The following is a 57,671-nucleotide window of genomic DNA, read 5'->3' as shown; positions in this document are numbered from 1 at the left end:
TATGCTAGTGGCTGCGGCCTTAGACCTTGGTTGGTTGATAATGCAAGCTGCCAGTAATTATTACCAGTTTTCATTTTATCTTGCGAGTCAAATTGTTTTGGTATCTTGGGTTATTTTATATTTGATCAACAGTCGTTATTTAACTTGTTTTTTTGGCGACTGGCCTGAACCAGATGCAAAATAGCTTGACGAAAAAGCGGCAAGACGCCTAAATGATATTGGGGTGTTTTGTCTATCTGTTGTGACCTAATTAAACGGTTAATTCGTATCAATCTGTGAGCTGAAAAAGTAAGTCCGCGACGAATTCATTTTATTGGCGTTAAAGCACTGACTGACCCAGTTGTGTCATCAATGAGGTTTATGCTCGATGTGTACTACGCGGTGATAGATGAGATAGTTATTATTATCTTCTAATAATAAAAATTAAACTAGTTTAGGAATATCAACATGTTACTTTGGAAAGATATACTTTCGTGGGCGAGCGAAGGTAATCCAGCGCCACCTAGAAAGGTCGAAAAAAGTTTAATGCAATGGCAAGCTTTACTTGAGCCTTCTGTCTTTCATATTACTCGAAACAAAGGGACTGAGAGGCCATTTAGTTCTGAATCATGTAGCCTATTCGAGCCAGGCCAATACGAATGTGCATGTTGTGGTGAGCTGTTATTTGATGCTCAAGAAAAATTTGAGAGTGGTTCTGGCTGGCCATCATTTACTCAACCTGCCAGTCAGAATGCAATAGCTTACCATGCAGACACAACCCATGGCATGACAAGAGTAGAAATTGTCTGCAATGTTTGTGACGCGCATTTGGGACATGTTTTTCCTGATGGCCCTAAGCCCAGTGGTTTACGGTATTGTGTAAACGCACTTGCGATGGTTAAACAAGAGACTGTTACGTAATCCAATCTAGGTCGACTGATATAATAGGTGTGGCGCAGTGTTCTTTATTGCGCTAACCCCATTTCCCTCATTTGCGCCATAAGTTTATCGAAGCGTACCTCTTGCTCAGAGTCGAGATCAGTGCTTTGTAGAACTTTTAGACACTTCTTGGCAAGGTTTGTGTTAAATGTAATACCCTTTTTTCCAGTCGCATCCGCAAGGCATTGGAGCAGGTTTAAGGCGATGCTGGCATTTTTAGGCATTACTCTAAAAGCTTGAGAAAACGCTTCTAAGGCTACATCAAGTTGCCCTTTATTAAATTGTTTCACAGCGTGATTGTTGAGCTCTTTGGGGCCCATTGTAATATCTTTACGTTCATCATGCTGTTGTTGTAAGTAACGCATCATAACAGGATCTTCCTGCTTTTGATGCCGCTCACAATGTTCGATTATTTGACTAAATAGAGCCTGTGCTTTGTGTTGAAACCCTAATTCATGAAAAGCTTTGGCTTTATCTAATGCTGCGTCAACAGAGCGGATCTGAGGTTCGTCATCGAGTTGCTCCATTAATTGACGTGCTTTTTTGTGCTCGTCTTTAAGGTAGTGTAAGCGTGCGTGCAATACGTCCATTTGAGTTTGATTAATAGCATGAGGAAACTGCTTTTTTAAATCGTTCAAGTACTGTTGTGTTTGGCGAGTAATTTTATTGATTTGTTCATGTTGATCTGTGGCCAACGCGAAATCAATGCCGGCTCTTGCTGCATTTAAATAAACTTCGGGGCTATCATGGATCGAATACTTGGCAAAGCTGGCAATTTCTTTTTGTGCGTTGTAACTGCACTCATAGTCATGATTAATCATCGCAACGGTACTTAATGACTTTTGCCTAGACAGATTTCTTGGGGCAATTTGCGACGCTTCATGTAGTGCTTTTTGCGCGTGTTCAAATTGGTTTAATTTAATTTCTAATCGTCCAAGCAGATCAAGTGCTGCAAGCCGAGTTTCACTTTTTTCTATCAAGCCTTTTAATAATTTTTGAGCGGTAAAGTCTTCGTTATTTGCAATGAGGGCTTCAACTAAGCCAAGTTTTGCCCAAGTAAACTTTTGCAAGTCTAACGCTGATTTATAAAATTGCTTGGCTTCATCAAAACGTTTGAGCTTCAGCAGCATTTCGCCTTTTAATTTTAGTAACATGACTGAGTAGCTAGTTTGCTGGCTATCCAATTCGGCATTGATAAACTTGAGTGCTTTGGAGTAATTCTCATCGTCTATTAACGTGTAGAGTTTTTTAAGGCTTTGCTTTCTTTTGAGTACTCGTTCGATCCGTGATTGCAGATCTTTGATGGTAAATGGCTTGACCAAGAAGTCGTCGGGTTGCAGTTCAACAACGCTATGGACCAGTTCAGGGCTCGTTTCGGCTGAAGTAAAAATAAAACCAGTACTTCGTTTGATTAATCGTTTCTTTAAGAGTTCTTCATAAAGTTGATAACCATTTTGTCTTTTGCTTAAGTCAAAAGAGCAGATGATCAAGTCAAATTTATTAACTTCGCAGCTTTCTTTTGCGATTGCAGCTGATTCTGCGACAAATATGTTGCGATAGGCTAAACGCTCTAGAGATTGCTTCAAATAGCTGAGCGAAAGCGCTTGTTCTTCCACAATTAAAATTTTCGAATTAACAAATGGTTGAACGGCCATATTAGTATCAGAATGTTACCAACAATAATTTTAGTCTAGACGTTTCTTCAAACTTTTAAAATAGTCTGAGATAGAAGTTAAAATACAACTCAAGAAGATAAACGTGGTTTAACAGAAAGAAAAGTAAGAATGGTGGGTTGTACTGGACTTGAACCAGTGACCCTCGCCTTGTAAGGGCGATGCTCTCCCAACTGAGCTAACAACCCGGGATATGTGTAATTTGGTGGGTGATACTGGACTTGAACCAGTGACCCTCGCCTTGTAAGGGCGATGCTCTCCCAACTGAGCTAATCACCCAAATTACAGTCTATATTGGTGGGTTGTACTGGACTTGAACCAGTGACCCTCGCCTTGTAAGGGCGATGCTCTCCCAACTGAGCTAACAACCCAATATAGATTATATGGATATTATCCAACCGCAATGCGGATTTAAGTGGTGGGTTGTACTGGACTTGAACCAGTGACCCTCGCCTTGTAAGGGCGATGCTCTCCCAACTGAGCTAACAACCCGGGATATGTGTAATTTGGTGGGTGATACTGGACTTGAACCAGTGACCCTCGCCTTGTAAGGGCGATGCTCTCCCAACTGAGCTAATCACCCAAATTACAGTCTATATTGGTGGGTTGTACTGGACTTGAACCAGTGACCCTCGCCTTGTAAGGGCGATGCTCTCCCAACTGAGCTAACAACCCAATATAGATATACTTAGATATGGTGGGTTGTACTGGACTTGAACCAGTGACCCTCGCCTTGTAAGGGCGATGCTCTCCCAACTGAGCTAACAACCCATATCTAAATTTACAACAAACATTGTGTATAACACCGCGTTGCTGTGGGGCGCTATTATAGGGAGCCAAGCAAAGGAGTCAATACTTAAAAATGAAAATTTCGTTTGCTTGCTGTATTTATAGGCAAATTAATCTAAATACAATAGCTCTTCATTATAAGGAGTTTAAATAACAGTAGTTAAAAATCTTCAAAGTTGTGATTTTGTATCTTTACGATGCTCTATTTCTCTTAAGTGCTTTGCTTTTGATATGCCATGCAAGAGATTAAGTCATGAGTATTGCTTTTTTGACAATATACTAAGCAGTAAAAGAGTGAAAAAGTTAAAACCTGTCATAGTCATCAATTAGAGTGGGGCAGGGAGGGCTAGATCAGTACAAAAATCAAACCAAAACAAAAGGTTTGTTTGAATTTAAAGTGGGTTTTGTTTATATTGTGTCCTCTTGGGCGCTTTTTAAGGCAATTAGAAAAAACTTAACTAAAAATTGTTGACTTTATTTTCCTGCCTGCATAGAATGCGCCCCGCACTCAGCGATGCACAGTAACAAATTTACTGTATGCAAAGGGGCTATAGCTCAGCTGGGAGAGCGCCTCGCTGGCAGCGAGGAGGTCGACGGTTCGATCCCGTCTAGCTCCACCAAGCACATCGTTGAAAAAAGTCCTAGTGACATTAATTAGTTTTAAACTTCGAATGTTTAAAATTAATATTGTGTCCCCTTCGTCTAGAGGCCTAGGACACCGCCCTTTCACGGCGGTAACAGGGGTTCGAATCCCCTAGGGGACGCCACTTACTTTAAGTAAGTATCAAAAGCTCGTATGGTAAGAGTCTAAATAACCAGTCCTAGTGACACATAATGTGTCCCCTTCGTCTAGAGGCCTAGGACACCGCCCTTTCACGGCGGTAACAGGGGTTCGAATCCCCTAGGGGACGCCACTTACTTTAGGTAAGTAACAAAAGCTCGTATGGTGAGAGTCTAAATAACCAGTCCTAGTGACACAAACTGTTTTGTTATAATGAAGTTCGGTCTATTCGACCTTCACGCTAACAAAAAATTATTGAAGCGTTGATTCAATGAGCAGATTTTTTGTCCCCTTCGTCTAGAGGCCTAGGACACCGCCCTTTCACGGCGGTAACAGGGGTTCGAATCCCCTAGGGGACGCCACTTACTTTAAGTAAGTATCAAAAGCTCGTATGGTAAGAGTCTAAATAACCAGTCCTAGTGACACAAAACTGTTTTGTTATAATGAAGTTCTGTCTATTCGACCTTCACGCTAACAAAAAATTATTGAAGCGTTGCTTCAATGAGCAGATTTTTTGTCCCCTTCGTCTAGAGGCCTAGGACACCGCCCTTTCACGGCGGTAACAGGGGTTCGAATCCCCTAGGGGACGCCACTTACTTTAGGTAAGTAACAAAAGCTCGTATGGTGAGAGTTTAAATAACCAGTCCTAGTGACACATATTGTGTCCCCTTCGTCTAGAGGCCTAGGACACCGCCCTTTCACGGCGGTAACAGGGGTTCGAATCCCCTAGGGGACGCCACTTACTTTAGGTAAGTAACAAAAGCTCGTATGGTGAGAGTTTAAATAACCAGTCCTAGTGACACATATTGTGTCCCCTTCGTCTAGAGGCCTAGGACACCGCCCTTTCACGGCGGTAACAGGGGTTCGAATCCCCTAGGGGACGCCACTTACTTTAGGTAAGTAACAAAAGCTCGCATGGTAAGAGCCTAAATAACCAGTCCTAGTGACACAAAACTGTTTTGTTATAATGAAGTTCGGTCTATTCGACCTTCACGCTAACAAAAAATTATTGAAGCGTTGCTTCAATGAGCAGATTTTTTGTCCCCTTCGTCTAGAGGCCTAGGACACCGCCCTTTCACGGCGGTAACAGGGGTTCGAATCCCCTAGGGGACGCCACTTACTTTAAGTAAGTATCAAATGCTCGCATGGTAAGAGTCTAAATAACCAGTCCTAGTGACACATACTGTGTCCCCTTCGTCTAGAGGCCTAGGACACCGCCCTTTCACGGCGGTAACAGGGGTTCGAATCCCCTAGGGGACGCCACCTTCTTTGTTATCCTTCAGCCATTCTTGCTAAATTAATTCCCTTTGCTAAGTTTAAATTTATTATTGCAGTGCGCAATTGACTCTCGTGCTTAATGACTTTGATTGGTATTCTGTATTTTCCTGTCTATCTCGTGATGAATTAAGGCTTAGATATTGGATAAATTTACACTTCCATTTATCTGCATAAGCTTGGTTTAGAACAATTTTTAGTCATTTTTGTCATGCTCGCATTGGCGTAATCACTTACTATTGCCTTTTAATTTAGAGTGAGTTGCTATGGCTAAAGGAAGAACAACGGTAACCAACCGCGAATACGACTATCCCAGTTCTTATAATTTATTATCTACAACTAATACTAAAGGGCAGATCAAGTATGCTAATCGTCAGTTTTGTGAAGTAGCAGGTTTTGAATTACACGAGCTAGAAGGTAAGCCACACAATATTGTGCGTCATCCCAGTATGCCAAAACCGGCGTTTCAAAATATGTGGAATTATATTGAATCTGGTAAGCCTTGGATGGGCATGGTAAAAAATCGTTGTAAAAATGGTGATCACTATTGGGTTAATGCCTACGTAACACCCATTACAAATAACAGTGGCCAAACCGTTGAATACCAATCGGTCAGAACAAAGCCAGATCGTTCGGTAGTTAACAGGGCAGAAAAAATTTATCAGAAACTCCATGATGGCGCATCAGTAGATAGCTTTACCAGAGCTTCAATGTCGTTGTCTGCTCAGATGATGTTGATCATTGGCGCGTTTTATATATTAAGTATGATATTTGCGTCGCTGCCGTCCCCTTGGTCCTATATTTTAGAAACTGTTTTAGTTGTTGTTGCTTTAATTTTAACTTACCAGCGTTTATCCCCTGTCAGGGAGTTAAGTCAAAAGGCACGAAAAGTCTACGATAATCCACTAATGCAAAAGATTTATATTAATAAAGTTAACGACATTGCCGCGATTGAGCTGGCGTTATTAGCCAGAGAATCAGAATTACGTGCAGTACTTGGCCGAGTGAAAGATGCCAGTGATACGGTTCGAGGCCATGCTAAAGAAACCGTTGATGAGTGTGATAAAAGTGCTCAACTGCTAAATAATCAGCAAGCGCAGACAGGATCGCTTGCTACCGCAATTAACCAAATGACGGCGACGATACAAGAGATTGCATCAAATACCAATAACGCTGCATCGCAGTCAGAAGCCGCATTAAAATCTGTCAAAGAGGGCAGCTTAGCGGTCAATGAGAATATGGAAAATAATTACACCTTGTCAGAAGAATTGACTCAAACCCAATCCGATATTGAAGATCTCAATGCGCAAACGGTGAATATAGGTGGCGTTGTGGATGTGATCCGTGGGATCTCTGAACAAACCAATTTGCTTGCATTAAATGCGGCAATCGAAGCTGCGCGTGCTGGAGAGCAGGGCAGAGGTTTTGCGGTTGTGGCTGATGAAGTTAGAGCTCTAGCGCAGCGTACGCAGGACTCAACAAAAGAAATTGATGATATCGTCGCCAACCTACGACAGCGTGCAGAACGCGCCGTACAGGCGATACAAAATGGGGTTGAAAAGTCAGGGCAGTGTGTTGAAAAAGCGGAGGGTACGAAAGCTTCTTTGGATAGTATCAACTCGATCGTGAATGATATTTCTAGTCTGAATTATCAAATTGCAACTTCAACGGAAGAGATGTCGGGAGTCAGTAACGAGCTTAATAATAATGCGGTGACGATTTCTCAGCTGGCGACTGACTCACTGCAAAGCTCGGATAGATCGCTTGAAACCATGGCAAACACTCAAAAAGCGCTATCTGATCAAAAATCATTGGTGGATCAGTTTATTGCTAAATTTCAAAATTAATAATGACTTATGTGGCGTGTATTTACACGCCACCATGTGGGCTACCTAAAAAGCCAGCGACATAAAATAGCCAGTTTATTCAATTAATTCACCACTCATTCTCTTAAGATTTCCATTAGCCGTTATTCAGCGGATATATTTGTTTAGCTTACAGAGGTATATTATGAATAAAGCACTAAAACTGGCTTATGAACGGGAAATGCTGACCGCACAAACTTTGTATCAGCAAGGCGATTTTATTACTTGTTTCGAATCTCTTGAAAGAGCGCATATTCTTGGGCAGAAGTCTGTGTGCAGGCACACCAAAAGCCATTGGTGGATGCTAAAAGTAGGACTTAAACTGGCGGATAAAAAAGAAGTATTGGGGCAAATATTAAGAGTGTTTGCTGCAATTATTTTCTCACGCATTTGGGTGCCTAAAGGCAATACGGGAGGTGCCAATGTTAGTTCAATTAAGTCTATGCCCATACCGGATGAGCTTAAAGTTTTCTTTAATGAATAAAGAAAATTTGATTAGAGTTAGTCCTAAAAGCACATAAACCAGCGACAAAGTGAGTGAAAAAGTTTTGCAACAAAACGTCTGGATAAAGACTGGATATATATTACTTCATGGCGCTAGCATCGATGCGGATGAACATCAGCATATCGCCATGCAAGTTGTTTGGCCAGATAGAGACAGCACTTGTACTCTAGCAGGTAAGGCATTTCATAAGGTAGTGATCATTGATTCAAATACGCCACATTGCTTGAAAATGCAAAGCGGGTGGGTGTTATTAGTTGAGCCGCATAGCGTATTAGGGGAGTGCTTAAAGGAGCAATTAAGTGGTCAGTCTCTGAAATTACTTAGTGCCGAAGCTAATCTAAAGCCACCCTTGTTTCACAGTGACGCGAGCACTATTTTTTTCAAAGCTCTCGCTGAGTTAATACCAAGGGGAGGGATGTTAGATAGCCAGCTAAATACTATTACAGACCCTCGGATAAATTGCTTGTTGGCTGAGCTGAACTCGTGTTTTAGTGGAGAGTGCATAAAGCCGCTGCAATGGCGTGCAAAAGAGGTTGCGCAAAAATATCATTTATCAGAAAGTCGGTTTTTACACCTTTTCTCTGGGCAAGTGGGAATTTCTTGGCGGCCTTATTTATTATGGAGAAGAATGTTATGTGCCTTACTAACAATGCAAAAAGGGGCGAGTGCAACTGAAGCTGCCTTTAGTGCAGGGTTTTCTGACAGCGCCCATTTAAGTCGTACCTTTAAAAATACATTTGGCATGACAATTAGACAAGCCATCAGTTTATTTAAGTAACAGGAATAATAAGTTAAGCCATATAATACATGTCTTGCCCCTTCAATTGCATCGCGCAGGTGCAAATTGACCTCTCATATCACAGTAAAATTCATCGAAAACTAAGCCCCGTTATTAAACAGTTAAAAAATATAGATATAATCAAGAATAATGATGAGTGGTCATTTTTTGTAACATTTCAAAGGTATCCATCACATTGCGCTTATGCCAATTTATCCAACACTGTGAAGTATGAAATTTAACTGCTCTGGCTGTGTATGATTGTCAGCTTGAGTAGTTATGAAAGCATGTACATGAATACAAAAGGAGGCGTAATGCTTACAGTGCATATTGTAGCTGGTTCATTTTTACTGCTGTTTGGTATTGGCGCTTTGAGTTTTGCAAAAGGAAAGCTCAGGCACAGATGGTCAGGCAACCTATTTTTCCTTGCTATGCTAATAATGACAGGGACTGCTGCTTTTTTTAATGGTGGTGCAACCATGTCGCTGATGACATTTTATTATGGTGTCACAGCATGGGTGATTGTACTTAGAAAAGAGCAAACAATCGGTATTTTTGAAATATTGGCTATGTGCTTAATACTTTATGTCAGCATGTCTTTATTCTATTTTATATATACCGCAGTGGACTTAGACCCGACGTTCAAAGCTATTTTCACCATTCATGCCTCTGTGGCCTTATTCGCTGCAGGTATGGATCTGCGGATGATCCTAAATGGAGGCCTGTCTGGTAAGCACCGCATTGCTCGGCACACTTGGCGGTCGTGCTTTGCTATGCTGGGGGCTGTGATGTCATTTTCAGCGAATACATCAGATAGATGGCCAGACTTTATTGACAGCAATGCGTTAATTTATCTAATGATAGGCATACTGTTTTACTGGGTAATTAGAGTGCTTTTCACTGGTTGGTCAAAGCGGTTAAATGGTATTGTTGGTGATAGCTTACTACTCAAGAAGTTACCTGTGTTTAAGCGAGAAATTAAAAACTAATAGCGCTATTTTATAGGAAGTGTGATGGGCGAGAATGGGCCCATCACAGGTCGAGAGCGTTAAATGAAAATGGGAAAAGCTATAGAGTATGATTAAGTAAACCGCCCCTGATTAAATGTACTTATACTGCCAATTTTTGCTTGCGATATTGCCCTGGCGTGCAACCTGTAAACTCTTTAAATGCGCGGCTAAAGGGGGCTACAGATGCAAAGCCACTTTCAATACCAACGACAAGCACCGGCCAGTCGCGTTTATCGGGTGCACTTAATATTGTCTTGGCGTACTCGATACGTATCTGGTTCACATAGTGATTAAAGTTCTTCGCATTAAAGCAAGTGAGCATAATAGTGCGGATACGATACTCGGGAAGGTCCAGTTCTCGAGCAATATCGGCCACACGTAAATTCACATCCAAAAAGCGCTTTTCTTCCACCAATAGGCGTTGAATTTCTTTGGAAAGTAGGTGCTCACTTTGGGTAATGCCCTCATTTTTCAAGTCTTGCTGCATAAGCTGTTGCTGTCGAAATCGTATCAGCCAATGTGTACTGATAAAGATTAAAGTATATGCGAACACGACTAACCACTCTCTTCCTTCGCCTGTCGCTAAGTCTTTTGGTAGGGATACAGCAATTAACATCACGCTAATGATACTCACCAAGAATGAAGACAGGTAGACCATCGTGATTTTGCGCTGGGTCATGTTTGCGCTTTGCAATACCCGATAACCTTCCCAAAATGCGAGAATGAGCATACCTGATGATAATATTGCAATTGTTTCGGATAACACGGTTATCAAGGCCGATAGCCAATCAGTTTGGAGCTGCCACATTTTTTCTGTAAATCGGAATAGGTGCCTTAATATCAGGCATATTCCTAGTACACCTGCAAACAGGAGATGATGGTGATTAATGGGATTGGTTTTTCGAAAAAATGCACGTGAAAAGAGCCAGTACCCGCTACAAGTAGCGAAACCGAATATTCCTAACAGATGATGATAGGGGGCAAAGTAAGTGTTTGTTAGTTGATAGGCAAGATACATTGATGAGGATGCACAAAACCCTGCAAAAGCTAAATGTAAAATGTGTTTGTGTCGAAGACGATAATGATTGAAAGCTAATCCCAGACTTAACAAAACGGTAAATGACTGCGCAATTTTTAGTGGTTCCAATTTAGATTCCCTCCCACTTTTATGAAGATTCTACATTAACCTTGTTCTTTTTCGATAATCTTCTGATTTATTTGCTTTTCTTAGCATCGATTTTGAAATTCGATACGCTTTGAAGTCTTCATATTGGCAGTATTGACGTGAAATTTAGAAGACAAGGTATAGTTATGAAAAATAAATCTGTCGTTGATAACGAAAGTGTTTGTGTACGAAACAAGCCAGCCAACCAATGCCACTCAATACAAAAAGGTGCTCCGGCAGTCGCACTATGGAAAACATGGGGGCTAAGACTCATATTTGCTGCAATGGTGATTGTTCTGGGTTCTAAGCAATTAAGTTATATTCTAGAAGGTGCTTCTGAGTGGAGCCGTTGGAGAGGCCTTGGGCATTCAATGTTGTTTGCACTGGCTTTATTTGCAATAGGCGGTGTTTTTCGTCCTTTAACGTTTTTACCTATTATGCTCTATGAAATCGTTTGGAAACTGGTTTGGCTGATAGTCGTTGCATTGCCTCCATTTTTGGCAGGCCAAGATGTGCCGAACATCGTAAATGCAAAAGCATCGATAATAGGCATTGTCGTATTAATAGTTTTGATCCCATGGCGGTATGTTTGGTGGAAGTACTTTAGTCAGCCGATTGAACCATGGAGACGGAAAAAACGATTGAAATAAATGAGCTGTCATTTTGATGAAGGCTGCTAGGCATGAATTGCTAGCAGCTTTACATCAGCAAAAACGGTCGTTTTAAATATAAAAGAAACTAAAACAGAAGCTTACTTTTATTGAATAACTAAATTAGAGCCAAATAATCGTTTGTCCGTGGCAGGTTTTAACCTTATATTGCCTAATTTATGCGTCCGTTTTTTCTTTAAATTCGCACAAATCTTCAATAATACAGCTGCCGCATTTTGGCTTTCGAGCAGTACAGACATAACGACCATGTAAAATAAGCCAATGGTGCACATCCACTTTAAACTCTTTTGGTACGACTTTTTCTAGTTTCTCTTCTACCGCGACGACATCTTTACCCATAGCAAACTTAGTCCGGTTAGAAACTCTAAAAATATGTGTATCGACGGCAATGGTCGGCCAGCCAAACGCACAATTAAGCACAACGTTTGCGGTTTTGCGACCAACACCGGGTAAGGCTTCTAATGCCTTACGGTCTTGGGGGACTTCTGAGCCATGTTTCTCGATTAAAATTTGGCACAGTTTAAACACATTGTTGGCTTTTGAATTATATAAGCCAATGGTTTTAATGTACTCCTTTAACCCTTCAACGCCGAGCTCAACAATCGCTTCTGGCGTGTTAGCGACGGGGAATAACTTACGGGTTGCTTTATTGACGCCCACATCTGTCGCCTGTGCTGACAAGGTGACGGCAACCAATAATTCAAACGGGGTGGTGTACTCCAAGTCGGACTCAGGGTTTGGATTGTCTTCTCGTAGTCGAGTTAAGATCTCTAAACGTTTTGCTTTATTCATGACGGTTTTTAAGTAGTTAGCTAAGAGGGGCTAAGTGTGATTGCATCTTATTTGCCCCAGCAATCACACCTAGAGTTTACGCAGACTAAGTGACGGCTTAGGCTGCGTTTAATTGTATTAAGTTAGGCTAGTGACCCTTGCTCTTTCTGCTTTTTCAGCTGGTGCTGTAGGCTGAGCTTGTGCTTTTTGGCGCTCATCAAAGTAGTTTTTGGCTGCAATGATAAGACCCAGGCCTAAGAAAGCGCCAGGAGGTAAAACGGCAACTAAGAATTGACTATCAAAGCTCAACACTTCAATACGTAGTGCAGTAGCCCAGTCCCCAAGCAACAGCTCCGCACCATCAAATAAAGTACCTTGCCCGATAAGTTCACGCATTGCGCCTAAGATGACCAACACGGCAGCAAAGCCCAGACCCATCATTACACCATCCCATGCAGACAATATAGGGGGGTTTTTTGATGCGTAAGCTTCTGCGCGACCAATAATAGCGCAGTTGGTCACAATCAAGGGAATGAAGATCCCCAAAGATTGATACAGCCCAAACGTATAGGCGTTCATTAGCAACTGAATGATGGTAACAAACGCGGCAATGATCATCACAAATACTGGGATACGTATGTCTTTGGGTACCCAATTTCTGACGATAGATACGGTGACGTTAGAGCCAACTAATACAAGCAAGGTTGCGATCCCAAGGCCTAAGGCATTGGTAACTGTGCTGGTGACAGCAAGCAGGGGACATAAGCCAAGCAGCTGTACCAAGGCGGCATTATTTTTCCAAAGTCCCTCATGGGCTAGTGTTTTGTACTCGCTCATAGCTGTTCCTCTTGGCAAACATTGCTTTGTGCAAATAGGCTGTCAAAGTTTTGATGAGCAAACCAAGTAGCCGCATTCACAGAGTGGACAACCGCTCTAGGTGTGATGGTTGCCCCAGTAAATTGATCGAACACACCGCCTTCTTTTTTAACATTAAAGCGTTGGTCTTCTGCTGATTGTACTGTCATACCTGCAAAAGAGTGTACCCAGTCTGACTTTTTAACTTCAACTTTATCACCCAAACCTGGGGTTTCTTTATGCTGAGTAATACGCACGCCAGCAATTTCTGCATTGGCGTATACGGCAGTTAACATGTCGATATTACCACTATAACCTTCAGGGGTAATATGCTGCACTAATAAAGCGACAGGCTGACCATTTTGCTTAGCACGATAGATTCGATGTGGTCCATTAGGGCCAAGCTCTGGTGCATCACTTTCGACGCAATCTAAATACAGTTCATTATTGTATTTGTCAGCGGGGAGTACCTGCGTCAAGGTTCGCATCAGGTGATTCTTTTCTTGCGCTTCGATACGAGGTGCTGTGAGCTGTTGAACGAGCGCAACGGTACCTGTTGTGGCAAGGGCAAAGGCGGTGAGGATCGCGCCATTTTTTTTCATTGATGCTAGGATCATTTCTTTGCTCCATGTCCATAAGTACGTGGCTGTGTGTAGTGGTCTATCAAAGGTACTGCCATATTCAGTAGCAGTACCGAAAATGCCACGGCATCTGGATATCCGCCAAATTGCCTGATCAGATAGACTAGCAGGCCAATAAGGGCACCGTAGATAAGTCTGCCTTTATTTGTGGTCGATGCTGAGACAGGATCCGTTGCGATGAAAAACGCCCCGATCATGGTTGCGCCGCTCAGTAAATGAAATGCAACGCCAGCTTGACCACCTAACAGGTAGCCAAATAAGCTACAAACACCCAAAGAGGCGATCATGGCAACTGGAATATGCCAGTTTATGACCTTTGCTTTAAGCAAATAAAGTCCACCAAGGAGGTAAGCTAAATTGACCCATTGCCAGCCCTCACCTGCAAATCGATTAAATGCGCTATTATCCATAGCCTCTTGCACTGTGAGGCTTTGTCCCATGGCTGTTTTGACGTGATCCAAAGGCGTCGCACCGGTCGCACCATCAATGACTTGTCTTGCTTGCTCTAGTGATAAGCCTGAATAAGTTGCTTCCGTAAAAATTAATGCAATTTGATCAAATAGTGTGATAGGCGCATACAGCAGAGATTGAACTGGTAACCATGCAGTCATTTGCACAGGAAATGAAATGAGTAGCAGGACGTATGCGGCCATAGCAGGATTGAATAGGTTAAAACCAAGCCCACCATAAAGCTGTTTTACAATTATAATCGCAAAACATGCACCAATCACGACCACCCACCAAGGCGCCAAGGGTGGCACACTGACGGCGATTAAAACACCTGTGAGCCACGCGCTTCCATCACTGAGCGTTGGCCAAATTGGACGACCTCGCAGTTTCAGCATAGCAGCTTCTGCAAGACTCACTGTCGTGAGTGCCAGTGCCAATTGAATAAATACGCCGATACCAAAAAAATAGCTTTGCACCAAGATCCCAGGTATACAGGCTAACATCACGCAAATCATGAGTTTGTTAACCGATTTAAGGCTGTGGTTATGGGGCGATGAAGCCATGGTTAATTTCATGACAGATCATTTCCTTCTTGTTCTTGGGCTTTCTTTTTAGCTTTGGCACGCTCAACGGCGGCACGTATGGCGGCTTTACGCTTATCTTCAGGGCTGATTGCTTCGGCTTCTGTGTCTGAGCTTGATGATGCATCACTCTCAGGTTCTTCATCAACGACTGGCTCTTCGACTTGCTCAGCTTCTTTGGCGGCTTTTTTCGCTTTGGCACGGGCGATGGCTGCAGCAACAGCAGCTTTGCGCGGATCTTCCGGCTCGTCTTCAACGACGGGCTCTTCCACTTGCTCAGCTTCTTTGGCGGCTTTTTTCGCTTTGGCACGGGCGATGGCTGCAGCGACAGCAGCTTTGCGCGGATCTTCAGGTTCGTTTTCAACGACCGGCTCTTCCACTTGCTCAGCTTCTTTAGCGGCTTTTTTTGCTTTGGCACGGGCGATGGCTGCAGCGACAGCAGCTTTGCGCGGATCTTCAGGTTCGTCTTCAATGACGGGCTCTTCCACTTGCTCAGCTTCTTTGGCGGCTTTTTTTGCTTTGGCACGGGCGATGGCTGCAGCGACAGCAGCTTTGCGCGGATCTTCCGGCTCGTCTTCAATGACGGGCTCTTCCACTTGCTCAGCTTCTTTGGCGGCTTTTTTTGCTTTGGCACGGGCTATTGCAGCGGCAACAGCTGCTTTGCGTGGATCTTCCGGCTCGTCTTCAATGACGGGCTCTTCCACTTGCTCAGCTTCTTTGGCGGCTTTTTTTGCTTTGGCACGGGCTATTGCAGCGGCAACAGCTGCTTTGCGTGGATCTGCTGAGTCATCTTCTACGACGGTTTCTGTTGTTGATTCACCATCTTTAGCAGCTTTTTTCGCTTCAGCACGGGCGATGGCAGCAGCGACAGCTGCTTTTCTTGGATCATCTGTTTTCACGTTGTCAGAACCAACTGCGCTGTTTTGCTCAGGTTCTTGTCCAGCCTTTTTCGCTTTAGCACGGGCGATAGCTGCAGCGACAGCTGCCTTACGAGGGTCATCTGTCGATGCTTGCTTTGGTTCGTCACCTGATTTTTTCGCTTTGGCGCGTGCAATTGCAGCCGCGACTGCAGCTTTGCGTGGATCTTGTTCTTGCGCTTCTAAATTATCAGCTTGAGCAGCTTTTTTCGCTTTGGCACGAGCAATAGCCGCTGCAACGGCATCTTTCGGTGCACTGTCTTTATCTGAGCCTGCTTTCTCTTCTTTGTACTTTCTTGCTTGCTCTTTTCTTTTTGCTCGTTCTAGCGCTACTGCACTGTTGTCAGGCTCAAGTGCGGATGTATCGCCCTCTGCCTTTTTCGCTTTAGCGCGTTCAATGGCTGCTTGCACAGCAGATTGCTCTGGGCGCTTTTTCTTAACTCGCTCAAGTGCTTCAGACACTTTGGCCTTATCTTTGGCTGGTGCACTGCGAGCTGGTCGCTTATGGCGGTTTTGCCTTTCTTCTTGCTCTTTTTCAAGGCGCTCTTTACGGGCTTCAAAGCGTTCTTTAGCTCGCTCCGCTTTTACTTTTTCAAGTTTTTGTTCGCGGATCTCCGCTTTGGCAACTCGATAGTATTGAACCAGTGGAATTTCACTTGGGCAGACATAAGAACATGCCCCACACTCAATACAATCAAATAGGTTGTACTCTTCTAATTTGTCGTATTCCTGGCCTTTGGCAAACCACTGTAATTGCTGTGGTAATAGAGTTTGTGGACACGCATCAGCACATGCACTGCAGCGGATACAGGCTTGTTCCTGACCTGCGACAGCTAGCTCTTGGTTATCAGGTGCCAAGATACAGTTTGTCGTTTTGACAACGGGTATTCTCACTGTAGGCAATGTGAAGCCCATCATCGGACCCCCCATGATCACGCGCTGATCCTCAACAGGGGTAAAGCCTTGGCTATAAACTAAGTGCTTTACTTCAGTGCCGAGTAAAGCCCACACGTTTTGTGGATTATTTATGGTATTCCCAGTTACGGTCACAACCCGCTCTATTAAGGGCTTACCTTCATAAACCGCTTCACTAACGGCAAACAGTGTACCGACGTTTTGTACCAAAACCCCAACGTCTGCAGGGATCCCACCACTGGGGACTTCTTTAGAGGTCAGAACCTTGATGAGCTGTTTTTCGCCACCGGAGGGGTATTTAGTTGGAATAGAGCGAACCAGTATTTTGTTGTTGTGCTTGGCGGCTTGTTGCATAGCTGCCAGAGCTTCTGGCTTGTTATCTTCTATACCAACTAGTGCATATTGCGGCGATAAGATAGACATCATCACTTCCATGCCCCGGATGATGCCTTGTGCATGCTCTCTCATAAGCATGTCATCTGCCGTAATATAAGGTTCACACTCAACGCCATTGACGACCAAGTATTCAATGGTTTTTGCACTATCGGCTTTCACATAGGTTGGAAAGCCCGCACCACCCATACCTGCTATGCCTGCATGGTGAATAATGTCAATGAGTGTTTTATTGTCTAGGCCATCAATAGATGAACGAGTTTCTAAATTACACCATGTGTCATTACCATCCGGTGTTAATACAATGCTTAATTCTGGCATCGCCGAAGGGTGAGCCGAAGGCATTGGCTTGATATCGGTAATGGTACCTGAAGTTGGCGCATGGATTGGCAGTGACCAGTTTGTACCAGGTTGAGTTAAGACTTGTCCCTTTAATACATGGTCGCCTTTATTAACAAGGAGCTGTCCATTGGCACCTATATGTTGCTTTAAAGGTAAGACTAGATACTCTGGTAGAGGGAGCGAACCAATAGCAACCTGATTTGAGACTATTTTTTGCTCTGGAGGGTGAATACCTCCGGGAAATTGCCACAATTTGCCGCTTTCAATTTGTTCAAGTAATGTTTCCACTTAAACCTCTCAATCAAGTTGTTTCACTGGAATAGCATCTATTTGCCATTTCCAAGATTGTTTTGTTTCAGCGACTGGGATCATGTCAATACAGTCAACAGGGCAGGGCTCAACACACAAATCGCAGCCAGTACATTCGTCTGCGATAACGGTATGCATTTGACGTGTGGCACCGACAATGGCATCCACAGGACATGCCTGAATACATTTGGTGCAGCCGATACATTCATCTTCACGAATGTAAGCGACTTTTTTGATGGGGTCAGCTTCTTCACCACCTGCAAGGGGTTTAGCTTCAACCCCCATAAGATCAGCCAGCTTTTTAACTGTAGCTTCTCCGCCCGGCGGACATTTGTTTACCTCATCGCCGTTGGCTATCGCTTCAGCGTACGGACGACAACCGGGATAACCACATTGGCCGCATTGTGTCTGGGGTAGAATGGCATCAACTTGATCTACGATTGGGTTGCTCTCTACACGATACTTAATGGCCGCGTAGCCTAGGATTAACCCGAAAATAAGAGCGAGCGCACCGATCGCGATTAATGCATATAGTAACGTCATATTAAAACTTCACCAATCCGGAGAAACCCATAAATGCAAGCGACATTAGGCCTGCTGTGATCATGGCAATCGAGGCACCTTTAAATGGAGTAGGGACGTCAGCAACGGCTAAGCGTTCTCTAAGCGCAGCAAACAACACTAAAACCATTGAAAAGCCAACTGCAGCACCAAAACCATATACGGCTGAACTAATGAAAGTGTGCTCTTTAGTAATGTTTAATAATGCGACGCCGAGTACTGCACAATTTGTAGTGATAAGTGGCAGAAAAATACCGAGTAAACGATATAGAGTCGGGCTTGTTTTTCTCACTACCATTTCGGTAAATTGCACCACGACGGCTATGACGAGGATAAAGCTCATTGTACGCAGGAAAGTCAGCTCTAATGGCATTAAAATATACTGATTAACCAAATAACTGGTGACAGAAGCAAGAGTTAAAACAAAGGTGGTTGCCAGTGACATCCCGATGGCAGTTTCAAGTTTGCTAGAAACTCCCATAAACGGACAAAGCCCGAGGAATTGCACCAACACAAAGTTGTTTACCAGCACTGTGCCGATAAGCAACAACATATACTCTGTCATTCATGCCCCTTAACTATCTATCTTCGTTTCGCAACGTGTCATAAGACTGGAAATTCTAACAATTTTCCACGCTGAGATCACAACATTTAGCAGACTTTATTTGCATTTAAATCAAAAATTGGTAGGGAATGTTGACAATTATAGGAGGGATATAAAACCCCTCCAAATTACAGGGATTTAGACTTCTTTTGGCTTTTCTATGTAGTAGCCTTGTACTCCATCTAAACAAAGCGTTTCAACGATATGTTTTTCTTCTTGGCTTTCAACACCTTCGGCAAATACACTGACACCGATACGGTGTGCTAAATCCACCATCAAGCGCATAAAGTACTGGTTGTTTTTATCTTCTTCTAAGCCACGAGTGTAACTTGCATCCATTTTTATGAAATCGGGTTTTAAATCTCTAAAAAATTTAAATGAGGTTAAGCCAACACCGAAGCGCTCTACAGTAATGCGAGCGCCCACACGATGCACCATATCGATAAAGCGCTTACTTGCTTTAATATTTTGCTGCAAACCAAACTCGCTCACTTCGAAAATTAACTTAGAGGCTAGATTACCATCTTTTAATAAGCGCCTTTCAAGCCAGATCACGAATTGGTCGCTATGTGCGCTGGATGCTGTAACGTTGATCCCAAAGAACTTCTCGTTGAAGTTTCTTGTTTTAATGAGCTCGAGCGAACTGTCGATAATGAGCTGATCAATTTCTATGGCCATTTCTAGTTTTTCAGCCATGGCTAAGAAAGAGGCAGTCGGTAACATCTGGTTATCTTCGGTTTTAAATCGAGACTGGATCTCAGCATATGCTTTGACATTTTTACCTATAGGCATAATGTTTTGCATCATCAAATTGACTCGACGGCTATCGATGACTTCTCTGATAACACGACGCCAGTTCTGATTGCCAAATCCTGCACCGACATTATTGACGATGTCACTTTCTCGCTGTAAATGCCATGCGTTAGCTTGTTTACTCTGTGCCATACTCATCGCATTATCAACAACGGATAATAATTCACCGAGTGGCTTACCAGACTCATAAGAGACGATACCTGCGTTAGCAACAGAAGAAAGTTCTTGGTTCTGTTGATATTGGGTAAACCTTGCTTGCAAAGTTTCACCAAACTGTTCAGCTTCTTTGGAAGGCACATTGGGTAAGATGACCGCAAAGTCTGAACTATTTAACCTAAATACTTGGCTACCAGTATAAGTACCGCTGACATGCTTAACTATGTCAGACACGGCACGAATATATTCATCACCTTTTTGATAGCCCCGTGTTTGGTTAATCATCTGTAATTCACTACAGCGTATCATGGCCAAGGTGCCGAAACTCTTATTGTTGGCTTGTTCAATTTGGTGTTCGTAATATTCGACAAACATATTGCGGTTGCCAAGGCCTGTGACAACATCTTTGTATGCTTCTTGTTTTATAGAGTGCGCAGCTGACTTAATGTCTTCTTGTTTGCTTTTTAAAAAGTGCGCTAAACGGTTAAATGAAGGTGCAAGCTCAGCGCCTAGCTCGGTTACTTTACCTGTATTAAAGTCTTCTTCTATGCTTTCTGTCACTTGGTTTTGCGTTATGTATACATCGACAGCATTAGCCACTGTCATACTGACATTACGGTTGAGCTTTTTATATATGGCTTGCATATAAAAGATTGGTATAAACGCAACAAGCGCTGAAATAAGCAACATCAGTAATAGCGACTGTTGCAAAAGAGATGCTTGGCTTTGTGCATTGATAACAAATTCAATTTTGATGTCTTTGGTTTTATTAACCGCGAACTGTGGACGGATAGAGTTAAAGCTGTTCGCGATGACATCAGCTAATAGAGGCAGTTGGGTAGGGGAGCCAAGCTGTAAGACGGCTTGCCCTGAAAAATCTCTGACAATGAAAGTCGAAAATACATTACCATTACTCAATGACAGGCGAATATGCTCTGGCGTCATATCATTCATGGTTTTTTCTTGAATATAGTTACTGACCATTTGCTGTGCACTTACTTGTGCACGACTTACGGCGCTGTCAAAGCTTGAAGCAACAAAAAAGCTGCCGACAGCAGAAAATAGTAACCAAGATACGAATTGTAAAAAAATGAGTTTTTTAAAGCCTGCCATTATTTATCTTCTGCCTGAAAATGGAAGAAATACCCTTTAGCATTAGTAAATGAAAATAATGCTGCCAAACACAAATATGGAATACTGAGAATTACACATACAGAACGCCACATGGTGTTTTTCCAATATGGATAATAGTTCTAATTATATAGCAAAAATTCACCAGTGAAGGTGCTTGTAGAGTAGAGCATTGAATGGAAAAAGTCTAATATATTCTGAGAATTGGCTCCCCCTCCCCGACTCGAACGGGGGACCTGCGGATTAACAGTCCGTCGCTCTAACCAACTGAGCTAAGGGGGAACAATATAGATGTAAGAGTAGTTGGCTCCCCCTCCCCGACTCGAACGGGGGACCTGCGGATTAACAGTCCGTCGCTCTAACCAACTGAGCTAAGGGGGAACTACACTTTATAACGATTTGGCTCCCCCTCCCCGACTCGAACGGGGGACCTGCGGATTAACAGTCCGTCGCTCTAACCAACTGAGCTAAGGGGGAATCGTTATACGTTTAGAAACTTGGCTCCCCCTCCCCGACTCGAACGGGGGACCTGCGGATTAACAGTCCGTCGCTCTAACCAACTGAGCTAAGGGGGAAGCATGTCTCTCAACGGGGCGAAATATTAATGACGACACGGCTAAGTGTCAACAATAAAAATCACAGTTATGCAAAAAAACTGTCTTTTCGCTGGATTAATCAACAATTAAGCTTTTTTTTAATCATCTTGTTATCCAAATAAGGCCATTCTATTGTTTTGGTGTAATGAAATTCATCATTCTATTTGGATCTATAATAAGAAAAACCTAGAGACACGCGATATTATTGTTGCTCTATTAAGCTCTGCATTCAGTAGGATATTAAGTGTTTTTTATAGCTAATGCCTCAAAAGTGTCCGAAAGGGCTGTTTTTTGCACTTTTTTAGAGATCATAAATTGTTACTGTTGGGATCTCAATTGGGATCTTAAACGTAGATTAGTTTGCAGTTCTTTTACAGTGAATTTGGTAAATATTTTACTCAAATTTAAAAGTAAAACTGCATAGTCTAACCAGGGTTAAGTTATAAGTTATTTTAAAACAAGGTCTTGTGTTGTTTTTTGGTGGTTTTTTTTAAGTTGCATATTAATTAAATTAGGCTATCAAGAGCTCAAAAAATCTATTTTCAGCTTGAGATCACCAGTTTTAAATAGAATGATCATAAACGCATAATAAATTGAACATTGAGATCCCTGCTTAGGCCTTTATTTTTAAAGGCTCTATAAACTTATCCACGGAATCTGTGGATAACATTGTTTATTAATCTTTAAGAACTCTTCGAAAGCTAAGTAAACCGTGGCATTAGGGCGACGCAATAGTTTTTTTATGTTTTTTAAAGTTTATATAATTCAACGGGATAGGTGTTTTGCTTAGAATTGGACGTGAATGTGAGTATTTTTAAAGAATTATTTCAACATTGTTTGAGTGATGTGCAAAAAGTGAGCCGAAGAATAGCTGGATTTGAAATAAAATTGACATTTTTTGTGCAGATTGGGTTTTGACAAGAAATTGGGTAAAAAAAACAACTTTTATAATAAAAGTGGTTTGGAGCGCCTCTATCATATTATGGGCAATAATAGCGTGGCATCATCTAGAATGATGATTTAGAATGATGGGCTGTTGAAAGAGGTATCATATTTTATGTCCGCAGTACGTCAATCTAGTTCCAATAGCGATATTTTGACTGGTTCAATACCAGCGACTTTAAAGCGTATGACCGTGCCAATGATATTTGGCATGATCATGTTAATGAGCTTCAATTTAGTTGATACATTTTTTATCAGTTTATTGGGCACTGAGCCGCTTGCAGCGGTCAGCTTTACGTTTCCTGTGACATTCACCATCATCAGTTTAGCAATAGGTTTGGGAATAGGCACTTCGGCTGTCATTGCCAAAGCATTGGGAAGTAAAGATATAGAAGAAGCAAAGTTTGATGCTTTTGTCTCTCTTATATTGGCTGCTGTACTGGTGGCTTTACTTGCTGCATTGGGCTATTTACTTATGGATCCGATATTCACCTTGTTGGGTGCTGATCAGAGTACGCTCCCTTATATACATGATTATATGAATGTGTGGTTTTTGGGCGCCGTGTTTTTAATTACGCCAATGATAGGTAACTCGGTTTTAAGGGCATCTGGTGATACTAAAACGCCCAGTATGATTATGGGACTTGGTGGTTTAATTAATGCAGTGTTAGATCCAATCTTAATTTTTGGGTTCGGACCGATTCCTGCACTTGGGGTACAAGGCGCAGCCATTGCTTCTGTCATCGCTTGGGCTGTGGGTGTGGTTGTTATTATTTACTTATTAGCGATAAAAAAGCGACTTTTAAGCTACTCAAGTACAACACAAAGTATGTGGGAAGCGGTGATTAAAATTATGAAAATAGGCTTGCCTGCGGCAGGGGCCAATATGCTTACTCCGATTGCGATGGCTGTTATGACAGCTATTGTCGCGACTTACGGGGCGCAAGCGGTTGCAGCATTTGGAGTAGGAAGCCGTATTGAGTCGATTGCTTGTTTGGTAATTTTGGCTCTATCGATGACACTACCACCTTTTGTCAGTCAGAACTATGGTGCAGGAAATTTCGCCCGCGTGAAAGAGGCTTACACCAAGACTTTGAAGTTTGTTTTGATGTGGCAGTTTGGTATTTATATATTTCTGATTTTAACCGCACATTGGGTTAGTCAAGCTTTTGGCAATGAGCCTGAAGTAATTGGGATCATCAAGCTTTTCATTTATACCTTGCCGCTGAGCTATGGTCTGCAAGGTATTATCATTCTAACGAATTCGTCTTTTAATGCATTACATAAACCGATGAATGCGTTGATCTCAAGTATTGTACGCTTGTTTGTTTTTTATATTCCTTGTGCTTATATAGGATCTCATATTGCGGGGCTTACTGGTTTGTTTGTGGGTGCTGCAGTCGGGAATTTATTTACGGCTATTGCCGCATATACATGGTTTAGTAAAACACTCAATGATATGCAACAAGAAGGTATTGAGGTGCACTCTTCATGAATGAATCTTTTGACTTAGTATCTGAATTTACTCCAAATGGCGACCAACCTACCGCCATTGCTCAGTTGTGCGATGGCTTGGAGGCTGGGCTTGCTCATCAAACGCTATTGGGGGCAACAGGCACGGGTAAAACATTCACAATGGCGAATATTATCCATAAGCTAAATCGTCCTACTATTATCATGGCGCACAATAAGACCTTGGCTGCGCAGTTATATGGTGAAATGAAAGAGTTCTTTCCTAATAATGCGGTTGAATACTTTGTTTCTTATTATGATTATTATCAACCGGAAGCTTATGTAGTTGCCAGTGACACATTTATTGAAAAAGATGCCTCTATTAATGATCACATCGAGCAAATGCGTTTATCGGCTACCAAAGCACTGTTGGAAAGAAGAGATACGATAATTGTCGCTTCGGTATCTGCTATCTATGGTCTGGGTGATCCTGACTCATATATGAAAATGATGTTGCTACTGAAAGTGGGCGAAACGATGGAACAGCGCGCGATGCTCAGGCGCCTTGCTGAGCTGCAGTACACTCGAAATGATATGGATTTCTCTCGGGGTACCTATCGAGTGCGCGGAGAGGTTATTGATATATTCCCCGCTGAATCAGAGACTCAAGCCGTGCGTGTTGAAATGTTTGATGATGAGATTGAACGGATCAGCCTCTTTGACCCTTTAACAGGTGCGGTGGATAAGCATTTGGTTAGAGCAACAATCTACCCCAAAACCCACTATGTAACACCCAGAGAAAAAATCCTTGAAGCCATTGAAAAGATCAAAGTAGAGCTAAAAGAGCGTCGCGCCTACTTGATGGATGCAAATAAATTGGTTGAAGAGCAACGGGTAGCACAGCGCACTCAATATGATATTGAAATGATGCAAGAGCTTGGTTTTTGTTCTGGGATCGAGAATTACAGCCGATATTTATCAGGTCGCGCACCTGGTGAGCCACCCCCAACCTTGTTGGATTATTTACCTAACGATGCCTTGATGATAATTGATGAATCCCATGTAACCGTCTCCCAGGTGGGAGCCATGTACAAGGGAGATAGAAGTCGCAAGGAAAACTTGGTTGAATATGGATTTAGATTGCCATCGGCAATGGATAACCGCCCATTAAAGTTTGAGGAGTTTGAGTCCATTGCGCCACAAACAATTTATGTTTCTGCGACGCCAGGAGATTATGAATTAGAACGCTCTAGTGGTGAGGTTGCCGAGCAGGTGATCCGCCCCACAGGGTTACTTGATCCACAATTAGAAGTACGTCCAGTGTCTACACAGGTGGATGACTTACTCTCTGAGATTTACAAACGAGTGGCGCTAAAAGAGCGCGTATTGGTCACGACGTTGACTAAAAGAATGTCCGAAGATCTCACTGATTATTTGAATGATCATGATGTTAAAGTGCGTTATCTGCATTCTGATATCGATACGGTGGAGCGTATGGAGATCATCCGAGATCTAAGAAAAGGCGTATTTGATGTATTGGTTGGGATCAACTTATTAAGGGAAGGTCTCGATATGCCAGAGGTATCATTGGTGGCAATTTTAGATGCGGATAAAGAGGGCTTTTTACGTTCAACGCGTTCTTTAATTCAGACCATAGGTCGTGCTGCTCGTCACTTAAATGGTAAAGCGATTTTATACGGCGATAGGATAACACGCTCGATGCGTGCTGCTATTGATGAGACTGAACGACGTCGGGAAAAACAGCAAGCTTACAATGAAAAGCATGGTATTACACCTCAAGCATTAAATAAGAAGATAACAGATGTGATGGATTTAGGTGAAGACGTCACAGAGTCAAGTGCATCGCCTAAATCAAAAGCGGGTGATAAAGTCTCGCCAATGTCGTCAGCGGGTAAATCAACAGCACAGCTCACTGAGCAAATAGCCCTGTTAGAAAGTCAAATGATGACCCATGCACGCGAACTCGAATTTGAGAAGGCGGCACAGGTTCGAGATCAGATCCAGTTATTGCAACAGCAGCTGTTAAATAGCTAGATGACATAAAGTTATCACGAAGCAGTGCGATAATGTCGCGCTGCTTTTTTGTGTCTGAATTGATAAACATTAGATGCTAAGTTGGCGAAAAACAGTTAAATTATCTACTGTAAGAAATAGATCAAGCACAATGCTAATAGTTTGGTGATTGCAGCTTGAGCATTTTATGCCTTAAAAAGCCTTTTTGTGAGAGTCACTCGATACTGTGTTATTTGGTCGTAAAGTTAATTTGTTGCTGATAGTTTTAATGTGGATACCGCTCAGTTATGGTGCTGATGAGCAGGTACAAACGTCATTAACTCAACTTTCTATTTCTCTTGAACAAAACCCCAAACTGACTTTAGGTAAAGTGAAAGAGTTAAATCAATTGTTTTTGCACCCTCAACCGAGTTCACGCTTTTGGTTTGAACTTAAAGTCATAGAAGTTAAAGCGAAAACGAGGCTGGGTTACTTTGAAGAGGCTGAGCAACATTTATACCAATTAGAGTCATATCTACCCGTGATGGGCACATTTGAAGATGCGCCTGCACAAATAAAATTACTGCAAGCACAATTGGTACTGAAGAAAAATGACATCAGTGCCGGTTTATTGTTATTGGAGCAAGCACGTGATCTTGTGCCAAAAGAGCATGTGACGCTACGTAGTGATATCTTACATTCAGTGGCGTGGGCGTTGCGCTATCAAGCAAACTATAGTGAAGCTGAGCAGGTGATAAAAGATGCTATTTCATTGGTGGCGCCAATAGAAGATAAAGCGCGATTAGCAACTTATTATAATCAGCTTGGAGTGATTTATGACTATATGGGAAGCTTGCAGCTGGCGTTACGTTTTCATGAAAAGTCTTTGAATATTCAAAGACAACTGCAAAATCAGCAGGGTATTTCAAATTCGCTATATAACATTGGTGAAATTTATCGGGATTTAGAAAAATATCAACAAGCCTTGCAGCATTTTAAGCAGGCTTTAGAAGTTGATAAAGCGTTGGGGGATCCGATCCACATTGCAAATAGTCATGGCAAGCTCAGTCAAGTGTATTTAAAGCTGGGGAATATTACCCAGGCTCTGTCACACAGCCAGGCAGGCATTGAGTTATCTCGTGCCAGTGGCGCTAACAGCGATTTGGCTTGGCAGTTGAGCATATTGGCTAATATTTATGTTGCTCAAGAAGCTTTAACGCAGGCTTTGGCCATAGCGCAAGAAGCACTTACATTAGCGCTAGAAGCAAAGGCAATAAGAACTGAGCATACCGTGAGAATTGTGATGATTGAGATTTGGCTTGCACAATCACAGTATGAATCGGCGTTGTCTGAAATTGAATGGGTATTAGCCTTGCCTGATATTGGCACTTCCTATCGTGCAACATTACATAAATATCAAGCACAGGCATTAGAACAATTGGGGCAATATAAGTTAGCGGTGCAAAGTTTAGAGTCATTTATAGAAGCTCGAACCCAGCTATATCATGATTTAGACAAGCAGCAAGCTTTAACCATGCAGCAAAATGTGGAGTTTATTCGCCAAGAGCAAGCATTAAAACTGATTCAAAATGAGCAGGCCCTTGCGCAAGCTACCTTAGAAAATTTAAAGCTACAACGGGGAATGGGGGCGTCTTTGTTGTTATGCTTTATGGCGGTAGGCATATACATTTATAAGCGGCAGGTGCAAAAGCAACAGTTTGTGGAGCTCGAAGCGGATATGATGGCGCAATCTTTGACTCAGAAGAATCGTTTACTGGCTGATGTGTCCCATGAATTGCGTACGCCTTTGGCTGCGCTAAAACTGACGGTTGAAGCAATGCAACACAATATTGAGCCAGATCCGGTTAAGGGCTTTATAAAAATTCAGAAAAAGATTAGTCATTTAGATAACCTCATTAAAGATATTTACCAATCGGCGCAATTTGACAATGATGCTATGGTGCTAGATAAACAGCCTGTTGATGTCAGCATATTACTACAAGAGATTGTTGAAGAATTTCAGCCAATGTATGCCTCCAAACAACAGTCTTTGACTTATGTAGAAGAGGTCGATAACACCTTGTTTGATTTAGACGCTGCGCGGATCCGCCAAGTTATATTTAATTTACTGAGAAATAGCCACTTTTATACCAGTGTTGATGGTCAGACAGTGGTGACCCTAAAAATGAATAAAAAAGGGTTAATGATTTCGACACAAGATTCATTTCCAGGTGTCGCAAGCGAAGATTTAGAAAAAATATTCGAACGATTATATCGATGTGAAGGGTCTCGGAGTCGAGATCATGGTGGCTCTGGACTTGGCTTGGCGATCTGTCAGCAGATCGTCCAAGCACATGGTGGTAACATCAGTGCTGCACATAGCTCAATGGGTGGAGTGGACATTACCTTATTTATCCCGTATCAGCCAGATTATTAGAAACGGTAGCTAACACCTAAACCGAGACTTGAAACATCCAGATCCCCCATATCTAGGTACTGATAGCTTATATTCATAGCCATGCCATTTTGCCAGTCATATTGCCAGCCCAATTCAGCGACGAAACCAACACCATCTTCCTCAACAAGCGTTTTGCTGCCCTGATTAATTTCGTAGTCATAGAAGTTAGCACCTAGCTTACCATAGAGAGAGTTTTGCTTTGTTAGTTGGTATTGGCCTTTGGCGGCGACTATCAAGTTACCATAATCGATGTCATTTGCACCAAGTCCAAATAACGTTTTATTTAGTTGAATACAGGTGAATTTTCTATTTTCAGTGTCAGTGCATTCCCAGTCATCTGAATCACTACCGCCATTTAGACCGACTTCCAGCGCCCAGGTAGGATCAAACTGATAGTTATAATAAACATATAACTGGCCTACACCATCGCCATCTTGGCTAGAGCTTTTATAAGATGCAGAACCTCCAGATAGTTGTGCACCGACTCTGTGCTTCTCATCAACTGTATTTGCCATTGATGAAAAAGAGGTTGTTGCTACTAAGACAAGTGAGAGTAGAGATAAAGTTTTCATTACGCATATTCCATTTGGTTAACTTGTGACTCAGTTTAGGGGCAAGCCTTGTGAGAGTCTGTGTCCCCGTTGTCAAAAAGTGTAAGGGTTGGTGAGAATGTGCGTGAGGTACATTTAGCACTGAAATTGGTGCTGAAATTGGTGGCATATTTGTTCAAGTTGAATGTCTGAGACAGCTGCATTCGTGCCTGTATGTTTGACCAAAGCAATTTCTATATTTGGTAATATAGGGAGTCTCGGATCATGTAACACAGGGAGGGTGTTACGGCTTAGATTTGCCATTGCGCTGATAGCGAGGTCGTGTTTGACCAAACCGCGTAATGCGCTGGCACTGCCCGAACATGCGACTAAGTGAAAATCCCTATTTTGCTTCATTAGTCCTTCTGTGGCTGCCTGGTGAAATCGGCATTCTTTTTGGAAGACTGCAAGAGGCAATACAGCCTGCTCTAACAATTGAGTTTGGTTTGCACCAATCCACACACCTTTGTCCTGACACAGTAAATAGCCTTGTTCAGAATCTGCACTGCGGGTTATGATGGCAATATCGATAAGCCCTCTATCTAGTTGTGAAAGTAGATTTGGGCTTGATGCACAGGTTACATGTAATTCTAGGTGCTCGATATGCCGATGTAACAATTGAATTAAAACAGGTAAGATCGATTCTGCATAATCATCCGGACAGCCAAGGTGCAACAGTTTTTTTGGCGTTGCCGAACGCAAATTAGTCAGGGCACATTGTTGTAACTGGATTATCTTTTTGGCGTATCCGGCCAGTGCGATGCCTTCCGCCGTTAAATGCAAATTACGTCCTTCTTTGAAAAATAACGTTTGTCCAACTTCTTGCTGAAGCTTCTTCATTTGCATGCTGATTGCCGATTGTGTTTTGTGCATTTGTGTAGCGGTTCGGCTGAAGCTACCAGTCTCAACAAAAGCGAGAAAGCTTTTTAGTGCGTCGATATCCATATATCAAATATTTTGATGTGTTGTATTCAAATTATCCGATAGTTTTAGCGTGAATTACAACTTAGGATGAACGTAATTACACACATAAATTGAGATTAGGGAGACATAATGCAGCTATATATTGGCAATAAAAACTATTCTACATGGTCGTTGAGAGTCTGGTTATTACTGGAGAAATTTGGTTTAGACTATGAGGAAATTAAACTGAATTTAGCGACCGAGTCATTTTATCAAACACTAGAAGGGATTAGCCCTACATTGAAAGTCCCAGTACTCGTTGATGGCGATGTGACGGTTTGGGAGTCTCTCGCCATTTTAGAATATATCAATGAATCTTATCTATCTGGTAAGGCACTGCCTAAAAGTGAACCAGAAAGAGCACTGGCACGTGCTTTGTGTGCTGAAATGCACAGCAGTTTTGGCGCCTTAAAAAGTGCCATGCCGATGAATATAAGAGTTAAACGTCGCGTTGAAGTGAACCCACAAGCCCGGAACGACATCCAGCGAGTAGAGGAGATTTTTACCGAGCAAACACAGCGCTATGGACAAAAAGGAGATTGGTTATTTGGTGACTGGTCGTTGGTCGATGCGATGTTTGCACCCGTTTGTTTACGGTTTGAGACATATGGCGTCGAATTAAATGCTCGTGCACAAAAGTATGTTGGCCAGGCACTTGCTTGTCCTGTACTGTCACGCTGGCGGGCCCAAGCGTTGTTAGAGGCTCAGATCGTTCAGTGTAATGAAACTGGAGTGGATAGGTAGCCCGTGGTAAGGCTCCATATTTTTAACCCAATTCCACGTTAGACTATGACAAATTTAATTGACGGAAAAAAAATGGAACTGGTTGCCATTGAAGCTGAAAACCAAGCTGTTTATTTTAATCTTGCGCAAGCTTATGAGGCTGAGTTTTCCAAGTTAACAGAGAAAATGCCATTGCAAAATGGGATGTTTGAATTGGATACAGACATTGCGGATGAAAATGTTGCTGCTTTTATTTGTTTTGAATCAGGTATACCTGCCGGCATCGCGGCCGTGTATTGCGGACCTGAGCGTAATTATGAGGTTGCCGAGTTTTATATTGTACCTGTATTTCGAAAAGCAAAGCTAGGGACTCATTTTGCACACGCGCTTTGGCGATATTTCTCTGGCGATTGGACCATTAAGCAGATAGCAGGTGCGGATGATGCAACATGGTTTTGGCGCAGTGCAATTAAAAAGTTTGTCGGATCAGCATTTACCGAAGATATGTATGAAGATGACTATTGGGGCAAGGTAACAAGGCAGTGTTTTAGTAGTAAATTAGCGGAATAATGAGGTGCCAACACGATTATAATGTGGCACCGCATATTTTAGTGTTTAAACAACACCACGAGGAAGACGACAATCGTGGTCTTTCTCAGCAAGCTCTACAATCCAAGCTTCTTCAGCTTTGAAGCCTTCTTCGTTGGCTTTTACAACTGTAAAGGCAGCAGCTTTTGCTTTTGCAGCAGGTGCAGGCTTTTTAGCAGCTTTTTTAGCTACTGGTTTTTGAACTGGCTTTTCTTCGCTTGCACCAGCAGAGCCTGAAGTTAGCTCTTCGGTTAGTGCAGCGACATCAGCTAGGCGCATATTTTTGCCACCATCAATGCTGTACCAGCCTGGTTTGATCGTGATTTCTGGCTTTTTGCCATTCACAGCTTCATAAGCAGCTTCAAACGCGCTTAGAACTTCAGTCTTATCAAGTTTACTCATCGTAGATCCCAGTCGTGTTGTACGTGGATACGCAGGTTAAGAATAAACGCCATTTATACCTATTTTTGAGCAATTTTTCAATTTTTTGCGTTTTTAAGCACAGATTCAAGTTTCATTAGGTGTAACTTTATGCAATTTTTGCGTTTTTATTACATATTGCTCTAAAGCGCTTCACTATTGAAGCTGCGTCTCAGTGCAATCCAAAGCAGACCAATTTCTTCATGTGCATAGGTTGTTACGGCTTGAAGTGTATTACTGGAGGCAATAAATTGTCGGTAGGGGGGTGTATTGTAAAAACTATACACTTCAACCCCTGAAGGGATGGTATCTATGCCTTGTGCTGCGAATAAGTCTTGTGCTCGGCGCATATGGCTGGTTGATGTGACAAGAATCACGGTGCTGTCTACTAGGTGGGGCGCTAACAACATGGCTTCATCTGCGGTGTCTCTTGCCTTGGGGTTTTGTCTAATGCGATCGGCTTTAATACCCAGCGCTTTGGCTGTTTGAGCCATTAAGGCGCTGCTGGTTGTGCGATTAAAGCCTGCACCAGACACTATGAGCTCAGCATGAGGATAGAGATGTGCAAGCCGGATCCCTTCAACCAGCCGCGCGAGTGCAGTACTTGAAAGCTGCTTGTTTGCTGGTAGTTGAGCGTTTGGGGTTAACCCTGCGCCAAGCACAACGATGGCGTCAACGTGTTGATGGGATTTTACTGATAGCGTCGGGATCGCCTGCTCTTGAGGTGTGATCAGTAAGTTTGCCATATAGGGAGTGCTGACCATCCATAAAGCCATGACCATCACAACACTCAATACATAACTTTTTTTATGTGTCTTTGAAATCAGTAGTAGCAATAAAAAAATAACAAGCAGTGAAGCTGGTAGCGGCATGAGTAGGCTACCAATAATTTTTTTTAGTTCAAACATAGTAAGCTCTAACTATTGAGTTAGAGCTAGTTTAACCTAACGACTAATAGATTGCTTGCAGGTGTTTAAAAAGTGTCGATAAACAGGGTTATCTTTCATACTCTTTTTCATTGCCAAGTACATAGGTCGACTTAGACCAAGGGCTCCCAATGGAATCGATTTGATAAGCCCTTGGCTTTCATACGGTGTCACTAACCAATCAGGTAATGCGGCAACGCCCATTCCTGCACTCACAAGTTGAAAGATCAGTAGACCTTGATCAACCGATTTTAGCGTACCATCAAAACGTGCGTTTTGAATAAAGTGCTTAAATATGTCTTGTCGTTCTTTAGGGATCGGGTAAGAAATGATTGTTTCATCTTTGAGATCTAGCGCTGTCACATAGGCTTTTTTCGCAAGCTCATGATCAGGTGCAACGATTAACTTGAGTTTAAAGTCAAAAACGTGAGCGTACTCTAGTTGTTCTGGTTCACGAATATCTGAAGTGAGCACAATATCTAACTCATCATTTAACAATTCAGGTATTGCGTCGTAGCTAAACCCTTGCTCATAGTCGACTCGAATATCAGGCCAGAAGTTATTGAACTCTTTAATTGTTGGTAACAACCAGTGAAAACATGCATGGCACTCCACACTGAGTTTTAATTGAGAGATCGGTTGGTTCAAGCTCTCTTTCAGTCGGCATTTGGTAGCTTCTACTTTAGGTAATACCTCACTTGCAAGTTCTAATAGCAACATGCCTTGTGGAGTAAACCTTACTGGTTGGGTTTTTCGTTCAAATAACTGGCAATCTAATTTGTTTTCTAGATCTTTAATTTGATGAGACAAAGCTGACTGAGTTAAAAATAACTCACGTGCAGTGTTCACCAGTGATCCAGTATCTTTCAGGGTAGCAATGGTTTTTAAGTGCTTAATGTCTATCATCATTAATAAATCTCATTCTAAACGTGAGTAAAACTCAGATTACATCCATATTACGCTGTACAACCAGGGCATTCAACGTCTGGACGTCTATAATTCCATCAGCGATTGTTCAAAATTTCACTAAATCACTATAACACTATTTTTGACAGCGTTGTCATTATTTATTTAACTTTTTTTAAAAAAAATACAAATTAATTTTGCTCATGTTGCATTTGAGAATCGATCAGTTGAGAAAAATCACCGTTGGAATTGCTTTTTAGACACTTAGATGTCTAAATGGAGTTTCATACTATGGCTTTTATTCATAATTTAGGCTTTCCTCGTGTTGGTAAGCGATATGAGTTGAAGCTTGTTGAGCGCCATTGATCTGGACAGAGTACTTAACAGGTATTAATAGAGCAAGGTCGCCAAATACGAGTTCAGAATGTAGCATTGCAATCAGAACAAGGAGTTAAACTACTGCTTGTTGGTGAGTTTGCTTGGTATGATGATGTTTCAATAACTTCTTTTATGGTTGGGGTTATCCCATAGCATCATATATCAGGAAGGACAAATCGATTTAGGTACATTGTTTGGAGTTGCCAGAGGTAATACGCCGACGGGGCGTGCGTGTGCAGTCAGTGATATGACTAGATCGTTTAATACCAATTTTGTACCTGAGCTGAGTTATGACCAACCTTCTGAGCACAGCTAGTTTGAATTATTAAAACAAGTCAATGATGCGCAGCAGCTTGGTTATCAGGCAAAATCTGTTTTGATAGGCCTTGTGATTTATCTGAATTTAGCCAAATGCGTTGAGCGTGAACTAGATAAGTTGGCCTTGCTGGAGAAGTTGTTGCCAGTATATCAACAAATTTTAATAAAATTAGCTGGGTAAAATGTAGAGTGGGTACAAATTGATGCCCGCATTTTGGCAATTGATTTTGGTCCAGATTATCGTGCAGCGAGAATAGCTTGTTTTACCTAGTGATCGTGTTTGGACGTCAATTTAACACTTGCCAGCTATTTTGACTCATTGACAGGCTATTTTAATGACATTGCAACTTACCTCATTTCAGGCGCACAGTTTGATTGGGTGTCAGTAAACCTAGATATTCATCAGTTGCATTTTTTATTGCGTCCAGAGCAAATATTATCACTGGGTGTTGTGAATGGCAGGAGTAGTTGGTGTATGGACTTACAAGTTATTGATGAGGGCATCAAAGCGGTTGTTGAAGTGCGGAGTAATAGATTGTGGATAGCACCGTCGTGTTTACTGCTTCATAGCCTTGATGATGAGGTATGGCCTATGTGATCAGAGTGACGGCTTGTGGCGTTAGTGGTGAAACTCAAATTCACACATATGTTATTCAGAGTTCAATGACATTATTTCTGCAATTGCTGAAATAGATGCCGGTGTGATCACCATAGAGATTTTACATTCAAACGTGCCATTGCGACATGCGTTTGAGAACTTTAATTACCTCAATGAAATTGGCCCAGGCGTTTATGATATTCATACGCTAATAGTGCCTACAGAGTGTATGTCAATGAATCCCGACTTTGGGCTGAAAATACGAAAATGACAAGAAACACGAATTGCTTGGGCAATTATGTTTAAAGCGATAAAAGAGTGATGAGAAGTGCGCTCTCAATAAGGTCATCACTGAGCTCGCCGTATATTGCTATGGTGGCTCAGTGTGCGAATGCGTATCACTTATTAGAATAGTTATATTTTTTGATTAGTTTGCGCCTGTAAAAATGCCATGGCTTTATCACCGGGCATCGGTTTGGATACTAAATACCCTTGTCCCAGTTGGCACCCTTTGCGTTTTAGCCTAGCCCATTGTTTAGGTGTCTCTATTCCTTCTGCCACCACTTGTAATTGCAGAGATTTTGCCAGTGATAAAATGGCATCGATCAGCGGGCTATCTTTTGTGGAAAGTTGCTCTACAAAGCTTTTATCTATTTTTAAGACATGAATAGGTAGTTGGTGAAGGTAACCCAATGCAGAATAACCAGTTCCGAAATCATCCAAGTAAAGCTGCACGCCTAAAGGCGTAATGCCATTTATAATTTTTGTTGCAAGGTTTAAGTTTTCGATTAGCCCTGACTCGGTGATCTCTAAACACAGGCTTCCTTTGGTTAGATCATATTTGTCATAAAGACTCTGAATCGTCTCAATAAACTCCAAGCTGGCAAAATGGCGGGAGGATACATTGACGGTAATTTTAACGTCAGGCATGCCCTGACTTTTCCAGTTTGCGAGTTGTTTGGCTGCAAGGTGCAAAATATGTTTATCTAGCTCGATAATTTGCCCAGTGCTTTCGGCAATTGGGATAAATTGATCTGGCGCAACCAGGCCGTTTTTTGGATGGTGCCAACGAACTAATGCTTCGAAGCTCACAACCCGTGGCTGGTTTAATGTGAATATAGGTTGGAAGAACAGCTCAAATTCATCATTGGAAATGCCATTTTGTAAATCGTTTTCAATATCAGCTTGATGTTTTAATTTACTGCGCATGGCATTATTAAAGTAGCGAATTTGACTGCGTCCCGCAGATTTTGCTTCATACATGGCGGCGTCTGCTTGCTGTAATAAAGTGATTGCGCTGTCGGAATCGTCTTCCGTAAAAGCAACGCCAATGCTACTAGATGCCTGTAGAACATGCGTGTCAACCATAAAAGGGTTCGCAATGGCTTGTGTTAAACGCTCCAATGCTTTTGTTACTTGCCCTTCGTCCTGTATGTTTTCCATGAATATAGCAAATTCATCACCGCCGAGCCTGGCAAAAGTATCGGTTTTGCGAATACAAGTTTGTAATGCTTGCACGATTGCAATGAGAAACCTGTCGCCCACATCATGTCCTAAAGAATCATTGATACTTTTAAATCGATCTAAGTCCAAATATATCAGGCAGTGAATTTTAGAGCTGGTTTGCCGGCCAAGAGATAAGATAGCGTGTTTCATGCGTTCTATGAGCAAATAACGGTTTGCAAGGCCTGTAAGGTCATCGTGGAGTGCTCGGTGCTCTAACGCTTGCTTTGCAAGCCGGCGATCAATAGCCATACTAATTTGTCTGCTAATATACGTTAGAATTGTGTAGTGCTGGCGATTGAAAGTTTCTTGCTGTTGGTAACTTTGCAGGACGATAACGCCTTGATATTGATCGTTTACAACAAATGGAACACCAAGCCAAGCTTGCGGTGAGCGACCAATCATTTCAAAGTGGCCTTGCTGGATGTGTTGTTGAAATTGTTGATGATCACAAAGCAAGGCTGACTGTGTTCTGATGACATAATATGAAGCGGTATTTTTTAACTGTGCCTTGGATACTTTTTGTTGCACAAAACACTTGTCACCATCTTCAATTAAGTACTCAATCTCGAGCATATCTTGTTTGGTATCATAAATACCAATGAAGCAATTATTAGCAGGCAACACGGTATTGATGATTTTATACAGTTCATCATAAAACGTATCAAGCTCTTGAGAATGGTAGGTGATATTAGCTATTTTCAATATGCACTTTTCGATCATCTGCGCTTCATTGAGTTGGGATACTGTAGCAGTGAGGTGATCGACTGTTCGAACTTGGTATATCTTGGCACTAAGCAGGTGTGCAACGGTTGATAAAATTTGTAAGTGGCTAGATGTGAAGTAGTTTTGTTCCGGATGTTCACAATCAATTACACCAATCAGCTGCTCTTTATACACCAAAGGAACACAGAGTTCAGATAAGGCAGGACGAGAGTCTGCAATATACATGGGCTCTAGAGATAAGTCACCGGAAATAAATGGCGTTTTAGTTCTCGCCACATGCCCTGTGATCCCAGCTTCGATAGGGATGGTTTTTTGGGCAATCTCGTAGCGTTCGCTCTTTTCGGTTACTCCCATACTAGCAACGACTTCTAAATGTGTATTATTTTTATCAGCTAAATAAATTACGCAGTCAACAAAACCCAGTCGTTTGACAACTTGAGCAGTTACATAGTCAAAGAGTTCTTCTAAATGGGTAATGTGTAATAAAGATGAGGAAAACTGATTGATAATGCTCAACTGCTCTGTTTTTGATTCTAGTTTTTTTTCTAACAGCATAGGCAATACTCGGTTGGACATTGATCGTACGTTATCTTACATAACAATGTAATCTCAAATTATGTTGTAAAAAAGTAGATATGGCACTGTAAAAAAAAACGCACAAATTGTCCATTATAAAGGTACTGTTTGCAGTGATTCATTTGTAATGTTATTTGCATCAATAAGTTAAATTTATCCTCATGGCTGCAAATGCGCACGAAGTCTCGGTGAGTAAGCATATTTTATAGCTGACAAAATAGGTGAATCTCTTTACTAAACGCTTGGCAGCGCCTATGATCGGGCAAATTCAGCAGTGGAAATTAGCAATGACAAGTAATCAGACCCTTACCATTACTCGCCCAGATGATTGGCATGTACACTTAAGAGACGGTGATGTCCTTAAAGATACGGTGCGTGATATAAGTCGTTATATGAGACGAGCAATCATTATGCCTAACCTTGTACCTCCTGCGACTTCTACAGACGCTGCGCTTGCTTATAGAGACCGTATTATGGCTGCGAAGCCTAAGGCGGGTTTTGAACCTTTGATGGTGCTGTATTTAACAGACAATACGACGCCAGAAGAAATTAGAAAAGCAAAAGCAAGTGGTCATATTTTCGCGGCTAAGTTATATCCTGCAGGAGCAACAACCAATTCTGATTCGGGTGTAACGGATATTGAAAATGTGTATCCTGCGCTTGAAGCGATGCAAGAAGTCGGTATGTTGCTTCTGATCCATGGAGAGGTGACTGACTCATCAATTGATATTTTTGACAGAGAGAAAGTATTTATTGAGACTAAATTGGCAAAAGTTGTTGAAGCATTCCCTACTTTAAAAATTGTACTAGAGCATATCACCACGAAAGATGCTGTGGAGTTTGTGCGTTCTGCACCTGATAATTTAGCTGCGACTATTACAGCGCACCACCTCCTATATAACCGCAATCATATGTTGGCTGGTGGTATTAGGCCTCACTATTATTGTTTGCCTATTTTAAAGCGTAATATCCACCAACAAGCTTTAATCGATGCTGCAACAAGTGGCAGTAAAAAGTTCTTTTTAGGCACAGATTCAGCCCCTCATGCCAAAGATAAAAAAGAAGCGGCTTGTGGTTGTGCAGGTGCATATACAGCACATGCTGCTATTGAGTTATATGCAGAGGCATTTGAAGAAGCGGGGGCATTGGATAAGCTAGAAGGTTTTGCGAGCTTATTTGGCCCTGATTTTTATGGATTACCGCGCAACCAAGATACGATTACTTTGGAGAAGAGCCCTTGGCAAGTGCCTGAGTCTTACCCTCTGGGTGATACAAATGTTGTTCCTATTAAAGCAGGTTCTACCATTGACTGGCAGGTAATTGAATAAACTTAATTCAGTGAACTCTGGTATTTAATTTTAAGGCTGCATTTGCAGCCTTTTTGATATTTACACTTTCCCAAGCGGCGAGCATTTATGTTTATAAGAGCAATAAAGGTGTATGGGTATAGTATCATGCTACATGGTTAGAGCATCGACGTATAATTATAATCCCTCGCACACTCTTCTTTAGTTCCACCATTTTATTTCTTGGTTGAAAAACGCTTCCAGAATTACTCCCATTTTTTTCTTTGTAATGTACTGATACAAGAGAAAGGTAATGCTATAAAACTCGGATTTACTATTTATTCATCGATTCATAGCATGGGCTATTAGCAGTTACACAAAACACCTTTTTGTGCATAAATATACTTAGAAGAGAAATTGGTGAGTCAGAAATATGGACATCATAAGAGCAAGTTAAGTTGTATTTTTGAATCTAATTAGTGAGTTTTTTATCTACTGCTAGCAGAAAAGCGCATTAAAAAGTGGTCTGATTACTTAGATGGAAAAAAATAATGAGTAAAGAATGTTGAAATTTTTATTAGAGTAGAAGACTTTAAGAAACTGAACGCTATAAGCTAAGTCTTTTTTAAACATATACTTAATTGTTTTTTTAAACATTCTAAATGAAAAAAATTAATGCTGTTTTTGTTAATGGTTATTTTGTACCTATTTTAAATAAATCATGAGATGTTTAAAATAATGTCTATTAATTTGAAAATATATAAATATAATATACTCTCAGTATTAGAGCTTTTTAATACTTCAATGAAAATTGTAATCAACACTTTGTGAGAGAAATCTAATGCGTGAAATAAAATCTTTTATTAAAAATGCTAGCTTCAGCGACCTAACTAAAGCACATGAATTACTTCAAGAAGCAATTGCCCAACAACAGGAGCAAGCGGAAGCGAAGGAGGAAGTACTAGCGCTATTAAAAGAAAAGGGATTAACGCTAGATGACTTAGTTGGTTCTGGTGCTACGGACAAGCGCAGCAAAGTCAGTCCAAAATATCGAATTGAAATCGATGGTAAAGTACATGAGTGGACCGGGCGTGGTAAAACACCTAAAGCGTTTGCAAATGTAAATTTAGATGATTATAAGATATAATTATAAAATATTTTTAATCAATATCTAAATCGAAAGGAACTATTCGTTTTAGCAGGTGAGGTAGTCAGATATCTCACCTGTTTTTAATTTAAAGACAAGCCTCACCTATTCATGTTCAAAGTTTACTTTTTTTGAATACCTTGTTCGTTATTTGAAAACTTTCTTTTCTAGCATTTAATTTATTTACCTATTTCAATAACAAGTATACTGACAAGTACCTTTTTTAGGTATTTAAGTTTGTGTGTATATAAACTCATTACTATCTATACCTCAATGTGCGTGGTCACTAAAATAAGAAGGATGATATACTTGGGTTTTCGTTGAGATGTTACATGAGGTGCGTTATTTATACGCTTAGGCCCTACCAAAAAGAAGCTGTTGAAAACACCATTACTCATTTCAGGAAAAGTAGTAAACCAGCGGTGATAGTACTACCAACAGGAGCAGGAAAAAGTCTCGTTATTGCAGAGTTAGCGAGAGTGGCAAAACGAAAAATTTTGGTGCTTACCCATGTGAAAGAGCTCGTCGAGCAAAATGCGCAGAAATATGAGAGTTACGGCCTCACGGCGAGCATATTTTCAGCTGGCCTAAATAAAAAAGCGTTAGACCAACAAGTCACTTTTGCATCTGTGCAATCCTTAGCTCGAAATTTGGAGCTGCTAAATACATTTTACTCATTAGTTATAATTGATGAGTGTCACCGTGTTAGTGGCGAAGACGATAGCCAATATATGCAAGTGCTAAAGCGCTTAAGAGAGTTCAATACTGACCTTAAACTACTTGGGTTGACCGCTACACCGTATCGACTTGGTTTAGGTTGGATATATCATGAGCATTATCATGGCTTTGTCCGTGGTGAAAAAGACAGCCCATTTGATAAATGTATATATGAATTACCACTTCGCTATATGATCCGCAATGAATATCTCACCCCACCTAAACAAGTTGATCCAGCAATAGATAACTACGACTTTTCTGCATTAAAGCCGGATCGATTTGGGCGATTCAGTGAAAGCGACATGAATAGTTTGTTGAGCTCCCATACACGAGCCACAAAAAGTATTATTGAGCATGTGTTAAGCGAGTCACAATCTCGACAGGGCGTGATGATATTCGCTGCAACGGTATTACATGCGAAAGAAATTGTTCGCTATTTACCAAGTGAGGAAACTGAGTTGGTGATTGGAGATACTGACAACAAGCTGCGCGATAACATTATTTTGCGATTTAAAAATAAGGAAATTAAATTTTTAGTGAATGTATCTGTATTGACAACGGGGTTTGATGCACCACATGTCGACTTTATTGCCATATTGAGACCGACGGAATCAGTGAGCTTATACCAACAAATTGTTGGTCGAGGGTTACGCTTGGATAAAGGCAAAAAAGATTGCTTGGTAATTGATTATGCGGGCAATGAGTTTGACCTTTTTCACCCTGAGGTCGGTTCAATTAAACCGAACCCTGATAGCGAGCCGGTACAAGTCCTATGTCCTGGTTGTGGCTTTGCCAATACATTTTGGGGCAAGCTGGATGAACAGGGAGCGCTTTTAGAGCATTATGGTAGGCGTTGCCAAGGCGTGTTAGAAAACGAAGCTGAAGGCGAATCTGTACAGTGTGACTATCGATTCAGATTTAAAGAGTGTGATCACTGCGGCGCAGAGAATGACATTGCAGCTCGGCAGTGTTTAAGCTGCGGAGAAGTGATGGCTGATCCTGATGATAAGCTCCGTGATGCACTGAACTTAAAGAATGCACTAGTTTTGCGTTGTTGCGGCATGACATCTGAAGTGATTAAATCAGAAGTACTCAAAGTTACATATTTTGATGAAGATGGAGCAGAAGCCAGTGAAGTTTATGACTTTAGTAATAAAGGTAGTAAATTTTATTTCCATAAAAACTTTGCAAAGCGGCTTAAATCAGCAGGGCAAGTAGGTCAATGGCATAGTGTAAATGAGGTCGATATCGCAAAATTGAATGCGCCCGATTTTGTTATCGCCAAACAGCATAAAAAATATGGGTGGCAAATAGTTGAAAAGATTTTTGATTATAAAGGCGGGTATAGGGTTGCGGACAAAAGTTAATAGGTAAATAGGTAGTGAGTCGCAGCATGAATAGGCTGCGACTTGAAAAAACTTACTCTTCTTCAGCCATCAGGCCCCAGCCATCGCCATAGCCCTCGTGTCCGTTTGCGATCGCCTCTAAATATTGCTCAGTTTGGTTAAGTAATTCATGTGCAGGCACCATTGTCACAGTGGTTAAGACTTCCCAAACACCTGTATCAGGACATTTTCCCAACTTGGTTTGTGGTGCCAACTCATCTTTACTTATGGCATCAATGAACCGCTCAGCATTGTCCTTTTGCTCAAATAATATATAAAAATCAATTTTTTGCATTTGTGATAGATCGACACCAGCGGCTGCGATCTCAGATAACAGCTGACCATTGTCATCATTTGGAAATTGCATATCATCACTCAATTAGTAAAATTGTGCTTATTGTCCGTTATCCTAGCTGAAATAAAAAGCACCATTGGTAAATTTTTGTCGAGAAAATAGGATTGCCTGTGATAGTTTGAACACCTTGTGGTGTTTAATTTGACCACCGCGTATTGAAAGTTAAATTAAAAGGGTTTGTGTGCCACGTATTATTCTTTGTTTGATTATCCTTCTCGCCTCGACTCACCCAGTAAACGCGAGTGAATCGCAGCATATAGAAGCCATTGAGGTGTATTCTGAAAATGAGCAAGTCGATGAAAATATCGCGTTGTATTTAAAAAAATATCAAAGCAAGGTCTTCTCCCATCGTCAAGAAAAGGCGATGGCTGCTGATGTTCGTTTAGCGCTTCAAGCCTTGGGGTATTATGAATTTAGCATTGATATTGAGTTCTCTAGTCATTCACAGCAGTTAAAAGTACATGTTGAGTTAGCGCCTGCTTTTAAATGGCATACTATCGATGTTCGTATCCAAGGAGACGCCAATCATGATCAAGTATTACAAAGACTTTTAAAATCGTTACCCATTAAAGTAGGTGGTGTGCTCCGTCATGATGCTTATAGTTCAGCAAAAAGCCAAATAGAAAGTACTTTGCTGGAACGGGGGTACTTTGATTTTACATGGCAAAAAAGTCGATTAGAGGTGAATCAAACTTCGAAGCACGCAGCGGCAAAGCTATACCTTGAGTCGGGTCCAAGATATAAATTTGGAGAGCTAAAATTATCAGGGGGCTCAAAAGCGACACGCTTTATTGTTGAGCTTGCGACATTTGATCAGAATACGAATTATGATGCAAAAAAATTGAGCGATTACAGTATTGCATTGAATGAAACGCCTTACTTTGCCAACGTGACTGTTTACCCTTTGTTAAAAGAACGGCAATTGGGCAAGGTACCTGTTCGAGTCGACGTGACGGATAAGCCAGCTAACAGTTTTGAAATTGGTGGTGGTTACAGTACCGAACTAGATGCAAAATTTAGGCTTAAGTGGAAAAAACCTTGGGTGAATCAATTCGGACATTCATTTGAAACGGACCTGAATCTATCTGAACGCAAACAAGATATAACTGGCGCCTACACAATTCCAGTAGGAGATCCCAATGATGATCTCTGGCGTGTACTTAGCGGCTATCAATTACAAGATGACTTGACGGAGGGCGTGAAGCTCACCACGTGGAATGTCCAGTTACAGCGTCAGCGGGTATTTGAAAGTGGATGGGTGAGAACCGCCTTTTTAAAACGTGAGCATGAAAAAAGTGAACAAACAGGATTGCTACTTGACACCGAAATGCTATTACCCGGTGTAAGTTATGCGCGAAAACGGAGTAAAGGGGGAATGACTCCCTCATGGGGAAGTGAGCAGTTGCTTACGTTGGAGGTTGCACATGAGAGTGTTATTTCATCAACGTCATTAGCTAAAATACATTGGAAACAGGCTTGGCTTAGGACGTATAAAGCGCGTCACTTGGCTTTATTGAGAGCAGAGCTTGGCGCACTGGTTGCAAAAGAGTTTGATAAAACGCCGCTTAATATGCGATTTTTTGCAGGTGGTGATCAAAGTATAAGAGGCTTTGCATTCCAATCGATTTCGCCAAGGGGGCCTCAAGGAGAGCGGCTAGGCGCTAAATACTTAGTAGCAGCCAGCGCTGAATATAATTATCAATTTCTCCCAAATTGGCGTGCAGCTATATTCGTTGATGCAGGCACGGCGACTAATGATTTTGAGGAAAAGTGGTCTGTGGGTGCTGGGTTTGGGTTTAGGTATCTTACGCCATTTGGCCCTGTTCGTGTAGATCATGCTTGGGGGCTGAGCAAGCCCAGTAAAAGTACACGCTTGAGTATCGTGATAGGACCAGAAATATAGTGAACCAGTTACATCTTATTTCCAGATTAAAACGCAGGTGGGTTGCGCTGTTGGTTAGTATTGCCATGCTATTTGTGCTGCTGTTAAAAACGCATTTGGGCAATCGAGTGATGATATCATTTGTAAACAACTGGGTTCCTGAATTACATATTGTGCTCGAATCTGGCAGGTTGTTATCTGGTGGGCTTGTTAATATTAGCTACCAGACGCAGGGGTTATCTATATCGATTAATGACATGCGTTTGACATTGAAATGGTTTGACTGTGCGACCTTGTGTATAGGTTTAAAAAGTAAAAATATCAAGGTATTAGTCTCTGACTCATCATCTGCAAAGGAAGAGAATACCGCTTCAAGCGCCCTTGAACAAACAAACAGTTATCTGTCATTACCAATATTGATAGGCATTGAGGCGTTGTCAGTTGAGACAATCAATTTTGATAGCGTCAGCATGAACGTGGCGGTGAATGATTTTGAATTTAAGGCACAGGGTAAAAATGACAAGCTTAATGTGGCATTGCTGAGTGCGCAGGCAGTGAAAGTTGAGCCGATACCTGTATCAGCGAATAGTGAATTTATTGTGCCAGAGTACATAGCACCTTTAACGCTGCCCCGTACCTTTTTGCCTCTAAATATTGATGTAAATAAGGTGCAGTTGTCGAAATTTATTTATTTAGTGCCTGAACAACAGCCTATAGAGCTCAACGAACTGAGTTTGGCTATGAGTGTTGAACACCAATTAGTCCGAGTTGAACAATTTAAGCTTACGCATCCAGACTTTTCATCTTATATCGACTTGGATGTTCATTTGGGTACATATCATGTTGATGGCGTTGCGGGTTTTGGTATGCCTGAAGGTGCTGCCGTCATAGCCCTTAAAGGGAGTATGGACAAGTTATTACTACATGGTCGGGTGTCAGGTAGCATGGATGCTAAGTTGGATTTACAGGTATCACCAACAGCTATAAATTGGCCATATCAATTGGAGGCGCAATTATCTAACTTGGCGATAGCGGAGGTGGGCAAGTTAGCTCAATTAACTATCGCAAGCGGTGGCAACTTAAACAACTACCATGCACAGGTGACAGGCGCTTTAGATGCTCCGGAGTTATTGGAACAGGCGAGTACGATATCGGTTGATGCATCCATGGCAGGGAGTTTGTCCCAGTTAAATATAAAGCGCAGCCGCATTGCAGTAGAGGAGGCATTTTCTGAGTTAGTTGGTCAAATTTCATGGAAAAATGGTATACAGGCGAGTGCACTTGGTAGGTTAGTTGAATTACCTCTACCTAATCTCGGCTTGACGCAGAGCGCAACGATTTCTGGTGATTATGATGTGGCGTTTTCGTCGACCGATGATAATTGGCTGATGCATATTAATGAGCTAGAACTGCAAGGCCAAATTGCGGATCTGCCGTTAAACGTTTCACTCAAAGGGGAAGTGAATGAGCAATATATAGGTACTTTAAAGCAGGCGAAAGTGCACTATGGAAAAAGCTTATTTACAGTCGCAGGTGTGCTTGGTGAAGAAGTCGATTTGACAATGCTAGCTGACATAAATCACAGTGCAAATGACGTTCTCCCTGTTAGTGCAAAATTAGGTGGCCAAGTAAAAGTTGTGGGAAGTTTAGTAAAGCCGGTTATCGATTTAGACTTTAAATTGGACCGAATTCACTCTGCCGACTTTTCGTTGCAACAAGGTCATCTTCTCGCTCATTTAGATAGCAAAAATAATTACCAAGGCCATGTTAAATTAGATATTTCTGATGTTGACCTTGATCAGGTTGATGATGCGCAGTTGCGCTTTCAACTCAACGGCAATCGCACTGATCACGAAGCGGCACTTGTATTTGATGCTCCAAGCAGTTCACTGTCTGCAAACGTGTCGGGCCAAATTGATAATGATATCTGGCGTGGACTTATAAAACAGAGTGCTTTTAAGCTGGATGTACTTAGTGGAAAGTTAGCTGAACCCGTTTCGCTTAATGTGGGTTTAGCACGATTTACGATTGCAGATCATTGTTGGTGGCTTAATGAAGGTCAAGTATGTCTCAAAGCCAGTATGGATGAACAGCAGGGCAATGCTGAATTACGTCTTGACCGCATTTCTTTGCTTGGTGCGCAAAAGTGGATAGACAATGGTATAAGCGTTGATGGAGAGCTTAATGGTCATGCAAAAGTAAGTGTGCGCCAAGGCGATATTGCAGCGTTCAGCAGTCAGTTTTGGGTGAACGGTGCACAAGTCTCTATCATACCGAAAGAACAAGCGGCTGCACAGAGAGAGTCGTTGCCTGCAGGGGCGTTGAATATTGATAGGCTTGAAGTTTTAGCCAATGGCAGTGATAAGCAGTTACACACACAATGGCATATTGAATTTGAGAGATTAGGGCAGTTTAAAGGAGAGCTGTCTTTTGCGGATATGCAGTTTGAGAAACAAGCTTCAGGGTACATTCAAGTTGATGGCGTTCATTTACATGAGTTTACCCCATATGCGCGGTCCTTTTCATGGCCAGATATCGATATAAAAGGCGCAATTGATGGGCGAGTAAACTTTCTTGGTAACTTACATAGCCCTACTTTTTCTGGCTATTTGAAAGCTCGAGAAGTAAGTGCCCTGTCCAGTTATTTGCCGATTCAGGTCTCCAATTTAAATCTTTCAGCCGATTTTTTTGACCAGCAAGTTAACGTCATGGGGAACTTTAAGACACCTCAACAGGGCCATGCTCAGCTGAGTGGTAATATTAATTGGCAATCGGATGTACACATTGATGCGAATTTGAAGGGCAGTGGACTTTTGTTGAGACCAATGTCTGGGGTGCAAATTGCTCTCTCTCCAGATTTAAATATCAATTACAACAAACACTTACTAGATATAAGTGGCGAAGCACTTATCCCTTTTGCACGGTTCACCTTAGATACATTGCCTGAAGATGCAATATTAGTCAGTGATGATCAAATTATTGTTGATGAAATAACAGCAAAAGATGAGGGGAGGTTTATCGATTACCAAGCGGATATTGACATTAAGTTACTTGATGATGTGCGAATTACAGCGCTTGGGCTAGATGCTTATTTAACGGGGGCATTAGATATTGAGCGTCAACCTGGTAATGCCTTATTAATGGGGGGAGAAGTTTCTTTATTAGAAGGGAGGTATACGGCGTTTGGGCAGGATCTGATAATTGAACAAGGGCAGCTTGGTTTCAATGGGGCACCAGATAAACCTTATTTAAACATTCGAGCTATTCGCAACCCTGATACAACAGCCAATGATGTCATTGCCGGCGTGATGGCTACCGGCAGTGTTGCATCACCGCACTTAACGATATTTTCAGAGCCCGCAATGGATCAAGCACAGGCGATAGAATACCTGCTTAATGGTGAACCACTCGGATCTAATGACGGTTCAAACAATACATTATTGGCACAGTTTTTACTTGCAAAGGGAATCGATAAAAGTAAAGGACTGTTTACAAAAGCTGGAAAAAAGTTAGGATTAAGAGATATTAATTTGGCTGCAAAAGGAAGTGGTGGTGATACACAAGTGGAGCTTTCGGGTTACATTACACCGAGCGTACAAGTCAGCTATCGAGTTGGTGTATTTGCTTCTCTGAGTGAAATAGCTGTACGTTATCGAATATTTTCAAAGCTTTACATAGAAGCGACTAGTGGTCTATATGATAGTATTGACCTGTTGTACAAGTTTGATTGGGGTGATTAATGCGTTATTTGAGCTATTTGCTCGTTGCATTGTTTTGTTGCACAACTTTTGCAGCAGATACGAAGTATGTAAGGGTAACGTATGGGGCTCACCCTTATGTTTTAGAATTAATAGAGTTGGCACTTTCTTATCAAAAAGAACCGTATAAGTTAGAATATATAAAGAACATTCCTACTCAAAGCCGCGCTATTCGATTATTAGGCAAAGAAAATGGGATTGACATATTTTGGTCAGTAACCAGTTTTGAAAGGGAGAATATGGCGCGAGCTATTCGTTTCCCAATCGTAAAAGGGTTATTGGGTTATCGTATTTTACTCATTAATGAGTCACAACAACGCCGTTTTTCTAATTTAAGCCATATTTCTCAGTTGCAGTCATTTCATTATGGGCTAAGACATGATTGGCCTGACCACGATATTTTTGTTGATAATAAGCTATCTGTAAACGCATTCCACACATTATCTGGTGCGCTGAATATGCTTAGATCAGAGCGCTTTGACGCGATACCAATTAGCGTATTGGAATTGCCCGATATTCTAAAAGGGTATAAAACCTTTGCTGAACAACAGCTGTTACTTTACTACCCATCGGCAGTTTACTTTTTTGTTGATAAAGCAAACAGCGAGCTGCATTTAGCGTTACAAAGTGGCTTGGGTAAAGCGTTAAAAGATGGTCAATTCGAGAAATTATTTTCTCTTCACTTTGCAAAGTTAATTGACGATTTATCACTTAAACAGCGCACGCTTATTGAGCTTAAAAATCGTCGTTTACCACCGAGTGCACCTTTAGATAACCCAAAGTTATGGTATAAAAAATAAAATGATAAAAACGAGTTTGATTATATTAAGTACGGTTGTATTCCTGACTGGCTGTATGCAGCAAGCAGATGAGCCACGCATACCTGTGCGTGCTCCTGCGGAAATTATTAACACAGCGCCTAGTGAAGTATGGCAAACAATTGATAATCAAAATGTACTCCGAATTGAGCTGGAAACGGGTTATGTGTACGTTGAACTCAATGCTCAACTTGCACCGCATCACACTAAGAATATTAAGTTGCTGGCACAAGAAAAGTTTTATGAAGGGCTCAATGTATATCGCTTCGTAGAGGGATTTGTTGCGCAGGGAGGTGATCCAACGGGCAGTAAGATGCCAGTCAAAGCGCAAAAACGTATCAATGCGGAGCTATCCCATAAAACAGATAAAAAATTAGCTATTACGGCGTTAGATGGCTCGGATGGATATGCTATTCGCACAGGGTTTTTGAATGGCTTTGCTGTGGGTCAAAATTATGGTGGTACAAAAACTTGGATGACCCATTGTACAGGCACGTTTGCAATGGCACGTGGGAATGAAATAAACAGTGGTGGTACAGAGTTTTATATAACGCTTTCACCCCAGCGCTACTTAGATCGCAATATTACCGTTTTTGGTCGCGTTTTAGAAGGCATGCAACATGTGCAACAGTTGCAGCGTACCCCTGTGGAAGGAAAGCCATACAACCCTATCAAAAGGGTAGATATATTGAGTGATGTTGCCACTCAAGATCAAAGTGTGTTTGAGTATTTACAAACGAATTCAGCTGAGTTTGAAGAGCTGGTGGCTGCGAGAACGAATCGTCCTGAACCTTGGTTTAAGTTTACGCCTAATTACGTGGATGTATGCGCAATAACAGTACCGACAAGAAGAAAAAGCTAAATTGAAAGCAAGTGCCGCAATGCGGCACTTTTTGATTATTGTCTGTTTACGCGTACGTTAAACCCTGTCGTATTTTGCTCACTAGAACGATAAGGGTTGATATCCAATCCTCCTCGACGAGTATATCGGGCGTACACCTCTAGTTTGATAGGTTGAAGTGCGCGTTGAAGATCGCAGTAGATGCGCTCAACACATTGTTCATGAAACTCATTGTGGTCGCGAAAAGAAATGAGGTACTTGAGTAAAGATGCTCTGCAAACTTGTTTTCCTTCGTATCGGATCACAATACTGGCCCAGTCCGGCTGAGAAGTGATGAGGCAGTTTGATTTCAACAAGTGGCTATACAGGGTTTCAGAGACTTGGTTATCACTGGTGTGCTTAAGAATTCCATCCTCAGGGCTATAAGTATCAATGTCCACATCTAAATCATCTATGCATTGACCAGGTAGCTGAGTAAATGGCAGACAATTGTACTCATCAGGACCAAATAAAGTGACTGTGACGTTGCAGTTAGCTGCGCTAGACAAGTCCTCTATGAGGTGCTTATGCACATCATCGATGGACTCAAATCGTGTCTGATTAAAGCTGTTTAAGTACAGTTTAAATGATTTCGACTCGATAATATGAGAGCTTTGGCATGGAAAAACAAAAGTAGCGACTGCAACTTGTGGTTTGCCTTTGCTGTTGAGCCAAGACAGCTCATAGCCAGTCCAAGTATCTTCACCTTTAAATGGCAATGCCTGCTCATCCACAGCAATTTGGTCACGATTTAGTTTGCGTGCGATAGGATGTAATAAAGAGGCATCGTACGCAGATGCATATTCGGTAGTTTTACCAAGTATTGAAGCCTGAAGTTCAGGTGCGTTGTTGTAATCTGTCATGTTTCACCAATAGTGGTTACAATGGCCCGAATTATAGCGAATTAAAATGAGAATGGCAGTATGGCTTCTTTGACAACTTTGATGGAAACAATACATCAGCAGTATGCTGCTGCAACAGAGCAGCAACATGGGCATCGACCTATGATCCCACATGATCCGGATTACCCAAGTGCATGTGAAGTCGGTGATGCAGATGATGCTGGTAACATTCAGTGGCAAGCGATGGTACGACAACCTCAGCAGGGGCTTGAAGATCTAGCAAGGGCGCTAGATGTGACGTTTCCACCTGCATTACATGCCTATTATGGATCGGTATATGCCGGAAATATTCAAGCGAAGTTCGATGGTAATGACATTGAATTGTTACAAGTTTGGAATGACGATGATTTTGTGAATTTACAACAGAATATTACAGGTCATGTATTAATGAAGCGACGTCTCAAGCAAGATGATACGGTTTTCATTGGCTTGACCGATAGGGATGATTTGTTGATTTCAGTAAAGCTTAATAGTGGTGAAGTGTGCTTGGAGTATGTTGGAAAGCCAACACATCATGTATTGGCTAAGGACATAGAGTCGTTTTTAGCTAACTTAAGCTTTGATCACTGAAAATCCCAAGAAATATTTGAGACCAATTGACAGCTATCGCACTTAAAATCAAATAGACCAAACCAAGGTTCACTCAGTGCCCAATTGCCACCGCAATTTGGGCATTTTCTTTGTTTTTCGGCTTCTAAGCTTTCTCCGCCAACTCGATATAAATAGTAGTAGACTGGTTTTTCAGTTAGATAACGAATGCGTTTTGATAAATCGAGCCCTCTGCGTGATAAATCACTAGATAAGCTGGTGATTTCTTCTAACGCTGCAAACTCACAGCGGGTCGCACCATTGATCTGTATCTGATCACATGCTTGCCAATCCTCTTGCCATTTGATGAGTGCTTTATAGTCGCCATTGGCGATAGCAGGGATGTTGTAAAGTGGTACTGGCTGAAAATCATCACCACAGTAAAGAGGGCTGCATGTGTGTACATAGGTCGTGTAGAGAATATAACACGACGGGGCTTGGCATTGATCTGCGCCATTAGCGTGAATGTCTTGGCCAATGACTTTGACTTTTGGTGCCAATAATCCTGCTTGCTGAAGCTGCTCAATCGCATGTTTTACGAATGGACTATGATGCAGTGGGTGAAGAGAGTCTTCAAGTGGACACATTACACGTGTGATAAAGAAGCCATCTTTAAGTACAGTCGGGAATTCATCACCAATAATTTGGCCGTTAAAACGCAGTGCATTGACAAGACGATTGATTGCTTGTTCAGCTTTTTCGAGAGTAGTGTCTTGGTAGCAGTCAAAGGTTAAATCTACAACGAACATAGTGTTACTTATCTTCCAAAAGTGCCAAGAGTTTATCTAGTTTTGCTTCTATCCTGTCTAACTGGCTTTGTGGCTGAGCAGGTGAAAGTTGGCTTTGCTCAGCTGTATTTTTAATTGTCTCTGGATTACTTTTGTAAGTAGCTAACGCGGCAATAATCGTCGGCATAGGAAGTGGCTCGGCCAGTTTGGTTTTGATGGTTGCTACCGTAGGGGTTTTTCCTTCAGCGAGTAGAGTGCTGATGGCTTGTTGAGCTGCTGGATGCATAGTAATTGACCAAAAAATAAAACTTAGTTTATCACTTTTAAGCTGTCACCCCAACGACAAGGCAAGCTTATCGTAACAAGGTATCCAGAGTATCGATAACCTCGCTCCAATCAGCATCTTCTCGTAACGACTCTTCGATAAAATGCTTTTGCCCTTGATTCCAAAAAGGGGCGTCTACTATCAAGGTGTTACTTGGTAGCTTATTTTTATCAATGAACTGTGAGATATGTTCATCACTATTGTCTAATCCTAATTGAGCGAATAACGCGTTTAGAGAGTGGTAACTATTATCCATATGACCCCGTTGAAGATGGAAAAGTCTACAACTATAGTAAAGTTGCTGGTTGTTTATTCATCAAATAAAAAGTCTAAACAAACAATAATTTTTTACTTAATTAGCGTGTGTGAGTAACAAGGGAAGATTATGTCTAATACAGAAGAGCAATTTGTAGCCCCTTCAATTACAGTCAAATTTATCGAGCCAGAAGATATCCATGTCGCTGCAAGTTTATTATTTCAAGCTTATAGAGGAGATCCGTTATTAGTGCATATTCTTAATGAGCCAAATCAAAATAAATTTGATGCCAAGCTAAGGGCCTTGGTTAGGCAAGAGTTAACCCGGTTTGGTAAATCTGGGCAACCAATCTTGGGGATATACACAGAGGAAAATTTGGTGGCAGTGGCTTGTGCATTTGCGTCTCATTGTGAAATAGATAAAAGCTTTGGTTGGCATTGGCGACTGACATTGATGATGGGGGCTGGTGTGTTACAGACACAGCAAATTATTGAAAAGGAACGTATTATTAAAGAACATTTGAGAGATTTGGGTGAATACTACTTTTTGTCTTTTATTGCCGTTGATCCACATTATCAAGGCTCAGGCTATGGTCATTATTTACTGAGTGCGCTCGATTCTTTGGTTTGTGAGAATGACTTCATGTCCGGGATGGCGGTATTTGTAACACAAGGGAGTCAGGTGAACTTTTTTGAGGCGCATGGCTATCAACTTGTGAAAGAAATAGCATTTAATTCGGTATCTGGAGATTTGTTGTTTAAAGCGCGTACTGACGATTTGGAAAAAGTACTGTGAGATTTTTCTCACATAGTTGTGCGTATTCATAGTAACTATCTTGTGGTAACAGCTCTGATTTTGTTTTAAGTTGTTGTTTTTAATTTGTTTTTGTGTTTGTTTCAAAGATTTTTAAGAAAATTAATTGAGAATATCTCCTATTTATTCGCACTGATTCGCTTAAACTTAGTCGTGTTGAAGGATAAAGGGATGCAGCAGCAGATATTGCTACTAGGATGGTATCGGATTCATACACGGGATGTTCGGAGCGCTTAAGGAAATAAGTGAAGAGGAGCCAAGAGGTTAGGATAGAGCACAGGATGTGCAGACATAGGAAATGTCAAAAAGGATAGGAGCGCCGAGGATTAGGCGAAGCGGAGCCAAGGTGGCATAGGACAGCGCACAGGATGTGCAGACATAGGAAATGTCAAAAAGGATAGGAGCGCCGAGGATTAGGCGAAGCGGAGCCAAGGTGGCATAGGACAGCGCACAGGATGTGCAGACATAGGAAATGTCAAAAAGGATAGGAGCGCCGAGGATTGGGCGAAGCGGAGCCAAGGTGGCATAGGACAGCGCACAGGATGTGCAGACATAGGAAATGTCAAAAAGGATAGGAGCGCCGAGGATTGGGCGAAGCGGAGCCAAGGTGGCATAGGACAGCGCAAAGGATGTGCAGACATAGGAAATGTCAAAAAGGATAGGAGCGCCGAGGATTAGGCGAAGCGGAGCCAAGGTGGCATAGGACAGCGCACAGGATGTGCAGACATAGGAAATGTCAAAAAGGATAGGAGCGCCGAGGATTAGGCGAAGCGGAGCCAAGATGGCATAGGATAGCGCACAGGATGTGCAGACATAGGATATGTCAAAAAGGGACAGGACAGCCTAAGGAAAAGGTATTTAAGGAAATATATTAATTACCGATACATAGGATGTACGGGCACAGGAAGTGCCAAAGGACTAGTTTGGAGCGCACAAGGACAATGCGAAGCGGAATGAGTGTAGGATACACGTAGGACGAAGGCATGGATGAGGATCGGGTGTGATTGGATGTATACCCGTTCAGGGGATGATGAAAGTTGGCGGCTTGCTTGTATGTTGTAGGCAGAGGTAGCGGATACCTCAAGGGATATCGTCGGATTGGGGCGTGACAAACAGGGTTGCGCCTTAGTTTCTTTTCTGTTTTCTATTCTTAATTAAATTACTTTCTTAAGTTATTTTTTCTTTAATCACTTAATCTATGATTCTATGTGGCGGAACATCAATTTTTACCAGTGTTTGGTTTTCTAAATAAAGTGTCGCTTTGTAGGCATTATCCCTGTCTGAGCTAAACTCAAACAGGAACTCACTTTTTATACCTAATTGGCCATTCTTCAATACACCTAAACGACGTTTTTGGCAGGCGACACTTAAAAGTTGCACATTGAGTTTTTCACTCTGCTGTTTTGCGTGTTCGCGTGCCGCTTCAGCAATTTGCCGACTGAACCAAAAGAAGCCGCATGATGAAAAAATAAGTATAAATAGCCAAAGTGTGATCATTTATGAAAAAAGCCTTCCAATTGCCCTTGATAATGTTTCGCTGCGATTTTGCGCTCTCAGTAAACCTAATACATGAGGACGAAGCGTAGGAATTGCAACCAAGTCGGCAAAAATACTTTCAAAAACGCCCTCTATTTGGCTGTTTTGAGCCGCTTTGTCCATGAATTTGTAAAGCCTGTCTGGATCGGTGAGTGTTTCCCAACCTCGTCCAGCAATGGTCAATAAAATATCGGCTTCTAAACTTTGCTCTGATGCCAGCAGCTGATCAACCGATTGTGCGATCAGTCCTAATCCATGACTGCCAGACATGGCTCTAAAGCTATTAATAGCGCCAGCTAAGTTATCAGTTGTCAGATGTATGTGTAATTGCGTTTGCAAAAACTCAGTGAGCTCTGTTGAGATACTGACATGTTCAAGCATGGCTGCAAGCGGGCTTTGTACTTGCGCTGGCAAAGTAGGCCACAAAGCCATCAGGTTTGCTTGGTTTTGAGCATGTGCTAAACGCAAGGCGTAATCAGCGAGGCCTTGCAGCGCGAGGCTTTGCCAATCAGTTTGTCCATGGGAAGTAAAATATTGCTCTACTGTTTCATAGTACTTTGATGCTGGGCGTTTTAACTCACACTTCATCAAGGCGTTGAACGCCGCTAACTTGTTGGCGTTAGGCGTATAAACATAAGGGTTATTGTCTAGCTTTCCTTGAGCAGCTTCGCCGGTCAGTTGCGTGCCAAGCGCTTCAATGACCATAAAGGCAAAATGATCTCTGCTGGCTATATTTAGCTTACTTTGCTCATCAAGCGGAAATTTTAAAAACCAGACATAGGGATCCAATGTCGCTTGATTATCCCAAAACTGAATCGCCATCATTGCATGCCCGCCTAATGGGTATGGATAAGGCACCTGCGTATTTTCGATTTGATCAAATTGTTTTTTGTCAATTTTCGTGATGCGACGACCAATGTCATACACGCGCCACTGCGTGCCAGCTGATGTTAAAAGTTCACCTAAAGTAGAAATATGTGTCGTCATTGTTTGCTCACGAAAAATTACATTGGGTGCAAGTATAACGGTATTTGAAGTGGGGGGTAAGAGTCGCGAGCTACATAGGTCTCTAATATCTGTTTTGAAAATGTGCTTAATTGACACAAGTGGTATACTGCCACTTTGATTATCAATTAGAGGCGTGACAGTGAGCCAAGTGGTTTTACAGCATCTTGCTGTATTAGAAGTACAATTAAAACAATCTCAACTTTGGCAAGCTGAGCCAGTTGACGAGCAAGCTTTGGCGTCTGTGCAGCCATTTTGCTGTGATACGTTACGATTTGAACAATGGCTGCAATTTGTCTTTATCCCAAAAATAAGGGCGATGATAGAAATGGGGGTACCTTTGCCGACCAACATTGCTATTGCGCCTATGTGTGATGTGGCATTTGCACAACATCCTGATCAGCAAGTTCTATTCAAGTGTTTAAGTGAGATAGATACGCTCATTTCAAGTGGGGCGTAGTGAAGTATGCTAGAAATTATTTATCAAGACGACCAGTATGTTGCTATTAATAAACCATCAGGCTTACTCGTTCATCGTTCCTTTTTAGACAAGCGAGAAACGCAATTTGCGATGCAGATGCTCAGAGATCAATTGGGGCAGCATGTATTTCCTGTGCATCGTCTAGACAGGCCAACCAGTGGGGTCTTATTGTTTGCTTTAAGCTCAGAAGCGGCCAGAGATATGAATCAAGTATTCATTGAAGGCACAATTCAAAAGCGCTACCTTGCGTTGGTACGTGGCCACAGCAAGGACGAAATTTTTGTAGATAAGCCGCTTAAGGAGCAATTGGATAAAATAGCAGACAAATTTGCAGATCAAGATAAAGCCCCTCAAGAGGCGCAGACTCTTGTGAGATGTTTGCATAAAGCAAGTTTGGATATTCCATTTGGTAAATACCCAAGTATTCGTTATTCGCTGGTAGAGTGCTTTCCTAAAACAGGTCGAAAACATCAGATCCGCAGACATCTAAATCATTTATCCACACCCATAATAGGTGATGTAAATCATGGGGATAATAAGCATAATCATTTTTTCCGTGATCATTTTGGCCTACAAAGGCTGATGTTATTTGCAACTGAGCTAAAGTTTCTCCATCCTTATACTAAAGAATCAATATTAATTCGCGCCAAGTTAGGTGAGGAAATGTTGGACATTTGCCGTCAGCTAGGTTGGCCATCAACGGAGAAGGATTATCAGTAATGGCATCAATCACCTTATTTGTAGGTAGTGTTTATGGAAATGCAGAAAATTTGGCTGAACAAATACAGACCCATTTAAATGCCCAAGGACATGAAGTAGAAATAGCAGAGCCTGCAACGTTAGAGCACGTGAAATCGGCTGAACATGCCTTGTTTGTCTCGTCGACAACAGGGCAGGGTGATATTCCTGATAATTTGTACCCGCTATTTCTTCAAATGCAGGCGCAAATGCCAATGTTGACTAATAAGAGTGTGGGAGTTGTGGCGCTAGGAGATCGCAGTTATGGTGATACTTACTGTGGTGCCGGACGTCAAATTGATGCGCTGGTTCAGCAATTGAATGCCAATCTTATACAGCCGCGACTTGATGTAGATGCAGGTGAATACTTTGAGCCTTGGGAGGTGGTAGAGCCTTGGCTGACTAAGTGGATAGCGGGTCTATAAAAGCAACTAAAAAAGGCCTCTGACGAGGCCTTTTTTAGTTATGTGCGTTTAACATCCACTTTGAGCTTAAGTTTTTGTCCTGGTTGTAAATACTTTTGCCC

At 41.8% G+C, this 57,671-nt stretch carries 50 protein-coding genes, 20 tRNA genes and 1 pseudogene (2 of these 71 running past the window's edge); 36 read left to right on the top strand and 35 right to left on the bottom strand.

The window, feature by feature from the left end:
• Together S4054249_RS17555 and msrB are read left to right on the top strand one after the other, a co-directional pair.
• A protein-coding gene (locus S4054249_RS17555) for a DUF2919 domain-containing protein (protein WP_046356485.1) crosses the window boundary here: on the top strand, positions 1 to 184 show its end. Its footprint begins 290 nt before the window's first position; only the last 184 of its 474 coding nucleotides appear in the window; its start codon lies off the left edge, out of view; it ends in the stop codon at positions 182 to 184.
• Positions 185 to 447: 263 nt separating this feature from the next.
• Positions 448 to 900 carry a peptide-methionine (R)-S-oxide reductase MsrB gene (gene msrB, locus S4054249_RS17550; protein WP_046356481.1) on the top strand — a complete coding sequence of 151 codons (453 nt, stop codon included), beginning with the start codon at positions 448 to 450 and terminating at the stop codon, positions 898 to 900.
• 44 nt (positions 901 to 944) lie between these two features.
• Here the strand turns inward: msrB and S4054249_RS17545 are convergent, their stop codons facing one another.
• The 8 genes from S4054249_RS17545 to S4054249_RS17510 form a co-directional block, all read right to left on the bottom strand.
• On the bottom strand, positions 945 to 2,573 hold the full coding sequence (locus S4054249_RS17545) for a response regulator (RefSeq protein WP_046356482.1): 1,629 nt from the start codon (positions 2,571 to 2,573) through the stop codon (positions 945 to 947).
• A 130-nt stretch (positions 2,574 to 2,703) separates the two neighbouring features.
• A tRNA-Val gene (locus S4054249_RS17540) sits at positions 2,704 to 2,779 on the bottom strand.
• Positions 2,780 to 2,794: 15 nt separating this feature from the next.
• A tRNA-Val gene (locus tag S4054249_RS17535) sits at positions 2,795 to 2,870 on the bottom strand.
• Positions 2,871 to 2,886: 16 nt separating this feature from the next.
• Positions 2,887 to 2,962 (bottom strand) — tRNA-Val (locus S4054249_RS17530).
• Positions 2,963 to 3,007: 45 nt separating this feature from the next.
• Positions 3,008 to 3,083, bottom strand: a tRNA-Val gene (locus S4054249_RS17525).
• Positions 3,084 to 3,098: 15 nt separating this feature from the next.
• A tRNA-Val gene (locus S4054249_RS17520) sits at positions 3,099 to 3,174 on the bottom strand.
• Positions 3,175 to 3,190: 16 nt separating this feature from the next.
• A tRNA-Val gene (locus S4054249_RS17515) sits at positions 3,191 to 3,266 on the bottom strand.
• A gap of 20 nt (positions 3,267 to 3,286) precedes the next feature.
• Positions 3,287 to 3,362, bottom strand: a tRNA-Val gene (locus S4054249_RS17510).
• Positions 3,363 to 3,924: 562 nt separating this feature from the next.
• Between S4054249_RS17510 and S4054249_RS17505 the strand changes: the two genes are divergently transcribed.
• From S4054249_RS17505 to S4054249_RS17445, 13 genes are all read left to right on the top strand, one after another.
• Positions 3,925 to 4,000: transfer RNA gene (locus S4054249_RS17505), tRNA-Ala, on the top strand.
• A 71-nt stretch (positions 4,001 to 4,071) separates the two neighbouring features.
• Positions 4,072 to 4,147: transfer RNA gene (locus S4054249_RS17500), tRNA-Glu, on the top strand.
• A 71-nt stretch (positions 4,148 to 4,218) separates the two neighbouring features.
• Positions 4,219 to 4,294, top strand: a tRNA-Glu gene (locus S4054249_RS17495).
• Positions 4,295 to 4,447: 153 nt separating this feature from the next.
• A tRNA-Glu gene (locus S4054249_RS17490) sits at positions 4,448 to 4,523 on the top strand.
• A 154-nt stretch (positions 4,524 to 4,677) separates the two neighbouring features.
• Positions 4,678 to 4,753, top strand: a tRNA-Glu gene (locus S4054249_RS17485).
• A 71-nt stretch (positions 4,754 to 4,824) separates the two neighbouring features.
• A tRNA-Glu gene (locus S4054249_RS17480) sits at positions 4,825 to 4,900 on the top strand.
• A 71-nt stretch (positions 4,901 to 4,971) separates the two neighbouring features.
• Positions 4,972 to 5,047 (top strand) — tRNA-Glu (locus S4054249_RS17475).
• 154 nt (positions 5,048 to 5,201) lie between these two features.
• Positions 5,202 to 5,277: transfer RNA gene (locus S4054249_RS17470), tRNA-Glu, on the top strand.
• Positions 5,278 to 5,348: 71 nt separating this feature from the next.
• A tRNA-Glu gene (locus S4054249_RS17465) sits at positions 5,349 to 5,424 on the top strand.
• 278 nt (positions 5,425 to 5,702) lie between these two features.
• Positions 5,703 to 7,283, top strand: coding sequence for a methyl-accepting chemotaxis protein (locus S4054249_RS17460; RefSeq protein ID WP_046354115.1), 1,581 nt, complete (start codon positions 5,703 to 5,705; stop codon positions 7,281 to 7,283).
• Between the two features lie 163 nt (positions 7,284 to 7,446).
• Entirely contained in the window at positions 7,447 to 7,785 is a 339-nt protein-coding gene (locus S4054249_RS17455) for a DUF3703 domain-containing protein (RefSeq protein WP_046354114.1), read from the top strand.
• A 49-nt stretch (positions 7,786 to 7,834) separates the two neighbouring features.
• On the top strand, positions 7,835 to 8,584 hold the full coding sequence (locus S4054249_RS17450; RefSeq protein ID WP_052960816.1) for a helix-turn-helix domain-containing protein: 750 nt from the start codon (positions 7,835 to 7,837) through the stop codon (positions 8,582 to 8,584).
• Between the two features lie 314 nt (positions 8,585 to 8,898).
• Entirely contained in the window at positions 8,899 to 9,573 is a 675-nt protein-coding gene (locus tag S4054249_RS17445; protein WP_046354113.1) for a hypothetical protein, read from the top strand.
• A gap of 121 nt (positions 9,574 to 9,694) precedes the next feature.
• Here the strand turns inward: S4054249_RS17445 and S4054249_RS17440 are convergent, their stop codons facing one another.
• Entirely contained in the window at positions 9,695 to 10,402 is a 708-nt protein-coding gene (locus S4054249_RS17440; RefSeq protein ID WP_052960815.1) for a helix-turn-helix domain-containing protein, read from the bottom strand.
• Positions 10,403 to 10,905: 503 nt separating this feature from the next.
• Between S4054249_RS17440 and S4054249_RS17435 the strand changes: the two genes are divergently transcribed.
• Positions 10,906 to 11,409, top strand: a complete 504-nt coding sequence (locus tag S4054249_RS17435; protein ID WP_046354112.1) for a hypothetical protein — start codon at positions 10,906 to 10,908, stop codon at positions 11,407 to 11,409.
• A gap of 177 nt (positions 11,410 to 11,586) precedes the next feature.
• Here the strand turns inward: S4054249_RS17435 and nth are convergent, their stop codons facing one another.
• The 12 genes from nth to S4054249_RS17375 all read right to left on the bottom strand — a co-directional run bounded on the left by nth (position 11,587) and on the right by S4054249_RS17375 (position 21,444).
• A complete protein-coding gene (gene nth, locus S4054249_RS17430; RefSeq protein ID WP_039608424.1) occupies positions 11,587 to 12,222 on the bottom strand; it encodes an endonuclease III in 636 nt (211 codons plus the stop codon).
• Positions 12,223 to 12,339: 117 nt separating this feature from the next.
• The gene (locus S4054249_RS17425; RefSeq protein WP_046354111.1) at positions 12,340 to 13,038 is read right to left on the bottom strand and encodes an electron transport complex subunit E; all 699 of its coding nucleotides are present in this window, start codon (positions 13,036 to 13,038) and stop codon (positions 12,340 to 12,342) included.
• Positions 13,035 to 13,673 carry an electron transport complex subunit RsxG gene (rsxG, locus tag S4054249_RS17420; RefSeq protein ID WP_046354110.1) on the bottom strand — a complete coding sequence of 213 codons (639 nt, stop codon included), beginning with the start codon at positions 13,671 to 13,673 and terminating at the stop codon, positions 13,035 to 13,037. Before rsxG ends, S4054249_RS17425 begins: the two co-directional genes overlap by 4 nt.
• Entirely contained in the window at positions 13,670 to 14,722 is a 1,053-nt protein-coding gene (gene rsxD, locus S4054249_RS17415; protein ID WP_046354109.1) for an electron transport complex subunit RsxD, read from the bottom strand. The genes rsxG and rsxD overlap by 4 nt, the downstream gene beginning before the upstream one ends.
• Positions 14,719 to 17,583, bottom strand: a complete 2,865-nt coding sequence (gene rsxC, locus S4054249_RS17410) for an electron transport complex subunit RsxC (RefSeq protein WP_081231490.1) — start codon at positions 17,581 to 17,583, stop codon at positions 14,719 to 14,721. The genes rsxD and rsxC overlap by 4 nt, the downstream gene beginning before the upstream one ends.
• 9 nt (positions 17,584 to 17,592) lie before the next feature.
• The gene (gene rsxB / locus S4054249_RS17405; protein ID WP_046354966.1) at positions 17,593 to 18,147 is read right to left on the bottom strand and encodes an electron transport complex subunit RsxB; all 555 of its coding nucleotides are present in this window, start codon (positions 18,145 to 18,147) and stop codon (positions 17,593 to 17,595) included.
• Between the two features lies 1 nt (position 18,148).
• Entirely contained in the window at positions 18,149 to 18,730 is a 582-nt protein-coding gene (rsxA, locus tag S4054249_RS17400; protein ID WP_046354965.1) for an electron transport complex subunit RsxA, read from the bottom strand.
• A 177-nt stretch (positions 18,731 to 18,907) separates the two neighbouring features.
• Complete coding sequence (locus tag S4054249_RS17395; RefSeq protein ID WP_046354964.1) at positions 18,908 to 20,851, bottom strand: EAL domain-containing protein; 1,944 nt, start codon at positions 20,849 to 20,851, stop codon at positions 18,908 to 18,910.
• A gap of 223 nt (positions 20,852 to 21,074) precedes the next feature.
• A tRNA-Asn gene (locus S4054249_RS17390) sits at positions 21,075 to 21,151 on the bottom strand.
• Between the two features lie 22 nt (positions 21,152 to 21,173).
• Positions 21,174 to 21,250 (bottom strand) — tRNA-Asn (locus tag S4054249_RS17385).
• Positions 21,251 to 21,269: 19 nt separating this feature from the next.
• Positions 21,270 to 21,346 (bottom strand) — tRNA-Asn (locus tag S4054249_RS17380).
• Positions 21,347 to 21,367: 21 nt separating this feature from the next.
• Positions 21,368 to 21,444: transfer RNA gene (locus S4054249_RS17375), tRNA-Asn, on the bottom strand.
• A gap of 1,078 nt (positions 21,445 to 22,522) precedes the next feature.
• Here S4054249_RS17375 and S4054249_RS17370 point away from each other — a divergent pair.
• From S4054249_RS17370 to S4054249_RS17360, 3 genes are all read left to right on the top strand, one after another.
• Positions 22,523 to 23,902, top strand: a complete 1,380-nt coding sequence (locus S4054249_RS17370; RefSeq protein ID WP_046358520.1) for an MATE family efflux transporter — start codon at positions 22,523 to 22,525, stop codon at positions 23,900 to 23,902.
• Complete coding sequence (gene uvrB, locus S4054249_RS17365; protein ID WP_046358521.1) at positions 23,899 to 25,914, top strand: excinuclease ABC subunit UvrB; 2,016 nt, start codon at positions 23,899 to 23,901, stop codon at positions 25,912 to 25,914. The genes S4054249_RS17370 and uvrB overlap by 4 nt, the downstream gene beginning before the upstream one ends.
• 247 nt (positions 25,915 to 26,161) lie before the next feature.
• Complete coding sequence (locus S4054249_RS17360; RefSeq protein ID WP_069949148.1) at positions 26,162 to 28,309, top strand: tetratricopeptide repeat protein; 2,148 nt, start codon at positions 26,162 to 26,164, stop codon at positions 28,307 to 28,309.
• On the opposite strand, the gene S4054249_RS17355 is transcribed toward S4054249_RS17360, so the two are convergent.
• Positions 28,306 to 28,902: a porin family protein gene (locus S4054249_RS17355; RefSeq protein WP_046358522.1), complete on the bottom strand. Its 597-nt coding sequence runs from the start codon at positions 28,900 to 28,902 to the stop codon at positions 28,306 to 28,308. The two genes, S4054249_RS17360 and S4054249_RS17355, sit on opposite strands and share 4 nt — an antisense overlap.
• A gap of 114 nt (positions 28,903 to 29,016) precedes the next feature.
• Positions 29,017 to 29,865 carry a LysR family transcriptional regulator gene (locus S4054249_RS17350; RefSeq protein WP_046358523.1) on the bottom strand — a complete coding sequence of 283 codons (849 nt, stop codon included), beginning with the start codon at positions 29,863 to 29,865 and terminating at the stop codon, positions 29,017 to 29,019.
• A gap of 108 nt (positions 29,866 to 29,973) precedes the next feature.
• On the opposite strand from S4054249_RS17350, the gene S4054249_RS17345 reads away from it, so the two are divergent.
• Both S4054249_RS17345 and S4054249_RS17340 read left to right on the top strand, forming a co-directional pair.
• Positions 29,974 to 30,627 carry a glutathione S-transferase family protein gene (locus S4054249_RS17345; protein ID WP_046358524.1) on the top strand — a complete coding sequence of 218 codons (654 nt, stop codon included), beginning with the start codon at positions 29,974 to 29,976 and terminating at the stop codon, positions 30,625 to 30,627.
• A gap of 45 nt (positions 30,628 to 30,672) precedes the next feature.
• Positions 30,673 to 31,176: a GNAT family N-acetyltransferase gene (locus tag S4054249_RS17340; protein ID WP_230851873.1), complete on the top strand. Its 504-nt coding sequence runs from the start codon at positions 30,673 to 30,675 to the stop codon at positions 31,174 to 31,176.
• A gap of 45 nt (positions 31,177 to 31,221) precedes the next feature.
• On the opposite strand, the gene S4054249_RS17335 is transcribed toward S4054249_RS17340, so the two are convergent.
• From S4054249_RS17335 to S4054249_RS17325, 3 genes are all read right to left on the bottom strand, one after another.
• Entirely contained in the window at positions 31,222 to 31,596 is a 375-nt protein-coding gene (locus tag S4054249_RS17335) for a hypothetical protein (RefSeq protein ID WP_046358526.1), read from the bottom strand.
• 161 nt (positions 31,597 to 31,757) lie between these two features.
• The gene (locus S4054249_RS17330; RefSeq protein ID WP_046358527.1) at positions 31,758 to 32,522 is read right to left on the bottom strand and encodes a YdcF family protein; all 765 of its coding nucleotides are present in this window, start codon (positions 32,520 to 32,522) and stop codon (positions 31,758 to 31,760) included.
• Between the two features lie 36 nt (positions 32,523 to 32,558).
• On the bottom strand, positions 32,559 to 33,446 hold the full coding sequence (locus S4054249_RS17325) for a LysR substrate-binding domain-containing protein (protein ID WP_046358542.1): 888 nt from the start codon (positions 33,444 to 33,446) through the stop codon (positions 32,559 to 32,561).
• Positions 33,447 to 33,878: 432 nt separating this feature from the next.
• On the opposite strand from S4054249_RS17325, the gene S4054249_RS26995 reads away from it, so the two are divergent.
• The 3 genes and pseudogenes from S4054249_RS26995 to S4054249_RS26985 all read left to right on the top strand — a co-directional run bounded on the left by S4054249_RS26995 (position 33,879) and on the right by S4054249_RS26985 (position 35,011).
• A complete protein-coding gene (locus tag S4054249_RS26995; protein WP_230851872.1) occupies positions 33,879 to 33,977 on the top strand; it encodes a hypothetical protein in 99 nt (32 codons plus the stop codon).
• A gap of 223 nt (positions 33,978 to 34,200) precedes the next feature.
• Positions 34,201 to 34,740, top strand: a pseudogene (locus tag S4054249_RS26990) (hypothetical protein).
• A 46-nt stretch (positions 34,741 to 34,786) separates the two neighbouring features.
• On the top strand, positions 34,787 to 35,011 hold the full coding sequence (locus S4054249_RS26985; protein ID WP_331245640.1) for a hypothetical protein: 225 nt from the start codon (positions 34,787 to 34,789) through the stop codon (positions 35,009 to 35,011).
• 143 nt (positions 35,012 to 35,154) lie between these two features.
• On the opposite strand, the gene S4054249_RS17315 is transcribed toward S4054249_RS26985, so the two are convergent.
• On the bottom strand, positions 35,155 to 37,524 hold the full coding sequence (locus S4054249_RS17315) for a bifunctional diguanylate cyclase/phosphodiesterase (RefSeq protein WP_046358529.1): 2,370 nt from the start codon (positions 37,522 to 37,524) through the stop codon (positions 35,155 to 35,157).
• 308 nt (positions 37,525 to 37,832) lie between these two features.
• Between S4054249_RS17315 and pyrC the strand changes: the two genes are divergently transcribed.
• The 3 genes from pyrC (at position 37,833) to S4054249_RS17300 (ending at position 42,062) form a co-directional block, all read left to right on the top strand.
• Complete coding sequence (gene pyrC, locus S4054249_RS17310) at positions 37,833 to 38,873, top strand: dihydroorotase (RefSeq protein WP_046358543.1); 1,041 nt, start codon at positions 37,833 to 37,835, stop codon at positions 38,871 to 38,873.
• 799 nt (positions 38,874 to 39,672) lie between these two features.
• Entirely contained in the window at positions 39,673 to 39,978 is a 306-nt protein-coding gene (locus tag S4054249_RS17305; RefSeq protein ID WP_046358530.1) for an H-NS histone family protein, read from the top strand.
• A gap of 332 nt (positions 39,979 to 40,310) precedes the next feature.
• Positions 40,311 to 42,062: a DEAD/DEAH box helicase gene (locus S4054249_RS17300; RefSeq protein WP_046358531.1), complete on the top strand. Its 1,752-nt coding sequence runs from the start codon at positions 40,311 to 40,313 to the stop codon at positions 42,060 to 42,062.
• A gap of 52 nt (positions 42,063 to 42,114) precedes the next feature.
• On the opposite strand, the gene S4054249_RS17295 is transcribed toward S4054249_RS17300, so the two are convergent.
• Positions 42,115 to 42,447, bottom strand: coding sequence for a ribonuclease E inhibitor RraB (locus S4054249_RS17295; RefSeq protein ID WP_046358532.1), 333 nt, complete (start codon positions 42,445 to 42,447; stop codon positions 42,115 to 42,117).
• A 169-nt stretch (positions 42,448 to 42,616) separates the two neighbouring features.
• Here S4054249_RS17295 and S4054249_RS17290 point away from each other — a divergent pair, with 169 nt between their 5' ends.
• From S4054249_RS17290 to S4054249_RS17275, 4 genes are read left to right on the top strand one after another with little or no spacing between them, the layout of a single operon-like run.
• On the top strand, positions 42,617 to 44,338 hold the full coding sequence (locus S4054249_RS17290) for an autotransporter assembly complex protein TamA (RefSeq protein WP_052961185.1): 1,722 nt from the start codon (positions 42,617 to 42,619) through the stop codon (positions 44,336 to 44,338).
• A complete protein-coding gene (locus tag S4054249_RS17285) occupies positions 44,338 to 48,057 on the top strand; it encodes a translocation/assembly module TamB domain-containing protein (RefSeq protein ID WP_046358533.1) in 3,720 nt (1,239 codons plus the stop codon). The genes S4054249_RS17290 and S4054249_RS17285 overlap by 1 nt, the downstream gene beginning before the upstream one ends.
• Positions 48,057 to 48,875: a transporter substrate-binding domain-containing protein gene (locus S4054249_RS17280; RefSeq protein WP_046358534.1), complete on the top strand. Its 819-nt coding sequence runs from the start codon at positions 48,057 to 48,059 to the stop codon at positions 48,873 to 48,875. Before S4054249_RS17285 ends, S4054249_RS17280 begins: the two co-directional genes overlap by 1 nt.
• Positions 48,876 to 48,879: 4 nt before the next feature.
• Complete coding sequence (locus S4054249_RS17275; protein ID WP_046358545.1) at positions 48,880 to 49,755, top strand: peptidylprolyl isomerase; 876 nt, start codon at positions 48,880 to 48,882, stop codon at positions 49,753 to 49,755.
• A gap of 35 nt (positions 49,756 to 49,790) precedes the next feature.
• On the opposite strand, the gene queF is transcribed toward S4054249_RS17275, so the two are convergent.
• Positions 49,791 to 50,636, bottom strand: coding sequence for an NADPH-dependent 7-cyano-7-deazaguanine reductase QueF (queF, locus tag S4054249_RS17270; protein ID WP_046358535.1), 846 nt, complete (start codon positions 50,634 to 50,636; stop codon positions 49,791 to 49,793).
• 60 nt (positions 50,637 to 50,696) lie between these two features.
• Between queF and syd the strand changes: the two genes are divergently transcribed.
• Positions 50,697 to 51,245, top strand: coding sequence for a SecY-interacting protein (gene syd, locus S4054249_RS17265; protein WP_046358536.1), 549 nt, complete (start codon positions 50,697 to 50,699; stop codon positions 51,243 to 51,245).
• Here syd and S4054249_RS17260 read toward each other — a convergent pair.
• The 3 genes from S4054249_RS17260 to S4054249_RS17250 form a co-directional block, all read right to left on the bottom strand.
• A complete protein-coding gene (locus S4054249_RS17260; protein WP_046358537.1) occupies positions 51,239 to 52,012 on the bottom strand; it encodes a Zn-ribbon-containing protein in 774 nt (257 codons plus the stop codon). The genes syd and S4054249_RS17260 overlap by 7 nt on opposite strands.
• A 4-nt stretch (positions 52,013 to 52,016) precedes the next feature.
• Positions 52,017 to 52,277, bottom strand: coding sequence for a hypothetical protein (locus tag S4054249_RS17255; protein WP_046358538.1), 261 nt, complete (start codon positions 52,275 to 52,277; stop codon positions 52,017 to 52,019).
• Between the two features lie 67 nt (positions 52,278 to 52,344).
• Positions 52,345 to 52,572: a DUF2789 domain-containing protein gene (locus S4054249_RS17250; protein ID WP_046358539.1), complete on the bottom strand. Its 228-nt coding sequence runs from the start codon at positions 52,570 to 52,572 to the stop codon at positions 52,345 to 52,347.
• A 129-nt stretch (positions 52,573 to 52,701) separates the two neighbouring features.
• Here S4054249_RS17250 and S4054249_RS17245 point away from each other — a divergent pair, with 129 nt between their 5' ends.
• Positions 52,702 to 53,367 carry a GNAT family N-acetyltransferase gene (locus S4054249_RS17245; protein WP_046358540.1) on the top strand — a complete coding sequence of 222 codons (666 nt, stop codon included), beginning with the start codon at positions 52,702 to 52,704 and terminating at the stop codon, positions 53,365 to 53,367.
• 1,209 nt (positions 53,368 to 54,576) lie between these two features.
• On the opposite strand, the gene S4054249_RS17240 is transcribed toward S4054249_RS17245, so the two are convergent.
• Both S4054249_RS17240 and S4054249_RS17235 read right to left on the bottom strand, forming a co-directional pair.
• Positions 54,577 to 54,882 carry a DUF3301 domain-containing protein gene (locus tag S4054249_RS17240; RefSeq protein ID WP_046354350.1) on the bottom strand — a complete coding sequence of 102 codons (306 nt, stop codon included), beginning with the start codon at positions 54,880 to 54,882 and terminating at the stop codon, positions 54,577 to 54,579.
• Complete coding sequence (locus S4054249_RS17235) at positions 54,883 to 55,908, bottom strand: DUF3549 family protein (RefSeq protein ID WP_046354351.1); 1,026 nt, start codon at positions 55,906 to 55,908, stop codon at positions 54,883 to 54,885.
• Positions 55,909 to 56,068: 160 nt separating this feature from the next.
• Here S4054249_RS17235 and S4054249_RS17230 point away from each other — a divergent pair, with 160 nt between their 5' ends.
• The 3 genes from S4054249_RS17230 to S4054249_RS17220 are packed head-to-tail and all read left to right on the top strand — an operon-like array spanning position 56,069 to position 57,570.
• Positions 56,069 to 56,386, top strand: a complete 318-nt coding sequence (locus S4054249_RS17230) for a YqcC family protein (protein ID WP_046354352.1) — start codon at positions 56,069 to 56,071, stop codon at positions 56,384 to 56,386.
• A 6-nt stretch (positions 56,387 to 56,392) separates the two neighbouring features.
• Positions 56,393 to 57,127: a tRNA pseudouridine(65) synthase TruC gene (gene truC / locus S4054249_RS17225; protein WP_046354353.1), complete on the top strand. Its 735-nt coding sequence runs from the start codon at positions 56,393 to 56,395 to the stop codon at positions 57,125 to 57,127.
• Positions 57,127 to 57,570 carry a flavodoxin gene (locus S4054249_RS17220; protein WP_046354354.1) on the top strand — a complete coding sequence of 148 codons (444 nt, stop codon included), beginning with the start codon at positions 57,127 to 57,129 and terminating at the stop codon, positions 57,568 to 57,570. The genes truC and S4054249_RS17220 overlap by 1 nt, the downstream gene beginning before the upstream one ends.
• Positions 57,571 to 57,608: 38 nt before the next feature.
• On the opposite strand, the gene S4054249_RS17215 is transcribed toward S4054249_RS17220, so the two are convergent.
• Positions 57,609 to 57,671: the end of a lytic transglycosylase gene (locus S4054249_RS17215; protein ID WP_046354355.1), read on the bottom strand. 1,497 nt of this gene lie beyond the right edge of the window; only the last 63 of its 1,560 coding nucleotides appear in the window; the start codon falls outside the window, past its right edge; the stop codon is at positions 57,609 to 57,611.

The sequence above is a fragment of the Pseudoalteromonas luteoviolacea genome (genome assembly GCF_001750165.1).
GTDB classification, from domain to species: Bacteria; Pseudomonadota; Gammaproteobacteria; order Enterobacterales; family Alteromonadaceae; genus Pseudoalteromonas; species Pseudoalteromonas luteoviolacea_G.
Note: the sequence above shows the minus strand (reverse complement) of the source record. Positions and strands in the feature narration are given on the sequence as shown.

Excerpts from the sequence above, each read along its gene's own strand:
- S4054249_RS17250 (WP_046358539.1), bottom strand. The coding sequence starts at position 52,572 with ATGGATAATAGTTACCACTCTCTAAACGCGTTATTCGCTCAATTAGGA.
- rsxA (WP_046354965.1), bottom strand. The coding sequence starts at position 18,730 with ATGACAGAGTATATGTTGTTGCTTATCGGCACAGTGCTGGTAAACAAC.
- S4054249_RS17345 (WP_046358524.1), top strand. The coding sequence starts at position 29,974 with ATGCAGCTATATATTGGCAATAAAAACTATTCTACATGGTCGTTGAGA.
- syd (WP_046358536.1), top strand. The coding sequence starts at position 50,697 with ATGGCTTCTTTGACAACTTTGATGGAAACAATACATCAGCAGTATGCT.
- S4054249_RS17395 (WP_046354964.1), bottom strand. The coding sequence starts at position 20,851 with ATGGCAGGCTTTAAAAAACTCATTTTTTTACAATTCGTATCTTGGTTA.
- S4054249_RS17425 (WP_046354111.1), bottom strand. The coding sequence starts at position 13,038 with ATGAGCGAGTACAAAACACTAGCCCATGAGGGACTTTGGAAAAATAAT.
- truC (WP_046354353.1), top strand. The coding sequence starts at position 56,393 with ATGCTAGAAATTATTTATCAAGACGACCAGTATGTTGCTATTAATAAA.
- S4054249_RS17360 (WP_069949148.1), top strand. The coding sequence starts at position 26,162 with ATGTGGATACCGCTCAGTTATGGTGCTGATGAGCAGGTACAAACGTCA.
- S4054249_RS17280 (WP_046358534.1), top strand. The coding sequence starts at position 48,057 with ATGCGTTATTTGAGCTATTTGCTCGTTGCATTGTTTTGTTGCACAACT.
- msrB (WP_046356481.1), top strand. The coding sequence starts at position 448 with ATGTTACTTTGGAAAGATATACTTTCGTGGGCGAGCGAAGGTAATCCA.
- S4054249_RS17315 (WP_046358529.1), bottom strand. The coding sequence starts at position 37,524 with ATGCTGTTAGAAAAAAAACTAGAATCAAAAACAGAGCAGTTGAGCATT.
- S4054249_RS17370 (WP_046358520.1), top strand. The coding sequence starts at position 22,523 with ATGTCCGCAGTACGTCAATCTAGTTCCAATAGCGATATTTTGACTGGT.
- S4054249_RS17445 (WP_046354113.1), top strand. The coding sequence starts at position 8,899 with ATGCTTACAGTGCATATTGTAGCTGGTTCATTTTTACTGCTGTTTGGT.
- pyrC (WP_046358543.1), top strand. The coding sequence starts at position 37,833 with ATGACAAGTAATCAGACCCTTACCATTACTCGCCCAGATGATTGGCAT.
- rsxB (WP_046354966.1), bottom strand. The coding sequence starts at position 18,147 with ATGACGTTACTATATGCATTAATCGCGATCGGTGCGCTCGCTCTTATT.
- S4054249_RS17245 (WP_046358540.1), top strand. The coding sequence starts at position 52,702 with ATGTCTAATACAGAAGAGCAATTTGTAGCCCCTTCAATTACAGTCAAA.
- S4054249_RS17350 (WP_046358523.1), bottom strand. The coding sequence starts at position 29,865 with ATGGATATCGACGCACTAAAAAGCTTTCTCGCTTTTGTTGAGACTGGT.
- S4054249_RS17260 (WP_046358537.1), bottom strand. The coding sequence starts at position 52,012 with ATGTTCGTTGTAGATTTAACCTTTGACTGCTACCAAGACACTACTCTC.
- S4054249_RS17335 (WP_046358526.1), bottom strand. The coding sequence starts at position 31,596 with ATGAGTAAACTTGATAAGACTGAAGTTCTAAGCGCGTTTGAAGCTGCT.
- S4054249_RS17440 (WP_052960815.1), bottom strand. The coding sequence starts at position 10,402 with ATGTGGCAGCTCCAAACTGATTGGCTATCGGCCTTGATAACCGTGTTA.
- S4054249_RS17300 (WP_046358531.1), top strand. The coding sequence starts at position 40,311 with ATGAGGTGCGTTATTTATACGCTTAGGCCCTACCAAAAAGAAGCTGTT.
- S4054249_RS17255 (WP_046358538.1), bottom strand. The coding sequence starts at position 52,277 with ATGCATCCAGCAGCTCAACAAGCCATCAGCACTCTACTCGCTGAAGGA.
- S4054249_RS17235 (WP_046354351.1), bottom strand. The coding sequence starts at position 55,908 with ATGACGACACATATTTCTACTTTAGGTGAACTTTTAACATCAGCTGGC.
- rsxG (WP_046354110.1), bottom strand. The coding sequence starts at position 13,673 with ATGATCCTAGCATCAATGAAAAAAAATGGCGCGATCCTCACCGCCTTT.
- S4054249_RS17330 (WP_046358527.1), bottom strand. The coding sequence starts at position 32,522 with ATGTTTGAACTAAAAAAAATTATTGGTAGCCTACTCATGCCGCTACCA.
- S4054249_RS17325 (WP_046358542.1), bottom strand. The coding sequence starts at position 33,446 with ATGATAGACATTAAGCACTTAAAAACCATTGCTACCCTGAAAGATACT.
- queF (WP_046358535.1), bottom strand. The coding sequence starts at position 50,636 with ATGACAGATTACAACAACGCACCTGAACTTCAGGCTTCAATACTTGGT.
- S4054249_RS17305 (WP_046358530.1), top strand. The coding sequence starts at position 39,673 with ATGCGTGAAATAAAATCTTTTATTAAAAATGCTAGCTTCAGCGACCTA.
- uvrB (WP_046358521.1), top strand. The coding sequence starts at position 23,899 with ATGAATGAATCTTTTGACTTAGTATCTGAATTTACTCCAAATGGCGAC.
- S4054249_RS17295 (WP_046358532.1), bottom strand. The coding sequence starts at position 42,447 with ATGCAATTTCCAAATGATGACAATGGTCAGCTGTTATCTGAGATCGCA.
- rsxD (WP_046354109.1), bottom strand. The coding sequence starts at position 14,722 with ATGAAATTAACCATGGCTTCATCGCCCCATAACCACAGCCTTAAATCG.
- S4054249_RS17455 (WP_046354114.1), top strand. The coding sequence starts at position 7,447 with ATGAATAAAGCACTAAAACTGGCTTATGAACGGGAAATGCTGACCGCA.
- S4054249_RS17340 (WP_230851873.1), top strand. The coding sequence starts at position 30,673 with ATGACAAATTTAATTGACGGAAAAAAAATGGAACTGGTTGCCATTGAA.
- S4054249_RS17220 (WP_046354354.1), top strand. The coding sequence starts at position 57,127 with ATGGCATCAATCACCTTATTTGTAGGTAGTGTTTATGGAAATGCAGAA.
- S4054249_RS17460 (WP_046354115.1), top strand. The coding sequence starts at position 5,703 with ATGGCTAAAGGAAGAACAACGGTAACCAACCGCGAATACGACTATCCC.
- S4054249_RS17355 (WP_046358522.1), bottom strand. The coding sequence starts at position 28,902 with ATGAAAACTTTATCTCTACTCTCACTTGTCTTAGTAGCAACAACCTCT.
- S4054249_RS17545 (WP_046356482.1), bottom strand. The coding sequence starts at position 2,573 with ATGGCCGTTCAACCATTTGTTAATTCGAAAATTTTAATTGTGGAAGAA.
- S4054249_RS17435 (WP_046354112.1), top strand. The coding sequence starts at position 10,906 with ATGAAAAATAAATCTGTCGTTGATAACGAAAGTGTTTGTGTACGAAAC.
- S4054249_RS17240 (WP_046354350.1), bottom strand. The coding sequence starts at position 54,882 with ATGATCACACTTTGGCTATTTATACTTATTTTTTCATCATGCGGCTTC.
- nth (WP_039608424.1), bottom strand. The coding sequence starts at position 12,222 with ATGAATAAAGCAAAACGTTTAGAGATCTTAACTCGACTACGAGAAGAC.